Origin of the sequence: Micromonospora sp. NPDC049101, assembly GCF_040648675.1 — a bacterium.
Lineage (GTDB): Bacteria > Actinomycetota > Actinomycetes > Mycobacteriales > Micromonosporaceae > Micromonospora.
The window spans coordinates 56,737-112,788 of sequence record NZ_JBEZED010000014.1 but is presented as its reverse complement, the minus strand read 5'-3'; the positions used below and the strand labels follow the sequence as shown (position 1 = coordinate 112,788).

At 71.3% G+C, this 56,052-nt stretch carries 51 protein-coding genes, 1 tRNA gene, 1 other RNA gene and 2 pseudogenes (2 of these 55 cut by a window edge); 22 read left to right on the top strand and 33 right to left on the bottom strand.

What is annotated here, in order from left to right; all coding sequences use genetic code 11:
* Positions 1 to 208, top strand: the 3' end of a protein-coding gene (locus tag AB0B57_RS20665) for a gluconokinase (RefSeq protein WP_357071909.1). It extends 1,346 nt beyond the left edge of the window; the window shows 208 of its 1,554 coding nt (coding positions 1,347-1,554); its start codon lies off the left edge, out of view; its stop codon occupies positions 206 to 208.
* 64 nt (positions 209 to 272) lie between these two features.
* Here AB0B57_RS20665 and AB0B57_RS20660 read toward each other — a convergent pair whose 3' ends face one another.
* A complete protein-coding gene (locus tag AB0B57_RS20660; protein WP_357071905.1) occupies positions 273 to 557 on the bottom strand; it encodes an antibiotic biosynthesis monooxygenase in 285 nt (94 codons plus the stop codon).
* Positions 558 to 717: 160 nt separating this feature from the next.
* On the opposite strand from AB0B57_RS20660, the gene AB0B57_RS20655 reads away from it, so the two are divergent.
* On the top strand, positions 718 to 2,079 hold the full coding sequence (locus AB0B57_RS20655; RefSeq protein WP_357071902.1) for a serine hydrolase: 1,362 nt from the start codon (positions 718 to 720) through the stop codon (positions 2,077 to 2,079).
* Positions 2,080 to 2,086: 7 nt separating this feature from the next.
* On the opposite strand, the gene AB0B57_RS20650 is transcribed toward AB0B57_RS20655, so the two are convergent.
* The 4 genes from AB0B57_RS20650 to AB0B57_RS20635 form a co-directional block, all read right to left on the bottom strand.
* On the bottom strand, positions 2,087 to 2,863 hold the full coding sequence (locus AB0B57_RS20650) for a hypothetical protein (RefSeq protein ID WP_357071899.1): 777 nt from the start codon (positions 2,861 to 2,863) through the stop codon (positions 2,087 to 2,089).
* Between the two features lie 70 nt (positions 2,864 to 2,933).
* Positions 2,934 to 3,692: a MerR family transcriptional regulator gene (locus tag AB0B57_RS20645; protein WP_357071896.1), complete on the bottom strand. Its 759-nt coding sequence runs from the start codon at positions 3,690 to 3,692 to the stop codon at positions 2,934 to 2,936.
* 39 nt (positions 3,693 to 3,731) lie between these two features.
* Complete coding sequence (locus AB0B57_RS20640) at positions 3,732 to 5,984, bottom strand: EAL domain-containing protein (protein ID WP_357071893.1); 2,253 nt, start codon at positions 5,982 to 5,984, stop codon at positions 3,732 to 3,734.
* A gap of 366 nt (positions 5,985 to 6,350) precedes the next feature.
* Positions 6,351 to 6,584 carry a zinc-ribbon domain-containing protein gene (locus AB0B57_RS20635; protein ID WP_357071891.1) on the bottom strand — a complete coding sequence of 78 codons (234 nt, stop codon included), beginning with the start codon at positions 6,582 to 6,584 and terminating at the stop codon, positions 6,351 to 6,353.
* 99 nt (positions 6,585 to 6,683) lie between these two features.
* On the opposite strand from AB0B57_RS20635, the pseudogene AB0B57_RS20630 reads away from it, so the two are divergent.
* A pseudogene (locus AB0B57_RS20630) lies at positions 6,684 to 7,034 on the top strand (type II toxin-antitoxin system RelE/ParE family toxin); the annotation flags it as partial.
* Positions 7,035 to 7,044: 10 nt separating this feature from the next.
* Positions 7,045 to 7,362, top strand: coding sequence for a helix-turn-helix transcriptional regulator (locus AB0B57_RS20625; protein WP_357071888.1), 318 nt, complete (start codon positions 7,045 to 7,047; stop codon positions 7,360 to 7,362).
* A 143-nt stretch (positions 7,363 to 7,505) separates the two neighbouring features.
* On the opposite strand, the gene AB0B57_RS20620 is transcribed toward AB0B57_RS20625, so the two are convergent.
* The 4 genes from AB0B57_RS20620 to AB0B57_RS20605 all read right to left on the bottom strand — a co-directional run bounded on the left by AB0B57_RS20620 (position 7,506) and on the right by AB0B57_RS20605 (position 11,767).
* The gene (locus AB0B57_RS20620; protein ID WP_357071885.1) at positions 7,506 to 8,375 is read right to left on the bottom strand and encodes an SRPBCC family protein; all 870 of its coding nucleotides are present in this window, start codon (positions 8,373 to 8,375) and stop codon (positions 7,506 to 7,508) included.
* Positions 8,368 to 8,925 carry a helix-turn-helix domain-containing protein gene (locus AB0B57_RS20615; protein WP_357071882.1) on the bottom strand — a complete coding sequence of 186 codons (558 nt, stop codon included), beginning with the start codon at positions 8,923 to 8,925 and terminating at the stop codon, positions 8,368 to 8,370. The genes AB0B57_RS20620 and AB0B57_RS20615 overlap by 8 nt, the downstream gene beginning before the upstream one ends.
* Before the next feature lie 101 nt (positions 8,926 to 9,026).
* On the bottom strand, positions 9,027 to 10,370 hold the full coding sequence (locus AB0B57_RS20610) for a class I SAM-dependent methyltransferase (RefSeq protein WP_357071879.1): 1,344 nt from the start codon (positions 10,368 to 10,370) through the stop codon (positions 9,027 to 9,029).
* Positions 10,367 to 11,767 (bottom strand): FAD-binding oxidoreductase, encoded by a 1,401-nt coding sequence (locus AB0B57_RS20605; protein ID WP_357071876.1) that lies wholly within the window; start codon positions 11,765 to 11,767, stop codon positions 10,367 to 10,369. The genes AB0B57_RS20610 and AB0B57_RS20605 overlap by 4 nt, the downstream gene beginning before the upstream one ends.
* Positions 11,768 to 11,860: 93 nt before the next feature.
* Between AB0B57_RS20605 and AB0B57_RS20600 the strand changes: the two genes are divergently transcribed.
* Positions 11,861 to 12,331, top strand: coding sequence for a YbaK/EbsC family protein (locus AB0B57_RS20600; protein WP_357071873.1), 471 nt, complete (start codon positions 11,861 to 11,863; stop codon positions 12,329 to 12,331).
* Positions 12,332 to 12,410: 79 nt separating this feature from the next.
* The gene (locus AB0B57_RS20595) at positions 12,411 to 13,121 is read left to right on the top strand and encodes an RICIN domain-containing protein (protein ID WP_357071870.1); all 711 of its coding nucleotides are present in this window, start codon (positions 12,411 to 12,413) and stop codon (positions 13,119 to 13,121) included.
* Between the two features lie 19 nt (positions 13,122 to 13,140).
* On the opposite strand, the gene AB0B57_RS20590 is transcribed toward AB0B57_RS20595, so the two are convergent.
* Positions 13,141 to 14,445, bottom strand: coding sequence for an MFS transporter (locus AB0B57_RS20590; RefSeq protein WP_357071866.1), 1,305 nt, complete (start codon positions 14,443 to 14,445; stop codon positions 13,141 to 13,143).
* Between the two features lie 52 nt (positions 14,446 to 14,497).
* On the opposite strand from AB0B57_RS20590, the gene AB0B57_RS20585 reads away from it, so the two are divergent.
* Positions 14,498 to 15,505 (top strand): DJ-1/PfpI family protein, encoded by a 1,008-nt coding sequence (locus AB0B57_RS20585; RefSeq protein WP_357071863.1) that lies wholly within the window; start codon positions 14,498 to 14,500, stop codon positions 15,503 to 15,505.
* Between the two features lie 162 nt (positions 15,506 to 15,667).
* On the opposite strand, the gene AB0B57_RS20580 is transcribed toward AB0B57_RS20585, so the two are convergent.
* Genes AB0B57_RS20580 through AB0B57_RS20555 form a run of 6 tightly spaced genes read right to left on the bottom strand, consistent with a single transcriptional unit; the run spans position 15,668 to position 22,069 of the window.
* Positions 15,668 to 16,132, bottom strand: coding sequence for a hypothetical protein (locus AB0B57_RS20580; RefSeq protein WP_357071860.1), 465 nt, complete (start codon positions 16,130 to 16,132; stop codon positions 15,668 to 15,670).
* Between the two features lie 28 nt (positions 16,133 to 16,160).
* Positions 16,161 to 18,113 carry a VWA domain-containing protein gene (locus AB0B57_RS20575; RefSeq protein WP_357071857.1) on the bottom strand — a complete coding sequence of 651 codons (1,953 nt, stop codon included), beginning with the start codon at positions 18,111 to 18,113 and terminating at the stop codon, positions 16,161 to 16,163.
* A 2-nt stretch (positions 18,114 to 18,115) separates the two neighbouring features.
* Complete coding sequence (locus tag AB0B57_RS20570; RefSeq protein ID WP_357071854.1) at positions 18,116 to 19,576, bottom strand: sigma 54-interacting transcriptional regulator; 1,461 nt, start codon at positions 19,574 to 19,576, stop codon at positions 18,116 to 18,118.
* Between the two features lie 48 nt (positions 19,577 to 19,624).
* Positions 19,625 to 20,275, bottom strand: coding sequence for a response regulator transcription factor (locus tag AB0B57_RS20565; RefSeq protein WP_357071851.1), 651 nt, complete (start codon positions 20,273 to 20,275; stop codon positions 19,625 to 19,627).
* Positions 20,272 to 21,516: a histidine kinase gene (locus AB0B57_RS20560; protein WP_357071848.1), complete on the bottom strand. Its 1,245-nt coding sequence runs from the start codon at positions 21,514 to 21,516 to the stop codon at positions 20,272 to 20,274. The genes AB0B57_RS20565 and AB0B57_RS20560 overlap by 4 nt, the downstream gene beginning before the upstream one ends.
* 55 nt (positions 21,517 to 21,571) lie before the next feature.
* Positions 21,572 to 22,069: a hemerythrin domain-containing protein gene (locus AB0B57_RS20555; protein WP_357071845.1), complete on the bottom strand. Its 498-nt coding sequence runs from the start codon at positions 22,067 to 22,069 to the stop codon at positions 21,572 to 21,574.
* A gap of 115 nt (positions 22,070 to 22,184) precedes the next feature.
* On the opposite strand from AB0B57_RS20555, the gene mgrA reads away from it, so the two are divergent.
* Positions 22,185 to 23,180 carry an L-glyceraldehyde 3-phosphate reductase gene (mgrA, locus tag AB0B57_RS20550; protein WP_357071842.1) on the top strand — a complete coding sequence of 332 codons (996 nt, stop codon included), beginning with the start codon at positions 22,185 to 22,187 and terminating at the stop codon, positions 23,178 to 23,180.
* 179 nt (positions 23,181 to 23,359) lie between these two features.
* Here the strand turns inward: mgrA and AB0B57_RS20545 are convergent.
* Positions 23,360 to 23,929: pseudogene (locus AB0B57_RS20545) on the bottom strand (lytic polysaccharide monooxygenase); the annotation flags it as partial.
* 169 nt (positions 23,930 to 24,098) lie between these two features.
* Between AB0B57_RS20545 and AB0B57_RS20540 the strand changes: the two are divergent.
* The gene (locus tag AB0B57_RS20540) at positions 24,099 to 24,221 is read left to right on the top strand and encodes a 50S ribosomal protein L36 (protein WP_357071839.1); all 123 of its coding nucleotides are present in this window, start codon (positions 24,099 to 24,101) and stop codon (positions 24,219 to 24,221) included.
* 79 nt (positions 24,222 to 24,300) lie between these two features.
* Here the strand turns inward: AB0B57_RS20540 and AB0B57_RS20535 are convergent, their stop codons facing one another.
* Both AB0B57_RS20535 and AB0B57_RS20530 read right to left on the bottom strand, forming a co-directional pair.
* Positions 24,301 to 25,692, bottom strand: coding sequence for a fatty acid--CoA ligase family protein (locus tag AB0B57_RS20535; RefSeq protein ID WP_357071837.1), 1,392 nt, complete (start codon positions 25,690 to 25,692; stop codon positions 24,301 to 24,303).
* Positions 25,682 to 27,220, bottom strand: coding sequence for an NAD(P)-binding domain-containing protein (locus tag AB0B57_RS20530; protein ID WP_357071834.1), 1,539 nt, complete (start codon positions 27,218 to 27,220; stop codon positions 25,682 to 25,684). Before AB0B57_RS20530 ends, AB0B57_RS20535 begins: the two co-directional genes overlap by 11 nt.
* A 63-nt stretch (positions 27,221 to 27,283) precedes the next feature.
* Here AB0B57_RS20530 and AB0B57_RS20525 point away from each other — a divergent pair, with 63 nt between their 5' ends.
* The 7 genes from AB0B57_RS20525 (at position 27,284) to AB0B57_RS20495 (ending at position 35,779) form a co-directional block, all read left to right on the top strand.
* A complete protein-coding gene (locus AB0B57_RS20525) occupies positions 27,284 to 28,798 on the top strand; it encodes an aromatic amino acid ammonia-lyase (protein ID WP_357071831.1) in 1,515 nt (504 codons plus the stop codon).
* Positions 28,788 to 30,353 (top strand): NAD(P)-binding domain-containing protein, encoded by a 1,566-nt coding sequence (locus AB0B57_RS20520; RefSeq protein WP_357071828.1) that lies wholly within the window; start codon positions 28,788 to 28,790, stop codon positions 30,351 to 30,353. The genes AB0B57_RS20525 and AB0B57_RS20520 overlap by 11 nt, the downstream gene beginning before the upstream one ends.
* A gap of 1 nt (position 30,354) precedes the next feature.
* Positions 30,355 to 31,344: an alpha-hydroxy acid oxidase gene (locus AB0B57_RS20515; RefSeq protein WP_357071825.1), complete on the top strand. Its 990-nt coding sequence runs from the start codon at positions 30,355 to 30,357 to the stop codon at positions 31,342 to 31,344.
* Positions 31,345 to 31,349: 5 nt separating this feature from the next.
* The gene (locus AB0B57_RS20510) at positions 31,350 to 32,594 is read left to right on the top strand and encodes a cytochrome P450 (protein ID WP_357071822.1); all 1,245 of its coding nucleotides are present in this window, start codon (positions 31,350 to 31,352) and stop codon (positions 32,592 to 32,594) included.
* Positions 32,591 to 33,850 carry a cation:proton antiporter gene (locus AB0B57_RS20505; protein ID WP_357071819.1) on the top strand — a complete coding sequence of 420 codons (1,260 nt, stop codon included), beginning with the start codon at positions 32,591 to 32,593 and terminating at the stop codon, positions 33,848 to 33,850. The genes AB0B57_RS20510 and AB0B57_RS20505 overlap by 4 nt, the downstream gene beginning before the upstream one ends.
* Before the next feature lie 64 nt (positions 33,851 to 33,914).
* Positions 33,915 to 34,571, top strand: coding sequence for a response regulator transcription factor (locus AB0B57_RS20500; RefSeq protein ID WP_357071816.1), 657 nt, complete (start codon positions 33,915 to 33,917; stop codon positions 34,569 to 34,571).
* Entirely contained in the window at positions 34,568 to 35,779 is a 1,212-nt protein-coding gene (locus AB0B57_RS20495; protein WP_357071813.1) for a HAMP domain-containing sensor histidine kinase, read from the top strand. The genes AB0B57_RS20500 and AB0B57_RS20495 overlap by 4 nt, the downstream gene beginning before the upstream one ends.
* Positions 35,780 to 35,881: 102 nt before the next feature.
* On the opposite strand, the gene AB0B57_RS20490 is transcribed toward AB0B57_RS20495, so the two are convergent.
* Together AB0B57_RS20490 and AB0B57_RS20485 are read right to left on the bottom strand one after the other, a co-directional pair.
* A tRNA-Ala gene (locus AB0B57_RS20490) sits at positions 35,882 to 35,954 on the bottom strand.
* 88 nt (positions 35,955 to 36,042) lie between these two features.
* The gene (locus AB0B57_RS20485) at positions 36,043 to 36,633 is read right to left on the bottom strand and encodes a YqgE/AlgH family protein (protein WP_357071810.1); all 591 of its coding nucleotides are present in this window, start codon (positions 36,631 to 36,633) and stop codon (positions 36,043 to 36,045) included.
* A 319-nt stretch (positions 36,634 to 36,952) separates the two neighbouring features.
* Here AB0B57_RS20485 and mdlC point away from each other — a divergent pair, with 319 nt between their 5' ends.
* Complete coding sequence (gene mdlC, locus AB0B57_RS20480; RefSeq protein ID WP_357071807.1) at positions 36,953 to 38,548, top strand: benzoylformate decarboxylase; 1,596 nt, start codon at positions 36,953 to 36,955, stop codon at positions 38,546 to 38,548.
* A gap of 29 nt (positions 38,549 to 38,577) precedes the next feature.
* On the opposite strand, the gene AB0B57_RS20475 is transcribed toward mdlC, so the two are convergent.
* The 10 genes from AB0B57_RS20475 to pruA form a co-directional block, all read right to left on the bottom strand.
* A complete protein-coding gene (locus AB0B57_RS20475) occupies positions 38,578 to 39,531 on the bottom strand; it encodes a hypothetical protein (protein WP_357071804.1) in 954 nt (317 codons plus the stop codon).
* A 46-nt stretch (positions 39,532 to 39,577) separates the two neighbouring features.
* Positions 39,578 to 40,066 (bottom strand): hypothetical protein, encoded by a 489-nt coding sequence (locus AB0B57_RS20470; protein WP_357071801.1) that lies wholly within the window; start codon positions 40,064 to 40,066, stop codon positions 39,578 to 39,580.
* Positions 40,067 to 40,207: 141 nt separating this feature from the next.
* Positions 40,208 to 40,882 (bottom strand): hypothetical protein, encoded by a 675-nt coding sequence (locus AB0B57_RS20465; RefSeq protein WP_357071798.1) that lies wholly within the window; start codon positions 40,880 to 40,882, stop codon positions 40,208 to 40,210.
* Positions 40,883 to 40,954: 72 nt separating this feature from the next.
* Positions 40,955 to 41,330, bottom strand: a transfer-messenger RNA (tmRNA) gene (ssrA, locus tag AB0B57_RS20460).
* A gap of 104 nt (positions 41,331 to 41,434) precedes the next feature.
* Positions 41,435 to 41,914 carry an SsrA-binding protein SmpB gene (gene smpB, locus AB0B57_RS20455; RefSeq protein ID WP_357071795.1) on the bottom strand — a complete coding sequence of 160 codons (480 nt, stop codon included), beginning with the start codon at positions 41,912 to 41,914 and terminating at the stop codon, positions 41,435 to 41,437.
* Between the two features lie 139 nt (positions 41,915 to 42,053).
* The gene (gene ftsX, locus AB0B57_RS20450) at positions 42,054 to 42,929 is read right to left on the bottom strand and encodes a permease-like cell division protein FtsX (protein WP_357071792.1); all 876 of its coding nucleotides are present in this window, start codon (positions 42,927 to 42,929) and stop codon (positions 42,054 to 42,056) included.
* Between the two features lie 67 nt (positions 42,930 to 42,996).
* Positions 42,997 to 43,677, bottom strand: coding sequence for a cell division ATP-binding protein FtsE (gene ftsE, locus AB0B57_RS20445; protein ID WP_030331491.1), 681 nt, complete (start codon positions 43,675 to 43,677; stop codon positions 42,997 to 42,999).
* A gap of 118 nt (positions 43,678 to 43,795) precedes the next feature.
* Positions 43,796 to 44,917 (bottom strand): peptide chain release factor 2, encoded by a 1,122-nt coding sequence (gene prfB / locus AB0B57_RS20440; RefSeq protein WP_357071789.1) that lies wholly within the window; start codon positions 44,915 to 44,917, stop codon positions 43,796 to 43,798.
* A gap of 121 nt (positions 44,918 to 45,038) precedes the next feature.
* On the bottom strand, positions 45,039 to 45,554 hold the full coding sequence (locus AB0B57_RS20435) for a PadR family transcriptional regulator (protein ID WP_357071786.1): 516 nt from the start codon (positions 45,552 to 45,554) through the stop codon (positions 45,039 to 45,041).
* 177 nt (positions 45,555 to 45,731) lie between these two features.
* On the bottom strand, positions 45,732 to 47,360 hold the full coding sequence (gene pruA / locus AB0B57_RS20430; protein ID WP_357071783.1) for an L-glutamate gamma-semialdehyde dehydrogenase: 1,629 nt from the start codon (positions 47,358 to 47,360) through the stop codon (positions 45,732 to 45,734).
* Positions 47,361 to 47,708: 348 nt separating this feature from the next.
* Between pruA and AB0B57_RS20425 the strand changes: the two genes are divergently transcribed.
* Positions 47,709 to 48,797, top strand: a complete 1,089-nt coding sequence (locus AB0B57_RS20425) for a hypothetical protein (protein WP_357071780.1) — start codon at positions 47,709 to 47,711, stop codon at positions 48,795 to 48,797.
* A gap of 155 nt (positions 48,798 to 48,952) precedes the next feature.
* Here the strand turns inward: AB0B57_RS20425 and AB0B57_RS20420 are convergent, their stop codons facing one another.
* A complete protein-coding gene (locus tag AB0B57_RS20420) occupies positions 48,953 to 49,462 on the bottom strand; it encodes a hypothetical protein (protein WP_357071777.1) in 510 nt (169 codons plus the stop codon).
* Between the two features lie 215 nt (positions 49,463 to 49,677).
* Between AB0B57_RS20420 and AB0B57_RS20415 the strand changes: the two genes are divergently transcribed.
* Entirely contained in the window at positions 49,678 to 49,905 is a 228-nt protein-coding gene (locus AB0B57_RS20415; RefSeq protein WP_357071774.1) for a helix-turn-helix domain-containing protein, read from the top strand.
* Positions 49,906 to 50,133: 228 nt separating this feature from the next.
* A complete protein-coding gene (locus tag AB0B57_RS20410) occupies positions 50,134 to 50,730 on the top strand; it encodes an Rv3235 family protein (protein WP_357071771.1) in 597 nt (198 codons plus the stop codon).
* Positions 50,731 to 50,891: 161 nt separating this feature from the next.
* Here the strand turns inward: AB0B57_RS20410 and secA are convergent, their stop codons facing one another.
* Complete coding sequence (secA, locus tag AB0B57_RS20405) at positions 50,892 to 53,819, bottom strand: preprotein translocase subunit SecA (protein WP_357071768.1); 2,928 nt, start codon at positions 53,817 to 53,819, stop codon at positions 50,892 to 50,894.
* Positions 53,820 to 53,996: 177 nt separating this feature from the next.
* Between secA and AB0B57_RS20400 the strand changes: the two genes are divergently transcribed.
* Positions 53,997 to 55,139 carry a GNAT family N-acetyltransferase gene (locus tag AB0B57_RS20400; RefSeq protein WP_357071765.1) on the top strand — a complete coding sequence of 381 codons (1,143 nt, stop codon included), beginning with the start codon at positions 53,997 to 53,999 and terminating at the stop codon, positions 55,137 to 55,139.
* Positions 55,136 to 56,052 carry the 5' portion of a GNAT family N-acetyltransferase gene (locus tag AB0B57_RS20395; RefSeq protein ID WP_357071762.1) on the top strand. It continues 196 nt past the right edge of the window, so the window shows 917 of its 1,113 coding nt (coding positions 1-917); its start codon is at positions 55,136 to 55,138; its stop codon lies off the right edge, out of view. Before AB0B57_RS20400 ends, AB0B57_RS20395 begins: the two co-directional genes overlap by 4 nt.

The following is a 56,052-nucleotide window of genomic DNA, read 5'->3' as shown; positions in this document are numbered from 1 at the left end:
GCTGATCCCCAGCATCGACGTCGCCGCCGACCTCGTCCGGATCGAGGAGACGATCCGCCCCGACCCGGCCGCCGCCGCCACGTACGCGGCGCTGCTGCCGCTCTTCGCCGAGCTGTACGAGGCGCTGACTCCCACGTTCACCTCGATCCGCCGGATGGCACCCGGCCTGCCCGCGGAACCCGAGCCGGCGACCGGACCCCCGATGTGACAGCTCGGCCGGCCCGCCTCGGGTCGACCCCGCTCCGGCTCGACCCGCCGCCGCGGCGAGCGGGTCAGGGTGCCTCCACGCCGGCGATCAGGTAGCGCTGCACGTCGGCGTCGAGGATGGCCGCCTCCTGCGCGTCACTCGGCCCGGAACCACGGAACGCCGCCAACTGCTCCGCGGACTCCCAGCGCTCGTAGACGTGGATCCGGCCGGGCTCCAACGGGTCGGCCGCGAGCAGGAAGTCGAGGCAGCCGGCGGCGGCACGTGCCTGCGTGATCACCTCTTCGCAGCCGGACAGGTAGTCCTCGCGCGTGGCCGGCTCGACCTGCAAACTGCCTGCGATGATCAACATGCTGTGCCTCCGGGGGGGTGGTGGTGTGGCTGATGAGTCTGATGCCGCTGAGTCATTTCTATACCTGTGTGTCATCACGCTCGTCGCGACATCGCCGCCCGGACGGGTGACGCCAGTCCCGTCGACCCCACCCGTCCCCGGCGCTTCATATCGTACAAACGTGAGAAAAAGCGACAAGAAGCGTTCATCTTCCCTACGGGGGGCCGCTGTCCGCGTACCCCGGAAAGGGCTGGCGGCGGCGGTCGCGCTCGCCCTGCTGGCCACGACCGGGCCGGCCACCGCGGACGGCCCCGGGCCCGGCGCGGACCCGGCGCGGCCGGCCGAGGCGGAGCACGCGGTCGAGCCGGGCGACGGGCAGGGTCACGAGCCCGGCGCGGACCCGGCGCCGGGGCGGGCGCCCACCAGTGAGGTGTCCTGGTTGTCATTCCCCGGTGGGGTGTTCGCGGTGGACTCGCTCGGACACACCGTGCGCTACCGCGCCTGCGACGGTGACACCGGCCGGGTCGCCGACCCCGGTATGCGGGTCGCCGCGGGGGTGGCCAGCGGTGCCGTCGTCGTCGGAGGCACGGCCTACCGCTACCGGGTGCCGTTGACCGGCCGCAGCGAGGGCACGCTGGAGGTGGTCCAACGGCACCGCCCACCGACGACGCTCACCGGCGTGGTGGTCACCAGCCCGCAGCCGCCCACCGACCCGGTCGCGGGGGCCCGGCTGTTCCCCCTCAGCGGGCAGCTCGCCCGGGTGGTCGCCGACGCGAGCCTCAACCCGGCCGGGGTCACCGTTCGCGACCTGTCCGGCCGGTACGGCGACCAGCAGATCGCCGTCAACGGCGCGCTGCGCCCCAAGGCGGCCAGCGTGATCAAACTGTGGATCCTCGTCGAGTTGCTCCGCCGGGTCGACTGTGGACAGGTCTCGCTCGACGACGGCGTGCTGGTCACCCCGCAGGACGTGGTCGGCGGCACCGGCCAGCTCCAGTTCGAGACGTTCCCGCAGGTGGTCACCCTGCGTCGGCTCGCCCAGTACCTGATCAAGTACAGCGACAACGTGGCCGCGAACGTACTGATCACCTACCTGGGTGGGTTCGCCCCGATCAACGCGCTCATCGACTCGATGAACCAACGGTCCACCATCCTGGCCCGCCGGATGCTCGACAGCGCGGCGGCGCAGCGCGGCGAGGAGAACTACACAAGCCCGGACGACGTGGTGTCCCTGCTCGGCGCGGTCTGGGACGGCGAGATCCTCACCCCCGCCTCCCGCGACCTGATGATCGGGTTCATGCGGGAACAGACCCTCAACACCAAGATCCCGGCGGCGCTGCCACCCGGGGTACCGGTGGCCCACAAGACCGGTGACCTGCCGGACGCCTCCCACGACGTCGGCTACTACCTGATCCCCGGCACCGAGACCGCCGTCGCGTTCCTCACCGCCGGGCCGATGGCCACCGGTGACGAGACGGTCCGCCGGATGGCCCGGACCGTCTACGACTTCCTGGTCACCCCCACCACCGGAGGAGTCGAGGAGTGAGCAGGCGTCAGGCGCCGGGGATGTTCGCCGGCGGGTCCTCGCCGACCAGGCCGGCCGCCGGCGGCTCGGCCGACACCGACAGCCCGAAATCCGAGTACGTCAGGTCGAGCTGGGCGGTCTGCGACTGCTCACTGGCCAACTCGATGCGGTAGCGGACCAGCCGACCCTGCTCGTCCACGGCCGCGGTGAACGGCACCGCGCCGGCCCGGGCACCGAGCACGTTGCCGACCCCTTCGCCCAACACCGCGCTTCTCTCGCGCAGGTCCAGTGTGCCGGCGTACTCCCGCGCACCGGTCTGCCGCACCGTCGTCGCCGCGGTGAGCGTGCCGGCCAGCTTGGTGTTGTCCAGGCCCTGCTGGGCGGGCGGCGACCCCGGAGCGCCGACGTGCCACCAGGTCTTGCCATCCCACACCGGGACGCGGCGGTCCGGGGCGCTGATCCGCACGTAGACGTCCGGCCCGGTGGTGAGCCGTTCGATCTTCACCGCACCGGCGGGCACCTTGAGCGAGGTGGTCTCCAGACCACGCTTGGCCAACGGGTCCCAGAGCACCACCGTGCCGTCCCCGCCCGCTGTCCCGCCGGTATCCAAGGTCAGCTTGTAGGTCTGCCCGTCGACCTTCGCAGCGGCCGCCGACAGGACCCCGGCCGGGTCGGTCGGGGCGGGCGACGCCCCGGCACGACCCGGGTCGGGTTCGTCACCGGTGACCACCAGCAGTGCCCACACCCCGGCGGCCACCGCCACGGCCAGGACGGCACCAGCGGCGATCAGCTTCGGTTTCTGCACGGTCATCTCCCCGGGGGCGGTGCGGTCCGGCCAGAGTAGCCGGACCGCGAGCGCCGCTGTTCCGGGCCGATCAGGCGCGGCTGATCGCGTTGGCGTGGATGGCCTCGTTCAGGTAGACGGCCAACCCCGGCGCCATGTTCTCGTAGTACGCGGTGAACCGCTCGTCGGCCAGGTACATGTCGGCCAACCCGGTGTGCCCCTCGTACGTGCACTCGTAGAACCAGCGGCCGATGAGCTGCCGGTGCTCCTCGGCCAGATCCTTCGCCTCCGGGCTGTCCGCCGGCACACCCGAGCCCAGCACCGCGACGATCCGCCGACCCCAGTCCTCGTTCTCCGCCTTGTACCGCAGCCAGTCGGCCTTGGTGTAACGGGAGACCCGCCGGTTCGACTCCCGGTACGCCTCGGTGTCGCCCCAGCGCTGCTCCGCCTCGGCCTGGTGCTCCTCCGGGTCGACGTCACCGAAGACCTCGAACCGCTCCTCCGGGGTGAGTTGGATGTTCATCTTGCTCGCCTCCATCGCGAACTCGATCGCCGTGACCATCTCCTGCAACCGCTTCACCCGTCCCGTCAGCAACTCGTGCTGGCGGCGCAGGTGCGCGGCCGGGTCGGCCGCCGGGTCGTCGATGATCGCGCTGATCTCCTCAAGCGGGAAACCCAACTCCCGGTAGTACAGGACGAGTTGCAGCCGTTGCAGGTCCGCGTCGTCGTAGCGGCGGTAACCCGCCGGGGTCCGCCCGCTGGGCGAGAGCAGACCGATCTCGTCGTAGTGGTGCAACGTCCGCACCGTCACGCGAGCGACCTTCGCCACCTGACCCACCGTGTACGCCATGGTTCCCCTCCCTTCCGGAAACCAGGCTCCCGCCTGCCGCTACGTCAGGGTCAAGCCCTGATTCTGGCCCACCTTGGCGGGCACGTCCGGCCGCCCGTACAGATAGCCCTGACCGCGCGGGCACCCGATCGCGGCGACCGCGTCGTGCTGCCGCTCGGTCTCCACTCCCTCGGCGACGACCGTCAGATCGAACGCACCGGCCAACCGGGTGACCATCTCCACGGTGGCGTACGCGCGGTCGTCCGACCCGAGCCGGTTCACGAACGACCTGTCGATCTTCAGCTCGGTCGCCGGGATGCGGTGCAGGTAGCTCAGTGACGAGTAACCCGTACCGAAGTCGTCGATGGCGATCTTGATGCCCAGCTCCCGGAGCTGGTGCAACCGTTCCAGCACCGCCTCGGTGCCCTCGATCAGCGCCGACTCGGTCAGCTCCAGGGTCAACGCCCGCGGCGCCAGCCCGGCGGCACTGGTGGCAGCGGTGACCGTGGCGATCAGGTCCGGACGGCGCAGGTGCGCGGCGGCGATGTTCACCGCCACTGTCGCGTCCGGCGCCCGGCCCCGCCAGGTCGCCGCCGCCCGACACGCCTCGTGGATCACCCACCGGTCGATGGGCAGGATCAACCCGGTCTCCTCGGCCAGCGGCAGGAACCTCGACGGCGGCAGCATCCCCAGCCGGGGGTGCCGCCACCGCACCAGCGCCTCGGCGCTGCGTACCGCGCCGGTGGCCAGGTCCACGATGGGTTGGAACTCCAGACACAGTTGATTCTCGTCGACCGCGCGGCGCAGGTCGGCGATCAGTTCGGCCCGCGACACGGCCGACTCGCGCAGCGCCGAGGTGCACGTCCGGTACGCGGACTTCCCGGCGGCCTTGGCCGCGTACATGGCGATGTCGGCGTCGCGCAGCAGATCGGTGTGCGAGGCGTGCTGCGGGCCGAACTCGGCGATGCCGATGCTCGCCGACGGGTGCACCCCGACGTCGTCCTCACCGTCGGAGGGTCGCAGCGCGTCCAGCAACCGCTCGGCGAGGCGCTCGGGTGAGACCGGTCGGTCACCGTCGACAAGCACCGCGAACTCGTCCCCGCCGAGCCGGGCGATGATGCCGTCACCGTCCACCACGGCCCGCATCCGGGCCGCCAGTCCGGTCAGCAGGGTGTCGCCGGTGGCGTGCCCGAAACGGTCGTTGACCTGCTTGAACCCGTCCAGGTCGAGCAGCAGCACGGCCACCGGTCGCCCGTCCCGCAGGGCCAGGCGCAGCCGCCTGTTGAACAGCAGCCGGTTGGGCAGCCCGGTGAGCTGGTCCCCGTACGCGAGACGGCGCAGCCGGACCACCAGCCGCAGGTTCTCGTTGGCGGCCAACCCCTGCCGCACGGCGAGAGCCGCGAGCAACGCCATCATGGTCACGAAGACCAGGTGCGGGGTCTGCCCGCTGGGTCGACGGGCCAGCACCACCGCGACGATCGCCCCACCCACCGGCAGGTACGGCAACGCCACCCGCCACCACGGCGGCAGCGGCGACTCGGCGGCCTCGTCGGTGCCGTCGCAGTCCGGCGGTGGCGGCCTACGGGTGGCCAGACCGATCAGCAGGTAGCTCACCGGCCAACACAGGTCGATCGGGTGACCGGCGGTGTAGTCGGCACGCGCGACCAGCGAGACGTAGACGACGTCGGCGACGACCCGCAGGGTGAGGCTCGCCGCGAGCATGCTCATCGGCCGCCACATCGGCCGGGCCGGCCCGGACACCGCGACCAGGATCGTGAGCTGCATCAGGTCGAACATCGGGTAGAGCAGCCCCAGCGTGCGCGCCGGGTCGGCCAACTCGGCGGCGGCCACCCCACGGAAGACCAGCACCCAACCGATCGGCACCAGGGCCAGGGCGACGATCACGCCGTCCAGCAACGTGCGAGCGCGCCCCACCGCGGTCCGCGGCGCGGACGGCGAGCTGAGCAGTGCGGCCGTGCCGGTGAGGATGCCGGCGGTGAAGACCACCCCGACCACCGGCGTGTGCGGCAGATCTCCGCCGACGAGACGCTGCACCGTCCAGACGGCCCGCCCCAGCGCGGCGAGCGCCATGGTGACGGCGAGCAGCGTCCAGAACCGGCGCAGCGGCACCGGGTGCCGGCGGGCCACCCCGACGCACGCCACCGTGGCCCAGCCGGCCACCAGCATCCCGCCGACGTCGCTGACCAGGGCGGCACCCGGCAACGCGGCGAACAGCCAGCACGCCTCCACGAGGATGACCGCGGCCGCCAGAATCGCACCGGCGGGGTTGGGTTTCCCCACAGCCTGCTTCACGTCCTGACGGGACACGGGTGCTCCGGCTTCGTCGTGCGTGCACCCTCGGAAGGACCGGTCCACGGCAAACCCCGAAAGCCTAACCAGCGCCCAGGTACGCCGCCAGAGCCGAACGTCCGCGCCGGTCGAGCCATCCCCGGCCCCGCGAACCCGCGGCCCATCCCCGGGCCTCGACCCGGATCAAGAGCGACCGCCGGAGCGGTTCCAGGGTGAGCGGGGCAGCGCGGTGCCGGCCAGTGGTCGGCGAGGCCGTCGGCGTTTGCGTCGCCCAGGGGTGCAGGGCGGACGGGCGACGGTGTGAACCGCCACGTCGGCCGGGGGCATCGGTCGGCCGATCAGCCAGAACAGGAGGCGATCCATCCCGGGTCAGCCGACCGGGAGGCGTTCGGCGTCGGACTTGGAGATCTCGTACTGCGCCGCACAGAAGGTGCACTGCTGCGCGTACCGGGTGCGGATCGGGATGAGGGGGATGAAAAAGAGGGAGAACTTCGTCGACCGGCGGGTGATCACCTGCGCGGCGTGGTTGCCGCAGTGACGGCAGACCTGCTGCACGACACCGGACCGGTCGACCTTGGTACGCAGACCAAAGATGAGGAACATCGCCCGCCAGTACCCACCCAACCGCGAAAAGTCACCGCATCGGTCCGGCAGATCGGAGCAACTATCGCTGACCCGTATAGCGATTGCTATACTTCATCCGTGCGCCAGGAGGAATGGGATGTCTTCGTCGTCGACGAAGTTCGCACCTGGATAGACAGCCTTGACCAGGCAACGTTCGCCAGAGTCGTCCAGGCTATCGATGCGCTCGCCGAGGTTGGGCCAGGGTTGGGGCGACCCTTGGTCGACACCATCAGCGGTTCGTCACTAGCCAATTTGAAGGAGCTGCGTCCAGGCACGGTCCGCATCCTCTTCGTCTTCGACCCTTGGCGTGCCAGCATCCTGCTGGTCGCTGGCGACAAGGCGGGGCAATGGACAAGCTGGTATCAGCAGGCCATCCCGCTCGCCGAGCAACGGTACGAGAGCTACCTGAAGGAACGCGCACAGCAGGAGGGGGACAGCGGTGAGTGGTCACGTGCGGTGGACGGACATCCGAGCGGAGTACGTGCAGCGTGCTGGCGGCGAGGCGGCCGTGGGAGCGGGCAAGGAGGAACTGCTCGCGCAGGTCGTCGGGCACCGCCTCGCGGAGGTACGACGCGCTCGCGGCTTCACCCAGCAGCAGATTGCTGAGCGGATGGGCGTGACCAAGGGCCGGGTGTCCCAGATCGAGCAAGGCAGGATCTCCGGTCAGGACGTGGTGGCCCGATACGCTGCCGCCCTCGGTGGCCGGCTCCACCAAGCCATCTACTTCGACGACGGTGACATCGCCGCCATCGCGTAAGGCTCCTGACGCGAGATCGTGCTCGATCCAGGATGTAGTGGCCTTCGGAATGAACGAGGCCACTACATCCCTAATCGAGCACGATCAAGGCGAGCACGATCAAGGCGAGCACGATCAAGGCGAGCACGATCGCGCCGGGGACGTCAGCTGGCCGGTGCGGGCTCCAGGCCGGGGACCTCCTCGGCGAGCCAGATCGGCTGCCAGTCCGGCACCTCGTGGAAGCGGCGCAGCTCGAACAGCCCGGCAACCGACCCACTCCAGGCGCCGTACGGGGGGTTGGCCTCGTCGAAGCCGCTCTGCACGAAGGTCAGCGTGGTCCGGCCAGCGGACTCGGCCAGCTCCCAGCTCGTCACGCCGGTCGGTCCCCAGTCGACGGACATCCGTCGGCCGGGCTCCAGGTCGACGATCTTCGCCGCGTAGCCGTGCTCGAAGCCGCCCATGGCGTACCGGCCGCCGACCCAGGGCTCGATGCCGATCGGGTAGCCGAACCAGGCGCTGGCCTGCTCGGAGTCGGTCAGCGACTCCCACACCTTGTCGGCCGGGGCGGCGATGACCAGTTCACCCCGCAGGTCGGCGGAGGTGAAGTCGGTGCGGGGCAGCAGTGGCTTGCCCTCCAGGTGGGCGGCCAGGTTGGCGATGGACAGCGCCCAGTACGTCTGGAGCACGCCCCGGATGCTGGAGCCGCTCATCGCCTCGGCGAAGTCGAAGTGGCTCTGCGTCAGCGTCAGCACGGTGCTGTCCGGGCCCTCGGCGGTGAGCTGGAACTCGCTGGTGGTCTCCACCCCGTCGAGCAGCCAGCCGAAGCGCAGCGTGTCGTCGTCGGCGTGCAACAACCGCTGGTGCGGGGCGTCACCCTCGGGCGTGTAGCGGCCCCAGAACTCGTACCGCTGGGGCAGCTCGACCTCGGCGTGCTCGGCCAGCCAGAGACGCAGCTCCGCCGGGTCGGTCAGGGCCTGACGGACACGCCCGACCGGCGCGGAGAGACGGGCCTGCACCTTCAGTGGTTCAGTCATGGTCGTTCCCTTTCGGATAGCAGGCCACGGCGAGCTTGAAGGCATCTCCCTCGCTGCCGCCGTAGCGGGTGAACAAGTCCTGAAGTGCGGTTTGCAGGTCGTGCAGGAACTGCTGGCGCTGCTCCGCGGGCACCCGGATCGCGCCGGAGACCCCGATCGAGGGCAGCTCGGGCGCCGCCCGGTCCAGGGCGGCGATGTCGGCCTGGACCTCTTCCATCAGGTCGAGCAGGTAGCCGAGGCTCAGCTCGTCGCCGACCCGGCGCAGCCCGATCCGACCGACGAGCCGGGGGGACAGCCAGTACGACCGGGCGGCGGCCTGGTAGATGCCCTCGGTGATGCCGCGGACCTTGCGTTCGTTGACCAGCTCGACGAGGCCAGCCGCGACGAGCTGCTTGACGTGGTAGTAGACGCGTTGTGGCGTCTGGTCGAGTCGAGCCGCGACCTCGGTGCAGGTGCGCGGTTCGGCCAGTTGCCGCAGCACCTCGACGCGCTGCGGCTTGAGCAGGACTTCGGCCTGCTCGATCTGCTCCAGGTACAGGACGTCTCTCATGGCAAAACCAGTTTGTACGTACAAAATTTGTTTGTCAATCGGTTCGCGAGAAGCCGTGCCGACTTTTCTCGGCACGGCTTCAGGCGACGCTCAGCAGATGGTCAGGGCAACCAGTCGGGCCGCAACGGGTAGCCGTTCACGCCGTCCGGGCCGTTGTGCGTGGCCAGCACCTGGTGCAGCTGGATGCCGTTGCGTTCGAACGCCATCCGTGACCCGGCCATGTACAGCCCCCACACCCGGGCGGTGCCCGCACCCACCTCGGAGACGCAGAAGTCCCAGTGCTCCACCAGGTTGCGGCACCAGGCGGCAAGCGTCAGCGCGTAGTGCTGACGCAGATTCTCCTCGTGGTGCACCTCCAACCCGGCGTCGTGCACCTCGCTGATCAGCCGGCCCGGGCCGGCCAACTCGCCGTCCGGGAAGACGTACCTGTCGATGAACGCACCGGAGCGGTGCGGCGCCCGATTGTCCGCACGCGTGATGGTGTGGTTGAGGAGCCGGCCCCCGGTCCGCAGCCGGGACCGCAACGCCCCGAAGTAGGTCGGGTAGTTGCGCACCCCGATGTGCTCGGTCAGACCGATCGAGGAGATGGCGTCGAACTGCTCCGCCGGCGCGTCCCGGTAGTCCAGGTGCCGCACCTCGGCCAGCCCGGTCAACCCCTCCCGCTCGATCGCCGCCTGCGCCCACTGCGCCTGCGCCCTCGACAGGGTCACCCCGAGCGCCTGCACGCCGTACTCGCGGGCGGCGTGCCGGACCATGCCACCCCAACCGCAACCCACATCCAGCAGCCGCATCCCCTTCTTGAGCGCCAGCTTGCCGGCGACCAGGTCGTACTTCGCAGCCTGGGCCTGCTCCAGCGTGTCGCCCGGAGACCGGAAAACCGCGCAGGTGTACGTCATCGACGGGCCGAGCACCTTCTCGTAGAAGGCGTTGGAGACGTCGTAGTGGTGCGAGATCGCCGTGCTGTCGCGCACCCGCGAGTGCCGCAGCCCGTTCATCACCCGCTTCCACCGCGGCTGCGCCTCCTGCGGCGGAGCCGGCGGTGGCATCAGCCGCTCCCAGCCCAGCCCACGGACCAGCGCCAACCCGTCGGCAAGCGACGGTGGGCGCAGGCGCAGCTCGTCCTTGAGCACCCGCAACGCCTCGTACGGGTCACCCGGGTGCACCCCCTGCAACGCCAGGTCACCACTGACGTAGGCCCGGGCCATGCCCAGGTCGCCAGGGGCGGTGAGCAGGTAGGACAAACCCCGCTCGGAACGGATCGCCAGGGTGATGCCGGCGTCGGACGGGCCGACGGAGCTGCCGTCGTACCCGGTGATCCGCACCGGCAACGGCCCGGCGGTGACCGCGCGGATGACATCCGCCACGGTCGGACCCGTCTGCCGGCCCCCCGCCGGCGGGGTGGCGGGGACGCTCGCCGCCCCCTGATCTCTGTCGGTCAGGCTCATGCTCGTGCTACCGCCTTTTCGTACAATCCCGTCAGCCGGTGGTCCGGGTCGTAGCGGTCTTTCACCGCCCGCCACGTGTCGCCGCCGTACAGGCGATCGAAGGCGTCCCGGTCGTAGTACGCGTCGGAGTAGAGCGACTTGTGCCCGCCCAACTCCGACACCCTGCGTTCGATCGTGCGGTTGACGTCGCCGTCGGCGGCGCCCGGCGCGATCGGCACGGTCCCCCAGAACCCAATGTTGAGGTAGTCCTGCTCCGGCCGGAGTGGATACAGCGGCCAGGCCCGCGCCGATCCGGCGCCCGCCGGCTCGCGCAGTCGCAGCGGACACAACCACACCGGGTGCATCCCCACCGCGCCGGCGAACCAGCGCAGGAATTCGGCCGCCTGGCCCAGCGGGATCTCCACGTCCTGCACGACCCGCTCCCGGGCCGGCTGCCCACGCAGCCGGTCGATCCGGGCCGCCACGTGATGCCGGTGCTCGAGGCGGACCAGTCGGTGGTAGACGTCGCTGCGCCGGTACCGCGCCGGCCAGAGCCTGCGCACGACCGGGTGCTGCGCACCGAACGCCGCCGAGCACCAGAACCAGTCGGTGTCCCAGCGCCAGAGATAGTCGTGCGCGGTGAGCACGTCCCGGGTGCGCTGGCGCAGCGACCGGTAGTAGATCGCCTGACCGGTGTAGTCGCTGGGCGGGTCGGCCGTGTCGGTGAATCTGGCGAACACCAGGTACGCCTCGCCGGGGCTGAACATCACCCCGTCCATCGCGTCGACCGTCTCGCCGGCCCAGGACCGGGTCGCGGTGACCTCGGCGATGGCGTCGGTGAGCGCCTCCAGTCGGGTGAACCGGACGTTGCGCAACGACACGTACCGGCCGATCGGTTGCAGCTCGATGCGCAACCGGGTCGCGTAGCCGAGGCTGCCCAGCGAGTTGGGGAACGCGGTGAACAGGTCGGCGTGCTCGCCGTCGGGTCGGACGGTGACGATCTCACCGGAGCCGGTGAGGATGTCCATCTCCCGGACCGACTCGTGCGGCAGGCCGTTGCGGAACGTGGTCGACTCGATCCCGAGGCCCGTCACCGCGCCACCCAGCGTGATGGTGCGCAACTGCGGCACCACAAGCGGCATCAGCCCGTGCGGCAGCGTCGCGTCGACCAGGTCCTCGTAGGTGCACATGCCCTGCACGTCGGCGGTACGCCCGGCCGGGTCGACCGACAGCACGCCGTTCAGGCCACTCACGTCGAGCCCCGGAGCCCCGGGTGCGGACCGGGGGCGGAACAGGTTGGAGGTGCGTTTGGCCAGCCGGACAGGCTCGCCCGTGGGCACCGCGGCGTACGACCGCCGCAACGTGTCCACCGCTTGATCATGGTCAATGGGGTGGTGACCCACACGCTCAGCGCGCATGTGATCACCTTACGCGCGTACTCGCGAAACCGTGGGATGTCAGCCGGGGCAGTTTCCCGTCCGAGCGGGGGCCGGACGGTTACCGTGGCGGGCATGCCATCGCCCGCGATCACCGCCCTGAACGCCGCCGGATTGCCATATCGGCTGGTCAGCCATGGTGCGGTCGGCAGTCTCGCGGAGGCCGCCGCGGCCCGGGGAGTGGCGATCCCCGACGTGGTGAAGACAATCGTGGTCCGCCGCAGTGCCGATGATCACCTGTTCGTCCTCACCCCCGGCGACCGGGTCGTGTCCTGGCCCAAGCTGCGCACCCTGCTCGGGGTGCACCGACTCTCCATGCCGGACGCTGCCGGCGCCCTGGCCGCGACCGGCTACGAACGCGGCACCATCACCCCGTTCGGCGCGAGCACGGCCTGGCCGGTGATCGCCGACGAGCGACTGCGCGGCCGGGAGATCACGCTGGGCGCCGGGGAACGTGGCCTGGCCATCGCGCTCGACGCCGACGCCGCGATCACCGCCCTCGACGCCACTGTGGCCGACGTCACCGACCCGCAGCCCACCCGCTGACCGCTGTCCGCGCCGGTCCGGGTCGTCGGCCCACCCACCGATTGGCCGTCGCCGCCGGCCGTGGGTGAGGATGGCGGCTATGTCCGCGCCCGAGGAACGCCGCCCCGACCCCACCGGCGAGGAACGCCGCCCCAGCCCCACCGGCACCGTCTACGGCGGCAGCCGACGGGCGGCACGATCCGGTCCACTGGCCGATCCGCTGTTGCGGTTGGCGCTGGCGGTCGGGCTGGTCGGCATAGTCCTCGGGGTGGTCTTCGCCACCGGGCTCCTCGACGGTGACGACGAGCCGGGCGTGCCGGCGACGGTCGGGGCCTCGTCCTCCGCCGCGGCGCCCACCGACGCGGCGGCCCAGACGAGCCCGAGCGCACCCGCCGAGCCGCTGACCGGGTCCCGGGTGTTCAAGGCCGACTCGGGCCTGTGCCTGGGGCTCTACGGCGAAGGCCAGCAGGCGAAGACCCACCTGGCGGTCTGCACCGGCGACCCGGAGCAGGATTGGGTGATCACCCCGGTCGGCCCGGAGGTGTCGACGGTGGCCAATGCCGCGTCCGGGCAGTGCCTCGACGTCGAGGGTGGCAGCCAGGACGACGGCGCGCCGCTGATGCAGTTTCCCTGCCACGGTGGGGCCAACCAGCAGTGGCGGCTGAACTCCACCGGCGCCGGCCCGGTGCTGATGGTCGCGGTGCACAGCGGCAAGTGCGCCCAGGCCGACGACGAGGGCATCGCGGCCGGCGACGACATCCGGCAGCGACCCTGCGACGGCGGGCCAGCCCAGCAGTGGACCCTGGGCTGACCGTCCGAACCGTGCCGTCTCAGCCCTGGAACCGCCACGCCTTCGGTGCGGTCGCGGCGGCCAGCACGGCCTCCGGGACCGCTCGGCCCGGCCTCCGACGCAGCAGCAACGACAGCCCGGCCGCGCCGATCGACAGCGCTCCGGCCACGTACCAGGCCACCGCGTAGTCGCCGAGGCGGTCCCGTACCAGCCCCGCACCCGTCGCGGCGAGGGCCGCGCCGAACTGGTGTGCGGCGAACACCCAGCCGAACACCACAGCCCCGGCGCCGCCGAAGTACTCCCGGCACAGCGCCACCGTCGGCGGCACGGTGGCCACCCAGTCCAACCCGTAGAAGACGATGAACACCAGCATGCTCGGCGCGGCGGTGCCGGTGAACAGGCTCGGCAGGACCAGCAGCGACGCCCCCCGCAGCGCGTAGTACATGCCGAGCAGCAACCGGCTGTCGACCCGGTCGGTGAGCCAGCCGGAGGCGATGGTCCCGACGATGTCGAAGAGCCCCACCAGTGCGAGCAGCCCGGCCGCCGTGGTCTGGGGCATGCCGTGGTCGTGCGCGGCCGGCACGAAGTGCGTACCGACCAGGCCGTTGGTGGTCGCCCCGCAGATCGCGAACCCGCCGGCCAGCAGCCAGAACGGCCGGGTCCGGGCCGCGGTCGTCAGCGCGCCCAGCGCCCGGCTCGCCGCGCCGCCGGTCGCCGGCGGCGCCGCGACGACCTCGGTCGCCCCGTAGGCGGGCAGGCCGAGATCCGCCGGGTGCTCGCGCAGCAACCACACCACCAGGGGTACGACCGCCAGTGCGGCTCCGGCCACGACGAGCGCGGCGGTACGCCAGCCGTGGTCGCGGACCAGAATGGCGATCAGTGGTAGGAACACCAGCTGGCCGGCCGCCCCGCCGGCGGTCAGCACTCCGGTGACGAGGCCCCGGCGGTGCACGAACCAGCGCCCGGTGATGGTGGCCACGAACGCCAGCGCCATCGAGCCGGTGCCCAGCCCGACCAGCACACCCCAGCAGAGCAGCAGCTGCCAGCTGGCGTTCATGAAGACGGTCAGCCCGCTGCCGGCGGCGACCAGCAGCAGCGCCACCGAGACCACCCGGCGGATGCCGAACCGGTCCATCAGGGCGGCGGCGAACGGCGCGGTGAGCCCGTAGAGCAGCAGGTTGACCGACACGGCGGCGGAGATGGTGGCCAGCGGCCAGCCGAACTCCTCGTGCAGCGGGTGCAGCAGCACCGACGGGGTGGCGCGGAAGCCGGCCGCGCCGACCAGCGCCACGAAGGCGACGGCGGCGACCAGCCAGGCGGGATGCAGAAGGCGGTTCTTGGTCACCCGACCAGTCTGGGCGGGGCCACGCACCGCGACGAGTGGCCGGAAAGCCATCATGCGCAATAATCGGGCCATGACGTCTCGCCCACACCGGATCGCCGTACTCGCCCTGGACCACGTGGTCGGCCTGGACCTGGGCACCCCGTCCCAGGTCTTCAGCACCGCCCGGGCCGCCGACGACACGCACTTCTACGACGTCCGGGTGTGCACCCCGGGCGGCCGGCCGGTCCGCAGCACCGCCGGGTTCCAGGTGCTGCCCGACCACGGTCTGGAGTTGCTCGACACCGCCGACACGGTGATCGTCCCCGGCATCCACGCCGGCAGCCCGTTGACCTCGGGCACCGTCGAGCCGGAGGCGGCCGAGGCGTTGCGGGCGGCGTACGAGCGGGGTGCCCGGATCATGTCGATCTGCACCGGGGCGTTCGTGTTGGCCGCCGCCGGTCTGCTCGACGGACGGCGGGCGACCACCCACTGGGCGTTCACGGAGCAGTTCCGTCGCCTGTACGACCGGGTGGACCTCGACCCGGGGGTGCTCTTCGTCGTCGACGACCGGGTGTTCACCTCGGCCGGAGTCGCCGCCGGCATCGACCTCTGCCTGCACGTCATCCGCCTCGACCACGGCAGCGAGGTGGCCAACCGGGCGGCCCGCCGCTGCGTGATGCCGCCGTGGCGGGACGGTGGCCAGGCGCAGTACATCGAGCGACCGGTGCCGAAGGCCACCGACACCAGCACCGCGGGCGCCCGGGAGTGGGCACGGCAGCGACTGCACGAGCCGATCGCCCTACGTGACCTGGCCGAGCAGGCGCGGATGAGCGTGCGGACCTTCACCCGGCGCTTCCGGTCCGAGACCGGCCTGAGCCCGGCCCAGTGGCTGCTGCAACAGCGCACCGACCACGCGCGGCTGCTGCTGGAGACGACGGACCTCACCGTGGACCAGATCGCCCACCGCAGCGGCTTCGGCACCACCGCCGCCCTGCGCCAACAGCTGCACCAGCGCATCGGCGTGGCGCCCTCGACCTACCGCCGCACCTTCCACCCCCGCTCCGAGCTGATCAACGGCTGACCTGCCACCGTGCACAAGCTGTCGCCTTGCCGGGCTTCTCCGGTCGGGGGGCAGTGCTACTGCGAGTGTGATGCCTGTGAGTCATCAAGATGACTCACAGGCATCACACTCAACGGACCAGGACGGCCCCACACCGACCGGCCGGCGCACGACCGCCGCTGCTCAGGCCCGGAGCAGGTGCAGTTGGGACTGGTGTTTGGGGAGGTGGACCCGGGCGTGCAGGTCGAGGGTGCGGGACCAGGGCAGCGGCTCGTCGACGACGAGGTCGAAGCCCTCGCGTAGATGCGTCTCGACCGGGGTTTCCACGGCCAGGCCGAGCTGGTCGACCAGGGCGCACAGGCGGTCGCTGGTGCCGTGCAGCAGCGCCGACACGCCGCGCAGACCACCCTGCTCGGCGACCAGCGCGTCGAGCTGCGGCCGGTGCACGTCCTCCTCCAGCTCGTAGTAGGCGAACGGCGACCCGGCCAGCAGCGCCTCGGTGGCCTGAATCATCAGCTCGTCGTTGGCGACCAGGTGCGCGACGATCTGCTCGGCGCTGAGCTGCCCCTCCGGAGCCGGACCGAACCCGCCTGCGTCGACCTCCGCGAACAGGGCACCGTAAGCCCGCCGCAATCCCCCGTTCTCCATCCCCCCAGTCAACAGGCCCCGCCGGGAGTTAGCGGCGGGATTGGCGGGAGCGCAGGTAGTCGCTCACCACGTACTCGCCGAGGTCGCCGGTTTCCGGGGTGAACATGCGGCCACGGCTGCGGCGGGCCACCGCGTCGACGAAGCGTCGCAGGCCCGGGTCGTCGCCGAGCATGAACAGGTTGAGCGTGGCACCGTAGCGACTCAGCCGGTCCACCTCGCGGACCGTCACCTCGATCGTCTCCGGCAGCGGTGGCCAGTGGAACAGCGCCTCCCCGTCGTCCGGGTCCAGGTGGGCCGTGGGCTCCCCGTCGGTGACCACCAACACCACCGGCTCGGCGTCCGGGTGCCGGCGCAGGTGCCGCCCCGCCAGCCGCAACGCGTGCTGGAGGTTGGTGCCCTGTTCCCCGTCCGGCTCGACGGCCGCCAACTCCTGCTGGGTGAGCGTCATCGCCTCCCGGCCGAAGCCCACGATCTGTAGAGCGTCCTGCGGGAAGCGCGTCTCCATCAGGTGCGCCAGCGCCAGGGCGGTCTGCTTCATCGGCCCCCAACGACCCTGGGAAATCATCGAGTACGACAGGTCGACGCAGAGCACCACCGCGGCCGAGGCCCGCTTCTCGGTCTCCACCACCTCGAAGTCGTCCACCTCAAGCTGCACCGGAACCGTCGGCCCGGCCCGGCTGACCGCCCGGGTCAGCGTCCGGACCACGTCCAGTGGCTGCTCGTCGCCGTACTCCCAGGGCCTGGACGCACCACTGACCTCGCCGGCGGCTCCCGCCGAGCGCAGGTCGTGCTGGCCGCGCGGCCCGGCGGTCAGGTCGGAGAAGACCCGTCGCAGTGCCGTCCCGCCGAGCCGGCGCAGCGCCTTAGGGCTCAGCGTGAGCCCTTCGGCGTCCCGGCTCACCCAGCCCTGCCGGCGCAGCTCCCGTTCCAGATCGCGTAGTCGGCGGACGTCGTCGGCGGCGTCCCGCCCCAGCGTGCGGGCCACCGCGTCGACGTCGACGTCGTCCAGGGTCGCCCCCGGATGTTCCTGGTCGAGCTGGTCCAGCAGGTCGTCCAGCTCGCCGATCTCACCGAGCGCGCCGGCCGCGTCGGCGTAGCCCAGTGGCTGGTCGCCCCGGACCCGCTCGCCGCGCCCCCAGCGCAGGTCGGGGCGCAGCGCCCGCAGGTTGGCGTCGAGCGCGGACAGCTCACCCGCGAGCCGGTCGCCGAGCGACTGCTGCATCAGACCGGCCAGCTCGGCGCGCTGCCGCTCGGAGAGCGAGTTCATCAACCGCTCACCGGCCGCCGAACGGCGGGCCAGCACGTCGATCAGCTCGTCGACGGTCGCCGGCTGCTCCGGAAAGAAGTCGCCGTGGCGGCGCATGAACTCGGCGAACGCGTCGGTGGTGTCCTCCGCGCGGCCGTGCCGGGCCAGCAGGTCGTTCAGGTCGCGCATCATCTCGGCGAGCCGCTGCTGGGCGGCCGGGTCGGCGGACGCGCGTACCGCGTCGCGCAGCCCGGCGAAGCGCTGACCGAGCACGTCGTCACGAAGCTGGTCGAGGATCTGCTGGTACGACCGGCGGGCGTCCTCGCTGGCCCACTCGTAGCCGGACAGCTCCTCCACCGCCCGCGCGGTCGAGCGGGGCAGGTTGTCCAGCACCGACTCGGCGAACCGCGCGGCGTCGTCGTCGCGACCACGCAGCTCGTCCCGCTCGGCGGCGAGGGCCTGGTCAAGCAGTGCCTGAGCCCTGGTCACCGCGCCGTCCAGGTCGCCGCGCCGCAGTGCCTCCCGGCGCAGCCGCCGAGCACGGGCGGCCAGGTCGTCCAGCCCGCCCCGCCCCTGCGGGCCACGGCGCAGCAGGTCGCGCAGCGCATCCCGCAGGCTGCCGCCGGCCAGCACCTCGGCGCCGACCGCGTCCACCGCCTCACGCACGTCGTACGGGGGTGCCAGCGGGTCGGGCCCGCCGTTCCACTGCCCGTACCGGAACCGGTTGCCGGCCATGGTCAGCCCCGGCCGCCGTAGACGGTGCGCCCCGAGTCGGTGACGTCCTTGCCGAGCCGGCGGGTCAGGTGCAGCCCCTCCAGCACGAACTCGACGGCGGCGGCCGCCTCCTCCGGGCTGGGCGCGTCGCCCAGGTCGAGCCGGTCGAGAACCTTCGCCAGGCCGGGCACGGTGCCGACCTGCCGCAGCAGCTCGGCGGCGCTGACCAGCTCACCGGTCTCGATCGCCGCGCCGTCCTCGACGAGCGCGGTGAAGCCGGACAGGTCCAGCCCGGCCAGGTGGGCGCGGAACGTCTCGGCGGTTGCGGTACGCAGCAGGTGGGCGAGGATCTCGATCTCCCGCCCCTCCTCGCCGCTCTCGAACTCCACCTTGCCGCGCAGCGTGCTGGTCACCGACACCGCGTCGCCGACCCGGGCCACCGCGGCCTCGGGGCGGCCCTCCGGGGTGCCGGCACCGGCGAGCAGGCCGGCGCGGCGCAGCGCGGCACCGGCGACCGTCTCGGCGGCGGCGATGGCGAACCGGGCGGAGACACCGGAGCGCGGGTCCACCGAGGGCGACTCGCGCACCGCGCGGGCGAAGCGGGCCAGCACCTCCAGCACGTGCTCCGGCACGGCGGCGACCAGGTCGGCCTCCTGCCGGATCAACGCCAGCTCCAACTCCAGGTCGAGCGGGTAGTGGGTGCGGATCTCCGCGCCGAACCGGTCCTTGAGCGGGGTGATGATCCGGCCCCGGTTGGTGTAGTCGTCCGGGTTGGCGCTGGCCACCAGGAGCAGGTCCAGCGGCAGCCGCAGCTGGTAGCCGCGGACCTGGATGTCCCGCTCCTCCAGGACGTTGAGCAGGGCAACCTGGATGCGTTCGGCCAGGTCGGGCAGCTCGTTGACGGCGAAGATGCCCCGGTTGGTGCGCGGCACCAGCCCGAAGTGGATGGTCTCCGGGTCACCGAGGGTGCGGCCCTGGGCGATCCGGATCGGGTCGACGTCACCGATCAGGTCGCCGACGCTGGTGTCCGGGGTGGCGAGCTTCTCGCCGTAGCGCATCGAGCGGTGCAGCCAGCCGATCGGCAGGTCGTCGCCGGCCTCGGCGGCCTGGGCGCGGGACGCGGGGGTGAGCGGGTGCAGGGGGTGCTCGTTGAGCACCGAGCCGGGGATGACCGGGGTCCACTCGTCGAGCAGTGCGCCGAGCGCACGGATCAGTCGGGTCTTGCCCTGGCCGCGTTCGCCGAGCAGCACCATGTCGTGCCCGGCGAGCAGGGCCCGCTCGACCTCGGGCAGCACGCTGTCGTCGTAGCCGACGATGCCGGGGAAACGGGCCTCGCCGGAGCGCATCCGGGCGAGAAGGTTGTCGCGGAGTTCCTGCTTGACGGTGCGGTACTGGTGACCGGCTGCCCGAAGCGCGCCGAGCGTGCCGGGCAGGTCGGCCGGTGGGACCGGGATTACCGGGTTAGACGCAGTCACCCGACCCACGCTAGCTCACATTCGCACGGGTGCCCCAGGCATCAGGGGAGGGACCGATCAGCCGGACGGGGTGACGAAGCCGGACTCGTAGGCGGCGATGACCGCCTGGGTGCGGTCGCGGGCGCCCAGCTTGGCCAGCACGTTGCCGACGTGCGTCTTGACGGTCTCCACCCCGACCACCAGGTGCGCGGCGATCTCCGGGTTGGACCGGCCGGTGCTCATCAACCGCAGCACCTCGGCCTCCCGTTCGGTGAGTCGGGCGGCGCGCAGCCGGTCGCCGCCGACCGGCCCGTACGCCCCGACGAGCTGCCGGATCGCGGCCGGGAACAGCAGCGACTCCCCCGCCGCGACCACCCGGACCGCCTCCACCACCTCGGCGGGCCGGGCTCGTTTGAGCAGGAAACCGGAGGCTCCGGCGCGCAACGCCTCGTAGACGTACTCGTCGTTGGCGAACGTGGTGACCACCAGCACCCGGGGCGGGTTGGCGGAGGTGGCCAACAGATGCCGGGTGGCCTGGATGCCGTCGATGCCGGGCATCCGCACGTCCATCAGCACCACGTCCGGCCGGTGCCGGGCGACAAGCGGGGGCACCTCGGCACCGTCGGCGGCCTCGGCGAGCACCCGCAGGTCGGGTTGGGCGTCGATGATGGCGCGCAGCCCGACGCGGATCAACTCGTCGTCGTCGACGATCAGCACCCCGGTCGTCATGTCGTCTCCTCGTACGGCAGGCGGGCCCGGATCAGCCAGCGGTCGCCGTCCGGCCCCACGGTGATCCGGCCGCCGAGCAGCAGCACCCGCTCCCGCATCCCGTCCAGACCTCGGCCGGGCCGGCCCAGCTCGGCCCGGTCCGGCCGGCGTACGGCGTTGACCAGCTCCAACTCCAGCGCCCCCGGGTGCAGGTCCAGCCGCACCGTCACCGGCCCGTGGCCGTACCGGGCGGCGTTCGTCAGTCCTTCCTGGACGATCCGGTAGCCCTCCCGGGAGACCGCCGGGGGCAGCCGTGTCGGGTCGCCGACGCGATGCGCGTGCACGGTCAGCCCGGTGGCCCGGGTGTCGGTGACCAGCCGGTCCAGGTCGGCGAGGGTGCGCTGCGGCGTCACCGCCCGGGTTCCGCCGCCGGCGTCCCGGAGCAGCCCGAGCACGTGGTCCAGCTCGTCCATGGCGGTCCGGCCGACGTCTTCGATGGCGGTGAGCGCTCGCCGGACGAACTCCGGGTCGGTGTCGAGGACCTGGCGTGCCGCGCCGGCCTGGAGGGTGGCGACGGTCAGCGCGTGACCGACCGAATCGTGCAGCTCCCGGGCCAGCCGGTTGCGTTCGGCGAGCCGGGTGGCCCGCGCCTCCAGGGCGGCGATCCGTTCCGCCTGCGCGGGGCCGAGCAGCACCGGCGCCATCAGACCGGCGAGCGCGCCGAGCCCCGCGACCGCGTAGCCGAGGCCGACGAGCATCGCCACCCCGGTCAGGGTCAGCCAGCCGCTGTCCCGCCCGTCCAGCGGACCGAACCGTTCCCGGCTGGTCAGCTCGGTGCCGATGCCGAACTGCTGGGCGATGAAGGCCAGCGCCATCGGCAGGGCACTGAACAGCGCGAGCATCACCAGCGCGCCGACGATGAGGTGGGTGGCGATCCAGAGCGCGCTGCGCAGTCGGGTCTCCCGGTCGCCGCGGTGCCCCAGTGCCGGCTCGGGCAGGTCGACGCCGAGCAACGCCCGCACGGCGGCGATCTCCAGGGCCCGGCTGCCATCCAGCAGCAGTGGCACCACGGCGATCAGCGCCGCGACGACCAGCAGCGCGTACACCAGGGATCGGGGGATCTCCGAGGCGGTGAGCATCTCGGCGAAGGTCACCGCGAGCACCCCGTACGGCAGTGCCAGCACCCCGCCGAGCAGCAGGAACACGCCGCGTCGCCAGGTGGTGCCGGCGACCAGCGGGGCCAGTGCCGCTCGGAGGGTCACCCCGTCATTCTGCGGCCGGGATCGGCTGCGGCGACTCCCCCGCGCCGGGGAGATCTCAGCGGTGGTCGGCCACGTACTGCTGTGGGTCCTTGTCGCGGAACGGAAGGTTGCGGCCGTTCTTGTGCTCGCCGTAGAAGGTCAGCCAGCGTTGGCCCAGCTCGGCGCGGAGGTCGGTGCTGGCGTGCCGGCGGAAGTCGGGCAGCGCCTCGTCCTCCTCCTCGGCCAGGTGTTCGCTGTTCTCCCGGCGGGCCGTGCCGACCGCCGCCCACCACTGATCCGAGCCGACCGGGTGCAGCTTCGCCTCGGCGATGGCGTCTCGGATCTTGTTGTGGTCGCCGATCGCGTCGGCGGTCTCGTCCTCGCCGTCGTCGCCGTGCTTGACCAGGTGCGGGTAGAGGATCGCCTCCTCCGCCTCGGCGTGGATGTCCAGGTGCAGGGCGAGGGCGTCCCAGATGGCGAGCAGCTCCTGCTCGTCGCGGGCGTCGTCGAGGCGGGCGAAGCCGCGCCGGAAGGCGGCGTGGTCGTCCAGGATCAGTGCGGTGATGTCGTCCACTGTGCTCACTTTCCCGTCGGGCCGGCGGAGCGGCGCGAACCGCATGGCGTCGAAACTACCCCGATGTCCTGGTTCGCACGCCTGATCCCGGGCACCCCGGGCCGGAGTTAGGCTCATGATCGTGACCTACCTCGCCGCGGATGACCGCTACGACACCATGACCTATCGGCGCAGCGGACGCAGTGGCCTGCGACTGCCCGCCGTCTCCCTCGGGCTGTGGCACAACTTCGGCCCGGACCGCCCGTTCGACAGGCAGCGCGACATCGTCCGGCGTGCCTTCGACCTGGGGGTCACCCACTTCGACCTGGCCAACAACTACGGGCCGCCGCCCGGCGCGGCGGAGGAGAACTTCGGTCGGCTGCTCGCCACCGACCTGAAGCCGTACCGGGACGAGTTGGTCATCTCCAGCAAGGCCGGCTACCTGATGTGGCCCGGCCCGTACGGCGAGTGGGGCTCGCGCAAGAACCTGATCTCCTCGCTGGACCAGTCGCTGGGCCGGATGGGGCTCGACTACGTCGACATCTTCTACTCGCACCGGTTCGACCCGGAGACCCCGCTCGAGGAGACGATGGGCGCGCTGGACGCGATCGTCCGCTCCGGCAAGGCGCTCTACGTCGGCATCTCGAACTACGACTCGGAGCAGACCGCGCGCGCCGCCGCGATCCTGGGCGAGCTGGGTACGCCGTTGCTGATCAACCAGCCGTCGTACTCGATGCTCAACCGCTGGACCGAGTCCGACGGCCTGCTCGACACGCTGGAGCGGGTCGGCGCGGGATGCATCGCGTACAGTCCGCTGGCCCAGGGCCTGCTGACCGACCGCTACCTGGGTGGCATCCCGGCCGACTCGCGGGTCCGCACGAGTGTCTTCCTCAACGAGAGCGACCTCAGCGACGAGAAGATGACCACCATCCGGGGTCTCGGCGCGGTCGCCGAGCGGCGCGGCCAGTCCCTGGCTCAGCTCGCCCTCGCCTGGGCGCTGCGCGACCCACGGATGACCAGCCTGATCATCGGGGCGAGCAGCGTCGAGCAGTTGGAGACGAACATCGCCGCGCTGGACAACCTCGACTTCACCGCCGAGGAGTTGGCCGAGATCGACGGGCTGCTGGGCTGACCGGCGCGGGCGGCCCGGGTCACCAGATCCGGCGCCACCGGCACGCCCGGGTCGGCCGCCGCCGCCACCTCCGCCGGGTCGGTGGCGGCTGGCCCACTCGCGGTGGTACGCGGCGCGGCCGCGGCGCCCTTCGGCGGGGTGGCCTTGACCTTGGCACCTCGGAACACCACGTCCGAGCAGGAGTAGTAGGTGTCCGGGGTGTTCGAGTTCTGCCAGATCGTGTAGATCAGGTGTCGACCCTCGCGCTTCGCCGGCAGCCGCCCCGCCAACTGGTACGCCCCGGCCCGCACCGGCGGGTCGGTGAGCGTCAGAAACGGGCGTGCTTCGAGGTCCGCCCAGGTCAGGGGCGCTGTGGGGTCGTACCCGGAGGTGGTGACGTAGAGCCGGAAGGTGCCCCGGTGCGCGATGGTGGTCCGATACCGGAAGGTGAACTTCGCGCCCGCGCTCAGCTCGGTGGACGGCCAGTCGGTGCGGGGCAGGTCCAACCCCCGGTACGCGGACAACCCACCGCTGCACAACTCGCCGTCCGGGATCCGCTCCCGGTCCCGCCCGTTGATCGCGGCGACCCGTACGTTGTCCCACTCCCGGACGGCGGCGCCCGCTTCGACAGCGGCCCGGCAGGCGGCGGTGGCCGCGTACCGGCCCTCGGGTCCGCAGGCCGCGGCCCGGCTGATCGGGTCGGTCGGAGCGCCGTGCGCGGCGGCGGGTGTGGCGGCCAGCGGCACGGTCGCGGCAGCGACCAGCACCATGGCGAGGAGCCGGCGTACGGTCATGAGGTTGACCTCCCGCCCACTGGTACGGCCGGCGGAGGGCAAAGGTTCGATGTCGGCCGTTGGTGACCCCCACGCAGGTCGCGGGAATCCCCGGGGTGGGCGCGGCGTTTCGATACTCGGAACCGCTGAGACCGAGGAGGCAGACATGAAGGTACGTACCTCGTTGCGTGCACTGAAGCAGAAGCCGGGTTCGGTGGTGGTCCGCCGTCGTGGCCGGGTGGTCGTGGTCAACCGCGCCAACCCGCAGTGGAAGAGCCGCCAGGGCTGACCCCCGCCCTTACCGGACATCCAGTCGACAACCGCCCTGACCGGGTCCTCCGGTCAGGGCGGTTGGCATGTCCGCCCCCTCACACCTCGTCATCGGGCGGTGGGAGTTGACTCTTGTCCGGTTTGCCGCTGGGCGCGAGTGGGACGCGGTCGATGACCGTGACGGTTCGTGGCACCGCGAGATCGTGCACCCGTACGGCCACCAGCTTGCGCAACACGTCCGGATCGGGCGTTCTCCCGGCCACCGGCACCACGTAGGCGTGCACGGCCTCACCGGTCATCTCGTCCGGACTCCCGACGACGTACGCTTCGGCGACCGCGTCGTCGGCGGCGAGCGCCCGCTCCACGGGCCCGGCGTGGACCATCTGCGCGTTGACGATGATCACGTCCCGCGCCCGTCCGAGCAGCCGCAGGTATCCGTCGGCGCCCAACTCCCCCAGGTCACGGGTACGCACCCAGCCGTCCACGAACACCTCGGCCGACTCGTCCGGGTCCTGCCAGTACGAGGATGCCTGCGCGGGTGTGCGGACATAGATCTCGCCGCCGCGAACGGAGACGTCCACGGCCGGACGACCGACCGTGGCGAGCGTGGCCGCGTCGGTCAGCATCTCGGCGGGCGTCACCATGGAGATCATCGACGTTTCGGTCTGTCCGTAGCCGTGGAAGAGCACCGGGCCGAGCACGTCGAGCGCCTCCGCCAGCCGGCCCGGCGCGAGTGGCGAGCCGGAGACCATCAGCGCCCGCAGGTGCCGCAGGTCCACCGGGTTGGCGCGCTGGTCCCGGATCAGCTGGTGCAGCTTGCCGACGGTGATCACGCTCGCGGTGGCCCGGTGTTCGACGAGGGCAGCCGGGAAGACCGGCCGGGGCGCCACGACGAGGGTGCCGCCCGCCGCGAGGGCGAGGATGCCGTACTCCAGCATCACCTGACTGGCCAGCGAGCCGAAGACCAGGTAGCGCCGCATCCGGGTGGCCAGGTCGGCGATGGCCGGCGGCCATCGGTCCGGGTACGGAACCCAGGCCGCCGACATCGCCGCATAGGTCTGCACCACACCCTTCGGTGTCCCCGTGCTGCCGCTGGTCCAGATGATCCGCGCGGGCTCCTCGGCCCGTCCCGCCGCGACGAGTGGGAGCCCGTCGTCGGGATGCTCGGTGAGCGCGGCCAGTCGAGCCGAGTCGACCACGAGGGAGCCGGACAGCTGTGCCGGGCTCAGGTCGGCACGCCACCCGGACACCCGGGCCCCGACGGTGAAGGCGGCGATCGTGGCGGCGAAGGCGGGGGCGGTGACCGGCAGGTCGAGAGTGACACCCACTCCGGGCCCGGCGCCGGACGAGCGCAGCCCGGCCGCGACGCGCCGGATCAGACCCGCCATCGCCGAAGCGGTCGTGACGGTCGGCCCGTCCTCGAAGACCGGCCGGTCCCCGCCGGCGGCCAGGAGGTCGAGGACGGGCTGCGGCCAGACGTCAGCGGGCATCGGCGAGGACGCCCTTGACGAAGACCTCCAGGGGTTGCCGGTGCACGGTCGGCAGGTCCCACTGGTTTTCCAGGTTCTCCGCCAGGTGGTGCTCGGCGATGACCTGCCCGTCGCGCAGCACCCGGACGACGGGGTGGAGATAGCTGGCGTCGTGCGCGGCGGTCGCGTCGTTCTCGGCCGGGCGCGGCACGGTGATGTCGAACGGGTCGACCTGGTCGTGGTCGGGGCCGTACTCCAGGGTGACCAGGAACGCGAACACGTCCGGCTCCGCGTCCCGCAGATAGGCGACCGGCACCTCCTCGCGGTAGCGGGCGGTGTCGTCCTCGACGGTGACGACATCGCCGAGCACCGAGAACTGCTGCCACAGCGCGGAGCTCACGTTGACCCGGGCGATGATCGAATCGGCGATCGCCTCGGGCGTCGGGGGGATCTGCCGGGACGGCCAGGGCTGCCCGTGGTGCCGCTCGCGGAGGATGTGGTGCAGGGCGCGGGTGGCGTAGCGGAAGCCGTGGATGAAGCCGTTCGTGGACTTCTTGAAATCACGCTGCTGGCTGAGGGTGCCGGCGAAGTAGAGACCGGGGACGTTCACCGACTCGAAGGCCGGCGTCTGCGCCGGGAACCGATCCTTGATGACCAAGTCCGGTCGGGCGGACTCGGCGAAGACGGACGCGTCGAAGCGGAATCCGGTGCAGAGGATGACCCGGTCGTACTCCAGTTCGCGCAGATTCTCGACCGTCCGGGCGTACCGGAAAAGCACCCGGAATCCGCCGCCCTCCCGCTGGCTGATCTGCTCCACCGTGCCATCGAGTACGGCGTTCTGGGACTTCAGCTGATAAGTGTCCAGGAAGTTGTTGTTCACCGCGCGCAGGTGCCCGACGTAATGGGTCTGCCAGGCCAGCCTGATCGAGTGCGGCCCGGCGACGTGAATCGTGGCGGCGGTCTCGACGAGCGCGTCCGCGGTCTCGAAGGCCGAGTTTCCCTTACCGATGATCAACACGCGCTGGTTGACGAAATCGGCGGGGTCGACACTGACGGTGTCGTAGCGCTCGGCCAGGTCCGCGCCCTCGATCGGCGGCTGGTAGAGCTGGGAGACGCCGGTGGCGACGACGACTCTGCGTGCCGTCCAACTGCGGTCGCCGGCCCGCACGGTGAACACGTCGTCGGTCTTCGACACCGAGGTCACCCGGGTGTCGTAGACGACGTTCAAACCCCGCGCGAAGTCGGCGAGATAACGCACGAGATCCTCCGCGGCGGGGAAGTAGCGCGTGCTGTAGTACTTGAAGAGCATCCCCGGATCGTCGGTCAGCAAGGAGTTCCAGTCCGACCGTAGATTGAACTCCGGATCGGTCGACCCGGTCCACACCTTGTTGATCGAGATCAGCTTGCGGTGCCGTGGATAGGTCTCGAAGAATGTGCCCGCCCGCGGGCCGCCCTCCAGCACCACGTAGTCGTGACCGTCGCGCTCGAGCAGGGCCGCGAGCTGCAGGCCGGCCGGCCCGGCTCCAATGATCAGGCAATCGTGCGTCATGCGCCGCAATTTACTGAGGCAATTTCAGAGCGCTCTGAGAAATTGCCTCTAGCATCCGCTCCCATGACGATTAAGGTGGATTTGGCAGCGCCGCTGCGCCTCGCCGACCTGCGCGTCGCGGCAGGCCCGGTCACGGTCGTGCTCGGCGACGAGGTGCGGGCCCGCGTGACGACCGGCCGCACGTTCCTCGGCAAGGCACTCGGCGACGACCGGGCAATCTACGGTGCCACCACCGGCTTCGGGGCGCTGGTCGGCTACGCGGGCCGAGCCGACCAGCGCGACCAGGCCGACAACACCCTCGCCCACCTCGGGGCGGGCCAGGGCCCGGACCTCGCCCCGGATGTCGTACGCGCGACGCTGCTGGTGCGCGCCTGGTCCCTGGCCCAGGGCGCGTCGGGGGTCTCGCCGCACGTGATCGACGCGCTCGCGGCCATGCTCGGCACGACGTTCACGCCGGCGATGCCCCGATTCGGCTCGGTGGGAGCCAGTGGTGACCTGATCCCGCTCGGTGCCGCCGCCCAGGCGCTGCGCGGTCGCGGGCACGCCTACCTGGACGGCGTCCGGATGCCCGCCGCGGAAGCCCTGACGAAGGCCGGCCTGGAGCCGCTGCCGCTCGACGGCCGGGACGCACTCGCGCTTGTCAACGGCACGTCGCTCACCACGGCGGCGCTGGCCCTCGCCCTGGGCCGGGTCCGCACCTCGCACCGCGTGGTGCAGACGCTCACCTGCCTGCTCGCCGACCTGCTCGGCTGCGATCCACAGTTCCTCGATCCGGCCCTCCTCGCCGCCTACGGTCACCCGGGCGCCATCGAGGTCGGCGCCGCGATGCGGGCGGCCTCCGCCGGCCTGCGAGAGTCCGGCACCAGACCGTTGCAGGAGCCCTACAGCATCCGCTGCGCGCCGCAGTTGCTCGGAGCGGCCGAGGACGCCCTGCGTTATGTCGACGGCGTCGTGGCGGCGGACCTCGGCGGGGTGAGCGACAACCCGCTGTTCTTCCCGGCCGACGACAAGGTCGTGCACGGCGGCAACTTCTTCGGCCAACCCGCCGCGTTCGCCGCCGACGTCCTGACCATGGTGATCGCCCAGGTCGGCAACCTCGCCGAACGCCAACTCGACCTGCTCGTGGATCCCGGGCGCAACGGCGGACTGCCGCCGATGCTCGCGGCCGGACCCGGTCAGCAGCACGGGTTGCAGGGTGTCCAGCTCGCGTCGACCGCGCTCATCGCCGAGATCAGGCGCGACTCCGTGCCGGCAAGCCTGCAGAGCCTCCCCACCAACCTGCACAACCAGGACGTGATCCCGCTCGGCACGCAGGCCGCGCTCCGCGCCCTGGACCAGGCGGAACTGCTGCGCCTGATCACCGGTTCGCTCGGGCTCGGGCTGCGCCAGGCGGTGCACGTCGGGGCGCGCCGGCCCACGGCGGCGGGCTGTGACCGCACCCTGCGGGCCCTGGAGGAGATCGCACCGATCGACCCGGACCGGCCGCTCGACACCGACGTGCGAAGAGCGGCCGACATTCTGGAAGAGCTTGAAATCTCTCTGATTTCCCACTCGTACGGTGAGCGCCGTGACGCTTGATTACCTGATCATCGGGGCCGGTCCGGCCGGTCTTCAACTCGCCGCCCTGCTCGAGGCCGAGGGCAAGCGTGACTATCTGGTGGTGGAGGGCGCCGACGGGCCGGGGGCGTTCTTCGCCACCTATCCGCGGCACCGCCAACTCATCTCGATCAACAAACCGCACACGGGCACGGACGATCCCGAGCTGAATCTGCGACTCGACTGGAACTCCCTGCTCACCGACGACCCGGCGCTGCTGTTCACGCAGTACACCGAGCGGTACTTCCCCGATGCCGACGTGATGGTGCGGTACCTCGCGGACTTCGCGGCGAAGACCGGCGTCAAGGTCAGTTACGGCACCCGGGTGACCCGGGTGTCCAAGCACGACGACGTGTTCACGGTCGAGGCAGGTGACCGGCGCTGGGAGGCCCGCGCGGTGATCGTCGCCACCGGCGTGTCGAAGACCTACCAGCCGGACATTCCAGGATTCGACCTGGCCGAGGGGTACGACGTGATGAGCGTCGAGCCACGGGACTACCTCGACCAGCGGGTGCTGATCATCGGCAAGGGCAACTCCGCCTTCGAGACCGCCGAGAACCTCATGGAGACCACGACGCTGATCCACCTCGCGGGGCCCAGCTCCGTCCGGATGGCGTGGCGCACCCACTACGTCGGGCACCTGCGCGCGGTGAACAACAACTTCCTGGACACCTATCAGCTCAAGTCGGCAAACGCGATCCTCGACGGCACGGTCCAGAGCATCGAACGCGACGGCACGGGTTACAAGGTCGCGTTCAGCTTCTCGCGGGCGAACGAGGTCGTGAAGGAACTGCGGTACGACCGGGTGCTGGCGTGTACCGGATTCCGTTTCGACGACTCGATCTTCGACTCCTCGGCCCGGCCGCAGCTCACCATCTCCGACCGTTTCCCGGCGCAGACCGAGGCATGGGAGTCGGTGAACGTTCCGGGGCTGTTCTTCGCCGGAACGATCTCCCAGGCACGCGACTTCAAGAAGTCCACGAGCGGTTTCGTGCACGGCTTCCGCTACGCCGTACGCGCACTGCACCGGATCCTCTCCCGCCGGTACGACGCCACGGCCTGGCCGTCCGACACGCTCGCCGCCGATCCGGCGGCCATGACCGCGGCCGTGATCGAGCGGATCAACCGCACCTCGGCCCTGTGGCAGCAGTTCGGGTTCCTCGCCGACGTGCTCACCATCGCCGGACCGGAGGCCCGCTACCACGAGGAGGTGCCGGTGGACTACTTCCGGTCGACCGGCCTGCGCACCGCCGAGCACGACCACGACCAGGCGTTCGTGATCACGCTGGAGTACGGCCCCGACCACGACCAGGTCGACCCGTTCGACATCACCGTGGCCCGGGTGGCCCAGGACGTCGTGGGGCAGGCGCACGACGCGGCGTACCTGCACCCGGTCGTGCGTTACCACCGCGAGGGTCAACTGGTCAGCACGCACCACCTCGCCGAGAACCTGGAGAACCAGTGGGACCGGCCCGACGTCCACGTCCGGCCGCTGCGCGAGTTCATGAGTCGCTGCCTCGCCGGCGCCGGGGGCTGACATGGACCCGGTTCACCAGGACTTCTTCGAGGGCGGGGCCGGGCGGGAACGCACCCTGGCCGCCAACGAGCGGGCCTTCGAGCGACGGTGGATCGTGCCCCGGGTGCTGCGGGCGACCGGCGAGCGGGACCTGCGGGTCACCGTGGCCGGCACGTCGCTTGCCGCGCCGGTCCTGGTCGCTCCGACGGCCTTTCATCGGCTCGCGCACCCGGACGGCGAGGCGGCCACCGCGCGGGGGGCCGCGGCGGCCGGCACGGCGATGGTGGTCAGCATGGCCGCCACCCAGCCGGTCGAGGAGATCGCGGCGGTGGGCGGAGCGCTGTGGTTCCAGCTGTACCCGCAACCCGACCTCGACTTCACCGAGTACGTGGTCAAGCGCGCCGAGTCGGCCGGCTGCCGGGCGCTCGTGGTGACCGTGGACTCCCCGGTGTTCGGACGGCGCGAGCGTGACCTGCGCAACGGCTTCACGGACCTGCCGCCCGGCTACGCCTGCGCGAACATGCGCGACGCGACCGGCCGGGTGCGCCCGATCGCGATGGACGCGACGGCGGGCTGGGATCGGATCGCGTGGCTGCGCGGCGTCACGGGACTACCGATCCTGCTCAAGGGCGTCCTGCATCCCGCCGATGCCCGCCTCGCGGTCGAGCACGGCGCCGCCGGTGTGATCGTGTCCAACCACGGTGGACGACAGCTCGACGGGACGATTCCCACGCTCGACGCGCTGCCCGCGGTCGTGGCAGCCGTGGGTGGCCAGATCCCGGTGCTGCTCGACGGGGGTGTGCGCTGCGGCACTGACGTGGTGATCGCGCTGGCGCTCGGGGCCGGGGCGGTGCTGGTGGGGCGTCCGGTGGTGCGGGCGCTCGCGGCGGGCGGGGCGGTGGGCGTACGGGAGGTTCTCGATCGACTCACCACCGAGCTGGATCAGGCCCTCGCCCTGGCCGGAGCGCGGCGGCCGGCCGACCTGACGCCCGACCAGGTGGCGATCCGGTGAAGGCGGTGGTCGACCTCCGAGAGTGGATCTTCGAGCGGGTCAACGGGACGGAGGGCGTTCCCGTCCCCGGGCCGCTGGTGGGGCCGGAGGACTTCGAGCGGGTGTACGGCGATCCGGCCGCCGACGGGCGCAGCCGCGGGGCCGGCCTGTCCGACCTCTTCTGGTACTGGCTCGCGCCCGGTCCGCAGATGCACCAGGAACATCTTGAGCCCGGCGAGCGGTACCGGACGGTCGCCCGGACGACCCGACAGGTGCTCGCCAGCGGGCACGCGCGCTCCGACGAGCTGGCGACGGCCGCGACCCGGCGGATCCTCGACGCGCTCCCGGCCGACCGGATCAGCCACGTGCGACTACGTGACCTGATGATGCCGGTCTGGGCCGAGGTCTCGTACGAGCTGGTGTTCGGCGCGTCCTGCCCGCGCGACGTCCGCGATCTCATCGTGGCGAACGCGGACGACGTGGTGACCGCCCTGAAGGGGATGGGTCTGCGGCACATGTCCCGGCGGGTTCGTCTGACCCGCTACCTGCTGGACCGGATCGTCGCGGGAACGTGCCCGGTGGTGCTGCCGCCGCCCTTCACCGCCCTGGAGACCGCCTGGTACCTGCAGGGCGCGTTCTTCAACACGGCAGTGGTGCAGATGTCGGAGGCCATGGCGCACATCCTGCTGTGCTGCGGGTCCGGCACGGACACCTCGGACGAATCGCTCGACCGGATCATCGACGAAACGCTCCGGGTCTACCCGCTCTTCGGCATCGCGCACCGGATCACCTCCGGACCCATCACCGTGGGCGAGCACGTCCTCCCCACCGGGTCCGTCCTGCTCTTCAACTATCGGGCCTACCAGCGCACCGGTCCGGCCGCGGACGACGAGTTCGACCCGGACCGCTGGCTGTCGTTGCGCCGGCAGGACGCCCACTTCATTCCGTACGGCGTGACTGCCAACCGGGCCTGTCCGGCGCGCGGCTCGGCCCCCGTCCAGCTACGCGCGGCGACCCGGGAGGTGCTGCGGCGCTTCTCGATCAGCTCGTCGGTAGCGCACACCCGCTCGCTGCCGAGTCGGGGGCCCGCGTACCTGACGCCCCGGGGTCTTCCCGGTCCCGGCCGCAACCGGCTCGCCCTCATGCGGCAGCGCGACCGGATCTTCGACGTGGGGCGCTCGGTCAAGCAGTTGGTCTGCGGTACCTGGATGGTCGTCGACGCCCGACGACAGAAGTTGTGCACCCGATTCTTCGAGGAGGCCAGCGCATGACCCCCACCGAACTCGCCCCGCGGTTCTTCATCGCGGTAGCGGTCATTCTGCTCTTCTGCAAGCTGGTCTCCTGGCTCCTGGGCAAGGTGGGCCAGCCTCCCGTCGTGAGCGAGATGCTCGCCGGGGTGCTGCTCGGCCCGTCGCTGCTCGGCCTGTTCTGGCCGGGCGCGCAGGCCGCGCTCTTCCCCACGCCGCTGCTGCCGATCCTGTACGTGGTCGGCCAGGTCGGCCTGGTGCTGTTCATGTTCCAGGCCGGGTACGCCTTCACCTCCCACCGGGTGACCGGGCTCGCGGGCACCGCGGGAGCGGTGTCCCTCGCGGGTGTCACCGCTCCGCTGGTGCTGGGGGTCCTGTTGGTCGTGGGCATGGCGGGCTTCGTCCCGATCCGCGCGGACGGCGTGTCGCTCGGTGTGTCCGCGGCGTTCGTCGGCGTGGCGCTGGCGATCACGGCCTTCCCCATGCTCGCCCGGATCATCACCGAGCGCGGCCAGACCGGCACCCGCCACGGGTTGCTCGCCCTGGCCAGCGGCGCGATCGACGACATGGTCGCGTGGATCATGCTGGCCGCGGTGCTGGCGTTCGCCTCGGGTGCCGCCGGCCCGGCCCTGGTCACCGCCGGTGGCGCGGTGCTGTTCGGAGTGGTGCTGTGGCTGGGTGGGCGGCGGGTGACCGGCTTCGTCATGGGGCTCCCGAGTGACCGCGCCCGGTTGCTCGGCACGGTGGCGCTGCTCTTCCTGGTCGCCTGGTACACCGACGAGATCGGGCTCTACGCCGTCTTCGGCGCCTTCGCGGTCGGCGTGGTGATGCCGCGCTCGGAGCAGACCGACAAGGTGGTCGACACGTTGACGCCGATCGCCGCGACGGTGTTCCTGCCGCTGTTCTTCACCTTCTCCGGGCTGCGCACCGAGTTCGCACTGCTGGGCAACCTCGCCGTACTGGGCTTCGCCGTGGCGTGCGTGAGCGTGGCTATCGTCGGCAAGTTCGGCGCCTGCTGGGCCGCGGCCCGGATGCGCGGCGAGCCGAACGGCGTCGCGCTGCGCGTCGGCGCCCTCATGAACGCCCGGGGCCTGATGCAGCTGATCGCCCTGAACGTGGGACTGGAAGCGGGCATCGTGAACCCGTCGCTGTTCACGGTGCTGGTGGTGGTCGCGCTCGTCACGACTCTCATGACGACGCCGCTGCTCACCTGGATCGAACGGCGCGAGGCACGCGTGCCCGCTCCTACACCGTCGCTCGTGCCCGCCGGAACCCCCTAACTTGTTTGTTTGAGGAGACAAGTTTCACAGACAATGACACTTATCAATCTGTCACCATCGCTGTATGACTCGACTCCTGCTCGTCGAGGACGACTCGGAACTACGCGGCATGGTGGCGGAGACACTGACCGGCGAGGGATACGTCGTCGACCAGGCCCCCGACGGCCAGCGCGGCCTGCACCTGGGGCTCACCCGGCCGTACGACGTCATGGTGATCGACCGACGCCTACCCGCCCTCGACGGGCTGGACCTGGTCGTCCGGCTGCGCGCTCGGGCGGTGGTCGCCCGGGCACTGCTGCTGACCGCGCTCGGCACCGTCGAGGACCGGGTCGCCGGCCTCGACGCGGGCGCCGATGACTACCTGACGAAGCCCTTCGACCTGGACGAGTTGAGCGCCCGCATCCGGGCCCTCTGTCGCCGGACCACCGAGTCCACCGAGGTGCTGCGGCTCGGGTCGGGCCAGCTCGACCTCTCCGTGCGCGACGCCGTCCTGCCCGACGGCACCCGGATCGCCCTGTCCGCACGCGAGTTCGAGCTGCTGCGGGTCCTCGCGGCCCGGCCGTACACCGTCCACTCCCGCTCCGAGCTGCGCAGCCGGGTCTTCGACGAGGCGGGCGCGGCGTCCCTGGTCGACACGTACGTCTACTACCTACGCCGCAAGCTCGGCCGCTCGGTGATCCGGACCGTGCACGGCCTCGGCTACCGGCTGGGCACCCTGTGAGCTTCGAGGACACCATGCTGCGCCGGACCAGGGCGCGGGTCAGTCTGCTCGTCGGACTCACCATGACGGCGCTGCTCGCCCTGGGCGCCGCCATCTCCTACGCGGCACTGCTGCGCTACCAGCACGAACAGATCGAACGAGAACTCAACTACGGCGCGGTCCACGGCACCATCGCCGGGCCACCGGGCTGCAGCTGGATCATCCTGTACGACGGCAACCGCACCGACTCGGGCCGGAACCCGCCCCCGCCGGGCTTCCCGCTGCAGTCCGCCATCGACGCGGTGGCCCTCGACCACCAGGTCCGCAGCGACAAGGTCGACCGCAACGGCACGACCTACTACGTCCGCACCCAGCGCCGTGGCACGGGTGTCGTGCAAGCGGTGTTCGACGCGCGCTTCCAGCTCTCCGACCGGCGTCACCTGCTCGCCGCGTTCCTCCTCGCGGCGGTGGTTGGCCTCGCCGCGGCGGTTTTCACGGGCATCGTCGTGGGTCGCCGAGCCGTGGCGCCGCTCGCCGAGGCGCTCGGCCGGCAGCGCCGCTTCGTCGCCGACGCCAGCCACGAGTTGCGCACCCCCATCGCACAGGTCCACACCCGCGCCCAGATCCTGGCCCGGCGCGCCGGCGCCAACCGCGCCGACTACGACCGTCTGATCGAGACCACCCGCCGCCTCGGCGAGATCGTCGACGAACTCCTGCTCTCCGCCCGCCTCGCCGCCACCCCCGCTGACCGGCACCCCTCCGAGCCCGTCAACCTGGCCCTCCTCGCCGCCCAGGCCGTCGACTGCGAGGCCGACCGCGCCGCCGAGCAGGGCGTCCAGCTGCACCTCTCGGTCCCGGAAACTCCGGTCCTCGTCCCCGGCATCGCCTCGGCCCTGCGCCGCATGGTCGGCGAACTGCTCGCCAACGCCCTCACCCACACCCCGACCGGCGGCCACATCGACGTCGCCCTGCGCACCTCCCGCCGCGGCGCGGACCTGGTCGTCAAAGACAGCGGAGCCGGCTTCGACCCCGCCGACGCCGAACACCTCTTCGACCGCTTCCACCGCGGCGCCGGGGCCCAGGACCGGCGCTTCGGTCTGGGCCTGGCTCTCCTACGCGAGGTGGTGACCAGCCACGGCGGGACGATCTCCACCGACAGCCGGCCCGGCGCCGGAGCGACCTTCACCGTCCGGCTACCGACGATTCCGCCACGGGCCGTTACGGGCTGACTCCCCGCACGGCCGACCCCGTCCGGGGTCGAATGGGGTTCAAATGATCAAGGGCTCACTCGCCACGATCAGCGAGCAAGCCCTTGACCTGCTACAACAAGGTGGAGCCGAGGGGACTCGAACCCCTGACCCCCACACTGCCAGTGTGGTGCGCTACCAGCTGCGCCACGGCCCCTTGCTGTCGTCCCGGTCGCCCGGGCACTGGGAAACTATACACAGACCGGCTCGCATGGTCATCTCGCGGGGTCCCCGCCCGCGCCGGGTCAGTTGAGCGCGACGTCCGGCGGGAAGTGGGCGACCGCGGCCATCATCCCACCCTGGCGGCGCAGCACCATCGGCCACAGATCGTCGGGCCGGTCGACGAAGGCGTCACCGGGCAGCCCGTCCAGCACGAACCAGGAGCCGTCGGCGATCTCCTGCTCCAACTGGCCGCTGCCCCAGCCGGAGTAGCCGGCGAAGACCCGGATGCCACCGATGCTCTCCCGCAGCCGCTCCGGGTCGACCGAGAGGTCGATCGTGCCGACCGCGCCGGAGACCTGGTGGAAGCCCTTGAGCCGGCGCATCGGGTGCCGCATGCGGGCCAGGCAGATGGCCGAGTCGGGCTGCACCGGGCCGCCCTCGAAGAGCACCGCCGGGTGGCGGGCCAGGTCGCTCCAGTCGCCGAGCACCTCGGACACCGGCACCTCGGTGGCCCGGTTGAGCACCACGCCGAGCGCGCCGCCGGGCTCGTGGGCGACCAGCAGCACCACCGTACGGTCGAAGTTCGGATCCTTGAGCGCCGGAGTGGCGACCAGTAGCCGCCCGGTCATCGACTCCATCGCTCGTCCGCCGATCGCCTGACCCTCTCCCTGCATCCCACACACCCGTCAACCGTGAGCCCGCGCCGGGGATCGGTCATCTACCGGATCCGCCCGGTGCTTCGGGATCAGCCGCGCTGTCAACGCCATGCCTGGCACCATAGCCTGCGTCCCGGGTGCTGGCTAAGGGCTGACCGGCAGGTGATCAGACAGTTAAGACCGCAGTTAGTCCGTTCCGGTGCCCTGACCAGGTACGGGCCCGGTCCGCCGGATCGGCCCGCCGGAAACACCCGAAAGGTCCGTCACATCCCGATAGATTCGGCTGATCGGGAGGGACGACTGCTGTCGTCCCTCCCGCAACACGGAGGCGGTGGCGATGGCAACGGTCCGGGACGCGACGTACGACGTGCTCCGCACCCTCGGCATGACCACCGTCTTCGGTAACCCCGGCTCGACGGAGGAGCCGTTCCTGGAGAACTTCCCCGCCGACTTCCGCTACGTCCACGCGCTCCAGGAGGCGACGGCGGTCGCGATGGCCGACGGCTACGCGCAGGCCAGCGGCACAGCCGCCCACGTCAACCTGCACACCGCCCCGGGCACCGGCAACGGCATGGGCAACCTGGTCACCGCCTGGCACAACAAGACGCCGCTGATCGTCACGGCCGGCCAGCAGACCCGGGAGATGCTGCTGCTCGAACCCCGGCTGGCCAGCCGCCGGCCCACCGAGCTTCCCCAGCCGTACGTCAAGTGGGCCTACGAGCCGGCCCGCCCGCAGGACATCCCCGCGGCGGTGCTGCGGGCGTACGCGACGGCGGTGCAGCCACCGGCTGGGCCGGTCTTCCTCTCCCTGCCGATGGACGACTGGGCCCAGCCGGCCGACCCGCTGCCCGCACCGCGAACGGTGGCCACCCGGTTCGCGCCGGACCCGCAACGGCTGGCCGAGTTCGCCCGGATCCTGGCCGGCAGCGACAACCCGGTGCTGGTGTACGGGCCGGGGGTGGACCGCTCCGGGAGCTGGCCGACCGCTGTCGCGCTCGCCGAGCGGCTGGCCGCACCGGTCTGGTCGGCCCCGGCACCCGAACGCGCCGTCTTCCCGGAGGACCACCCGCACTTCCGCGGGGTGCTGCCGTACGCGATCGGCCCCCTCGCCGAGGCGCTGCGCGGGCACGACACGGTGCTTGTCGTCGGCGCACCGGTGTTCCGCTACTACCCGTACGTGCCGGGCGGGCACCTGCCGGAGGGCGCCCGGCTGCTGCACGTCACGGACGACCCCGACGAGGCCGCGCGGGCACCCGTCGGGGACAGCCTGCTCGGCGACCCGGGGCTGACCCTGGCCGCGCTGCTGGACCGGGTGCCGCCGGCCGACCGGCCACCCCCCGCACCCCGCGCCGCACCGACCCCGCCGGAGATCACCGCCCCGTTGAGCGCCGACGCGCTGTTCGCCGGGCTGGCCGCGCACTGGCCGGCGGACGGCGTGCTGGTGCAGGAGTCACCGTCCAATCTGTCCGCACTACGCCGGCAGCTGCGGATCACCCGCCCGGCGTCGTACTTCACGATGGCCAGCGGCGGCCTCGGCTACGGCCTGCCGGCCGCGATCGGGGTGGCGCTCGCCGAGCGGGACAGCGGGCGCGGCCGTCCGGTGGTGGCGGTCGTCGGTGACGGTTCGTTCCACTACTCGGTGCAGGCGTTGTGGACCGCCGCGCGCCTCGCACTGCCGGTGGTGGTCGTCGTCCCGGTGAATCAGCAGTACGCGATCCTCAAGGCGTTCGCCGAGCTGAAGGACACCCCCGGGGTGCCCGGCCTGGACCTGCCGGGGTTGGACATCGTCGCCATCGCGGCCGGCTACGGCTGCGCCACCGAGGTCGTCGAGACCCCGGACCAGCTCGGTGCGGCGCTCGCCACCGGGCTGCGTGCCGACCGGCCAACCGTCTTGCCGGTGCCGATCAGCACGGACGTGCCCAGCCTCCTCTGAACCGGCTCGTCGGCTCCGGTGCCGACCGGTCAGCGTGGGGCGATCGACAGGGGGGCGCCGGTGGCGACGTCCAGGACCGGCCGGGCGCCCAGTGGCGCGTCCAGGGTGACGGCGACCGGTGCCAGCTTGAGCACAGCGATGCATTCTCCGGTGGCCCGGGTGACGCGGCCGCCGACCACCACGACGTCCGGCCGTTCCCACACCAGCGGCGTGATGCCGGTGTCGCAGGCGCCGACGCCGAGCTGCACGGTCATCCGGACATCGTCGACCGCCAGGAGGTTCTGGGCGCCCACCAGACCGTCGGCCAGCGGGCGGGCCGGCGCGGAGGGTTGGGTCACGGGCGTGACCGCGCTCGGCGCGACGGCGAGCCGGGCCACCGGGGTGGCCAGTTCCTTGATGGTGAACAGCCAGGCCGGGACCTGCGCGGTGCCCCGGCTCGTACGGACCGGCACGGCACCGAACGTGACCCCGGTGACGGTGAGCGACAGACAGGCCGTCTGCGTCGCGCTGGTGGCCCATCCGTCCGGCCCTGGTTCGACGCTGGGGCCGCCCGGGCTCGGCAGGCCGGGCCGCTTCGGTCGCCCCGGGCAGGGCAGCGGATCACCCTGGTCCAACTGACGGTACGCCTCGGCGGCGCTGACCAGCGGCAGCGTCAGCTGGCCGTCCGGGAATCGGATCTCGCCGCCGACCCGGGTGGGTGGCATCGGAACCTGCGCCCGGTACCACCCGGCCCGGTAGGCGGCCTCGGTGTCCGGGGTGAAGCGCGGGTCACCGGTGAGCACCGTGGGCCCCTCCAGCGGGACGTACCCCGTACTCCAGTCGGGGCCCGGTCGCCACGCCTCGGCCACCTCGGCGGCCCGGTTGTCGAACGCCTCGCCGCGGGGTGACGGACTGTGGGGCCCGCCGGCCGGATCCGCCACGGGCGCGGCGCAGCCGGCCGTGAGCAGCAACGGGAGGACGAGAAGCAGGGCCGGTCGACGCATGTACGGTTCGACGCCGCCGCCGATCCGCCGGTTCCCGGTCGACTGCTCAGGTCTCGCCGCCCAGGTCCGTCTGGTACGCCTCCCAGAGCAGGTCGGCACCGCGCCGCCGATGCCGGGCCAAGCGCCGCAGCAGGTGCCCGGCCCGGTGCCGCACCTCGGCGGGGTGCACCTCGGGACGCTCGGCGACCCGTTGCACCGCGAGGATCGCGGCGATGATCCCCGCGTGCTCCCGGGTCAGCAACCGCACCCCGTGGGCCAGCCGGGGCGACTGGGTGAGCAACTCCCGGTAGAGGCCCGCGGGGCCCTCGGTGACCCGAACGTGCTCGGCGAACCCGTGCCCCACCGGACGCAGCCGGAGCAGGACCTCTTCCCGCCAGCGCGGCTCGGTGGGGGCCACGGTGACGGCCCGGCCGAACGCGTGGACGTCTCCGGCCAGACCGGCCGGGCGTGGCTCACCGGGCAGCCCGATCGGATGGTGCGGTGCGGCGGACGGCCGGGCGACGAGTGACGACTGCTGGACCGGACCGGTGACCATGGCACCTCCCGCGCTGTGCTGCTACCCCATACCGCAATGGTGAGCCTGCCTGACCGGGCCGGTAAAGGCCCCGGAGAATGCTCATCTGTCCCGTTGGTCCCAGGGGTCCCGCGAGTCCCAGTGGAACCGGACAACCGCCGCTCAGCCGAGCTGGGGGTGCTCCGCCAGGCGGCGCAGTTGGCGGGCGACGGCGTGCGCGTCGCCGTCCCGGCCGTCGACCGGCCGGCCCGCCGTGATCGCGTCGGCGAGCGCGCGCAACTCCGACGGGGGCAGGCTGGCCAGCCCCATGCCCTGCAACGCGACGGTGACTCGCCGCCCATCTGCGTGGTCGGTCGCGATGATGGCGCGGGTCCGCCGCCGACCCGCCGGAAAGTCGTCTCCGGGCTCGTCGTGCGACAGCGCCGCGGCGTCGATCCGGGCGGTGGCGAGGTCGACGCCGCGCGTCCGGAACGCGCCCCGGACCCGTACGTGGCTGCCCTCCAGCCAGGCGGCCGTGCGGAGCACCCGCAGCACGAGGTAGATGCCGAGCAGGACGAACGGCAGGCCGCAGAGCCCGATGAACGGGCTCGGCCCGGCCTGTTCCGCGCCACCGTCCCGCAGCGCGGGTGGCAGCATCCCCGGCGGCAGGTCGCGGGCCTCCTCATAGGAGGAGAACGGATCACCCGGGCCGGACAGCCGGCCCAGCAACCCACCGGCGATCAGCGGCAGCACCACGAATGCCGACGCGACGGCGGTGACGAAGACGCCGACCACCACCGCCCACGTGCGCTGGGCGGGTGAGGCGCCCACCGACAGGCGCAGCTCCTGGTTCGTCACAGGGGGCAGCGTAGGCGAGGCGCGTACACGACGAAGCGCCCCGGCCGACGGGCCGGGGCGCTTCGCTCGAGGTGGTGGAGGTGCCGGGAATCGAACCCGGGTCCTTCGCCGGTTTGTCAGGGCTTCTCCGAGCGCAGCTCGCTGTGCCTCTACTCGGCCCCACCGCTCACGCGAGCAAGTTGGTGTGACGGGCCCAGTCGCTGATTAATCTCGCCGCACGGACCCCGCGACCGGGTCCGATTGGCCAGCCTCCTAGCTGATGCCGGCTACTGGGACGAAGGCGTTCCCAGGCCGACAGACTTAGCTACTCGCCTCAGGCGGCGAGAGCGAAGTCAGCGCGATTTTGCTTGGCGCTTATAAGTTTCCGACGACCGATTCTCGAGACGACGTCGGCTTCCTCGGCTCGCTTCCCCTGTCGCTGCGTACGAAGTCGAAACCAGTCACCCCCTCGACAGGCCGCCGATGTGGCGGCACTGACAAGACTAACGCCTGCCGCAACAGCTTTCATCCCGAGCCCCGGGCCGGCGCGCCGACCCGGACAAACAGGATGAACTAGTCGTCCATTCCCTTGCCGCGTCGACCGGACACCCGGGCGATCTCCCGGTCCGCATCCCGCTTGGCGAGGTCCTGACGCTTGTCGTACGACTTCTTGCCCTTGGCCAGGGCGATCTCGACCTTGGCCCAGCCGTCGGAGAAGTAGACCTGCAACGGGACGATGGTGAAACCGCCCTCGCGGGTCTTGCCGACGAGCTTGTCGATCTCGACCCGGTTGAGCAGCAGCTTGCGGGTGCGCCGGGGCTCGTGGTTGGTCCAGGTGCCCTGCGTGTACTCCGGGATGTGCAGGGCGTGCAGGAACAGCTCGCCGTCACGCTCCTGGGCGAACGCGTCGACAAGCGACGCCCGCCCCGCCCGCAGCGACTTGACCTCGGTGCCGGTCAGCGCCATGCCCGCCTCGTACGTGTCGAGAATGGCGTAGTCGTGGCGCGCCTTCTTGTTGGAGGCGACCACCTTGCGCCCCTTTTCCCGTGGCATCGGTGCCACCCCCTCTCTGCGCTGCCCGTGGGCCGAGCGCACCTCGGCCGGACAACCGATCATGCTACCCGAATCACAAGGACCCTCCCGCGCCGTTTATTTCCGGCTGCGGGAGGGTCCTCGGGAGACGACGGGACGACTAGACCCGCAGGTAGAAGCGCAGGGTGATCCAGGCGGTGCCCGCGCTGATCAGACCGCCGACGCCGGCCATCAGCGGGAAGACGACAAGGATGTCACCCCAGGAGATCGGCGAGAGCAGGCCCTGCAACGCGCTCAACGAGCGGTCGAAGAGCAGGTACTTGGCCGCGACCAAGGCCACCAGACCAAGCAGCGAGCCGATCAGACCGGCCACCACGGCCTCCAGCACGAACGGTGCCTGGATGAACCAGTTGGAGGCGCCGACCAGCTTCATGACCGCCACCTCACGCCGCTTGCTGTACGCGGCGACCTGGATGGTGTTCGCGACAAGCAGCAGGGCGGCGATCGCCATCACGATGGCGGCGGCCAGGGCGATGTTCTGGATCGAGGTGAGGATGTTGAAGATCTTGTCGAGCAGTCGACTCTGGTCGATGATCTCGTCGACACCCGCGGTGTTCTTGTACTGCTCGTAGATGTCCTTGTACTGCTCCGGGTTGTTCAGCTTGAGCCGGAACGACTCGGGCAGCTGGTCCGGCTTGACCACGTTCACCAGGTCGGGCGCGTCCTGGTACATGACCTTGAACTTCTTGTACGCCTCGTCCTTGTTGACGTAGAAGACCTCCTTGACCAGGGGGTCGCTGTCGAGCTTGGCGTTCAGGTCGGTGCGCTCCTGCTCGCTCACCTCCGGCTTCAAGAAGATCGAGACTTCGATGTTCTTGTAGTAGGTGACCTTCATGTCGTCGACCTGGCGGTACATGAGACCGCTGGCGCCGAGCATGGTCAGCGAGACCGCCATCGTGATGATCATCGCGATGGACATGGTCACGTTGCGCCACAGTCCGACCAGTACCTCGGACAGGACGTATTTCACGCGCATCGGGATTTCCTCCGGGTCTCCGGCATGAAGTGTTCGTCGTCAGGCTGCGCAGGGGTGGAGAGCCGGCTCACCCGTAGACGCCGCGGGCCTGGTCACGCACGATACGACCGCTCTCGATCTCGACGACGCGGCGGCGCATCTGGTTGACGATGTTGGAGTCGTGGGTGACCATCACGACGGTCGTGCCGGTGCGGTTGATCCGGTCCAGCAGGCGCATGATCTCGATCGAGGTGTCCGGGTCCAGGTTTCCGGTGGGCTCGTCCGCCAGCAGGATCAGCGGACGGTTCACGAACGCCCGGGCGACGGCGACCCGCTGCTGCTCACCACCGGAGAGCTCGTGCGGGTAGCGGTGCTCCTTGCCACCGAGCCCCACCAGCTCCAGCACCTCCGGCACGACCCGGCGGGCAACCGCCTTGGTCTTGCCGATCACCTCGAGGGCGAACGCCACGTTCTCGTACGCGGTGCGGTTCGGCAGCAGCCGGAAGTCCTGGAAGACACAGCCGATCGAGCGCCGGAAGTGGGGTCGCTTCCAGGAGCGCATCGACGTGACGTCCTTGCCGTTGACGACGACGCGGCCCTTGTTGGGGGCGACCTCGTGCAGCAGCATCTTGATGATTGTGGACTTGCCGGAGCCGGATGGACCGATGAAGAAGACGAACTCGCCCTTCTCGATCGAGACGGACACGTTGTCGAGCGAAGGCCGGGACGCCTTCGGGTACGTCTTCGTCACTTGCTCAAGCTGAATCACGGGTGGTGAGTCTACGCGGTGTAACAACTGAGCCAAGCCCCACGCCCCGCCGATCCGGCACGAGTCGTCGAATCAGGCCTCTACCTGGAGATCGACGAAGCGTTCCGCCCGCGTGTCGTTACGCTCCGTCGCCGGCGAGTTGCCGCTGCTTGCGCCAACGGATCCCCGCCTCGATGAAACCGTCCAGGTCCCCGTCGAACACCGCGCTCGGATTGCCGGTCTCCTGCTCGGTTCGGAGATCCTTCACCATCTGATACGGGTGCAGGACGTAGGAGCGCATCTGGTCGCCCCACGAACCGGCCGCGTTCTCCTTGAGCCCCTCCAGCTTGGCCTGCTCCTCCTGGCGCTTGCGCTCCAGCAGTCGGGCCTGGAGCACCCGCAGCGCGGAGGCCTTGTTCTGCAGCTGGGACTTCTCGTTCTGACAGGTGACCACGATGCCGGTCGGGATGTGGGTCAACCGGACCGCCGAGTCGGTGGTGTTGACGCTCTGCCCACCGGGACCGGAGGAACGATAGACGTCGACGCGTACCTCGTTCTCCGGGATGTCGATGTGGTCGGTCTGCTCGGTGACCGGCAGGACCTCGACGCCCGCGAAGCTGGTCTGCCGGCGGCCCTGGTTGTCGAACGGGCTGATCCGGACCAACCGGTGGGTGCCCGACTCGACGCTGAGCGTGCCGTACGCGTAGGGCACCTTGACCGCGAAGGTGGCCGACTTCAGGCCCGCCTCCTCGGCGTAGGAGGTCTCGTAGACCTCGGTCGGATAGCCGTGCCGCTCCGCCCAGCGCAGGTACATCCGCAGCAGCATCTCGGCGAAGTCGGCGGCGTCCACACCACCGGCGCCGGCGCGGATGGCGACAAGCGCCTCCCGGGAGTCGTACTCGCCGGAGAGCAGGGTGCGGACCTCCATCTCCTGGATGGCCTTGGTCAACCCGGTGATCTCCGACTCGACCTCGGTCAGCACGCCCGGGTCGGCCTCGGCCTCGGCCAGCTCCAACAGCACCTGGGCGTCGTCGAGGCCGGAGCGCAGGCTGCCCAGCTTGCTGATCTCGCCGTTGACGTACGACAGCTGCGAGGTCACCTGCTGAGCCTTGGCCTGGTCGTCCCACAGGTCGGGGGCGGAAGCCTCCTGCTCAAGGCGGGCCTTGTCCTCGTGGAGTCGGTCGAGGTTGAGGACGGCCTCGATGTTTCGCAGGGTCGCGTCGAGTTCCTTGAGCTGTTCGGCGTAATCGGCAGCGGTCACGACAGGTAAGCGTACTGCGCGGACGAGGATTGAGCTTGCGAGCCCCGCGGTCCCGCGCAAAAGCCGCACCCCGACGCCGCCGGCTGAGCAGCTCGTTCCCACTGGGCGAACCCGCGGGAGGTCACCCGACCGGAGCGGACTTCAACCAGGACAGGGCCGCCCGGTGGTAGGCGACGGCGAACTCCAGCGCGCTGGCGTCGTACGTCTCCCCATCCCGTTTGGCGTTCTTTACCTGCTCCCGGACCTGGGCGAGGGCCTCGGTGTGGTATTCGTTGGCCGAGGCGTACAGGCCCTTGAGCTGGCTGGCGGAGTGCAGGTTGCCGAAGGCCATCCGCAGCGCGATCGGGTTGCGGATGGTGTCCCGCCCCGGGTTCTCGGCCAGCCAGCGGGAAAATGTCCGTTTCCCACTTGCGGTGAGCGCATACGGCTGGCTCATCCGCGGCCCGGGCTTCCCGAGCTTCACGAAACCCCGCTCGGCCAGCACCGGCAACTCGCGGTAGACCTGACTGCGCGTCATGGACCAGTACGGCGCCAGACGGCGCTCAGCAGCGGCCATCAACTGACCGCCTGTCATCGGGCCCTCGTGGAGGAGGCCGAGAAGGGCCGCCGCCGTAGGGTTGACTCCGGAATCCGCCATGCCCCCTACGCTGCCACTTTGCGCACCCGGCGTCCAGGATTTGCCGGTTTGCCACCCAACAGGACTTCCTAAGTGCACTGTCGGCGACAGACTGTCCGTTGAGGACTATCGATGGATCACGGCCCCGGGCCGACCCGCCGGCGGCACCGCGCGCCGCCGACGGGTCGTCGCCGCAGGTCAGCCCATGTGGGGGTACGTGTGGTCGGTCGGCGGCACGAAGGTCTCCTTGATCGTCCGCGGCGACACCCAGCGGACCAGGTTGAGCCAGGAGCCCGCCTTGTCGTTGGTGCCGCTGGCCCGTGCGCCGCCGAACGGCTGCTGCCCGACGACCGCCCCGGTCGGCTTGTCGTTGATGTAGAAGTTGCCCGCCGCGTACCGCATGCGCTCGGCCACCGCGTCGACCACCCGGCGGTCGGTGGCGAACACCGAGCCGGTCAGCGCGTACGGGGCGATCGCCTCGGCCTGCGTGACCACGTCGTCGAACCGGGCGTCGTCGAACACGTGCACGCCCAGGATCGGCCCGAAGTACTCGGTGGTGAAGGTCTCGTGGGCCGCGTCGGAGCACTCGAAGAGCGTCGGCCGGACGAAGTAGCCGACCGAGTCGTCCGCGGTGCCACCGGCCAGCACCCGACAGGAGTCGTCGGGGCCGATCAGCTCCAGCGCGGCGGTGTGCCGGGCGAACGCCTTGTCGTCGATCACCGCGCCGCCGAAGTTGCCGAAGTCGGCCACGTCGCCGTAGGTCAGCGAGTCGGTGGTGGCGGCCAGCCGGTCCCGCAGCCCGCCCTCCCAGATCGAACGCGGCACGTACGCCCGCGAGGCCGCCGAGCACTTCTGGCCCTGGTATTCGAACGCGCCACGGATCAGCGCGGTGTGCAGCGCGTCCACGTCGGCGCTGGTGTGCGCCACGACGAAGTCCTTGCCGCCGGTCTCGCCGACCAGGCGCGGGTAGCCCCGGTAGCGGGCGATGTTGTCGCCCACGGTCCGCCACAGCTGCTGGAAGACCTTCGTCGAGCCGGTGAAGTGGATGCCGGCCAGGTCCGGGTCGGCGAGCACCACGTCGGAGACCTCCTCGCCCCGGCCGGTGACCATGTTGATCACACCGGGCGGGAGGCCGGCGGCCTCGAACAGCCGCATGGTGAAGTGCGCGGCGAACTGCTGCGTCGGACCCGGCTTCCAGATCACCGTGTTGCCCAGCAGGGCCGGCGCCGACGGCAGGTTGCCCGCGATGGCGGTGAAGTTGAACGGGGTGACCGCGTAGACGAAGCCCTCCAACGGGCGGTGGTCGAAGCGGTTCCAGACGCCGGGCGAGGACGCCGGCTGCTCCTCGAGCAGGCGACGCGCGAAGTGCACGTTGAACCGGAGGAAGTCGATGAACTCGCACGCCGAGTCGATCTCCGCCTGGATCGCGGTCTTCGACTGGCCGAGCATGGTGGCGGCGTTGAGGGTGTCGCGCCACGGGCCGGCGAGCAGCTCGGCGGCGCGCAGGAAGATCGCCGCCCGCTCCTCGAACGGCAGCGCCCGCCACATCGGCGCGGCGTCCTTGGCCGCCTTGATCGCGGCGTGCGCGTCGTCGTGGGTGGCGTGCGCGGTCACGCCCAGCACGTGCGCGTGCCGGTGCGGCTGCACCACGTCGATCGGGTCACCGGCGGCCATCCGCTGGTCACCGCCGATGGTCATCGGCAGGTCGATGCGCTCGGCGGCGAGCTCGGTCAGCCGCCGCTGGAGCCGGTCCCGGTCGGGGCTGCCCGGCTCGTAGTTGCGAACCGGCTCGTTGCGCGGCTCGGGAACGGAGAACACGGCATCCATCAAGGCTCCTGGCGATCTCGACAGCAGTGGCGAAACCGGACCCGCGGGCACCGACCGGGCGGCCGGACACCGGACGCCGCACGGAGGGGCCGAGCAGCGGCGGGACCTCCCGCGATTCTCCCACGAAGGGCAGCACAGCCTGCCTCCGCCATCGCCCCACACCAAGGACCGGCCCACCCCTCCTCCCCTTACCGACCGAGGTCGATCGGCAGGGCCGGTGCGCCGGCCGCCCGTCGTACTGTGCGCAGGCCAGCGCGACGAGGTGTCGCGGCCGTCCGCGGCGGTGGAACGCTCAGCCGAGCCGCGTACCCTCAATGGTCGGTGACCTGCCGCCTCGAAGGGGAGACGATGACCAAGCAGCCCGGCCGCGTCCCGGCCGCGGAGTCGCACGACCCGGCGGCCGACGCGGCAACCCCCAGCGGCCGGCCGCTGCCCGCGCCCGGCGCGGCGGTGCTCGCGCTGCTGGCCCTGGGGTGGTTGACCGCCATGCTCTGGTCCACCCGGGAGGCCATCACCTCGGCAGCGGCCGGGGTGACCGCGATCAGCCTCTCCGCGTTCGCCCTGCCCGGTGTGATCTCGGCCGCGCTGGTGTGCGGGGCAGCCGTCGCGCTGGCCGGCGGCAACCTGCTGGCCCGCCGGTACGGCGACTGGGCCACCCTGCGCTACGCCGGGGCCATCGGCGGCGGGATGCTGGTCGGGCTGGCCGCCGCGGTGGCCATCAACCTCACCTACTTCGACACCTCGACCACCAACGTGATCGCCGGCACCACCGCCGCCGCGGCGATCATCGGTGGTGCCGTGGCCGCCGCGCGGACCGCACCGGCCATCGGTGCGGTGGTGACCGCCGCCCTGGGCACGCTGGTCTTCGTGGTCGCGTTCAGCCAGGCCCGGGACCCGTTGTTCGACCTCTTCGGGGCCGGCGACAGCCAACAGTCGCTCGTCGACGCGGCCAAGTGGGTGTCCCGCACCGAGTCGCTGGTCGCCGGGCTGGTCGCCGGGCTACTCGCCTTCGGTTACCTGACCTGGGCGCGGCGCCGGCTGGTGCGCCGCGATCCGGCGGCCCCGACGCTGCGCTGGCCGGCGTACCTGCTCGCCGGTGCCGGACCGGGCCTGCTTTTGCTGCTCGCCGAGGTGATCATCCGGATCGGCGGCCGGTCGCTGCTCGACCTGGCCAGCGCCCTCAGCGAGGCGGACGCGGTGGCACAGACCTCACTGGGCACCTCGCGGGTGGACAACGGCATCTGGGTGCTCTTCGTGGGGGCGCTTACCGCCCTGATCGCGTTCGGCCGCACGCTCGGCCCGGCCCACACCGACGACGACACACCGGCCGACAGCCCGGACACCGCCGTCGCGGAACGGGTCGACCCGCAGGACGACGAGCCGGACCCCGCCGAGGCGTTCGACACGGACCCGGCCAAGGCCGATCCGGCCCGCTGACGCCGGGCTGGCTCCTGCCAACCAGCCTTCCGGCGGACCGGCGTTCCGGCGCTTCTACCGGGCCGGCGTTCCGGCGGACCGTTCGGGCGGCCGGCGTTCAGGCGGCCGGCGTTCGGGCGGCCGGCGTTCGGGCGGCCGGCGTTCGGGCGGCCGGCTCAGCTGGCCGCGTTGAGCAGCAGGTCCAGCTCTGTCACGTCGTACCACTCCAGCTCGTGGTCCTCGGCGCCGTCGACGGTGAACTGCGCGTCGGGGTCGCCAGCGGCCGCCTCGGCCACCACCTGGACCGCCGCGGCGACCTCCTCGGCCGCGTCCGCGCCGTCCACGTGGAGCGCGGCGACGGCACCCACCGGCACGGCGTCGGCCAACGTCACGGTGCTGGAACCCAACTCACCGTCGTCCCGCCCGAGCGCGCTCGCCGGGAGGTCGACCGAGACGACGACGCGGCGGCGGGGAGCGGTCGGATCGGCCCGGAGCAGGTGCAGCGAGTCCTGGGCGGCCCGGGTGAACGCGACGTACTCCAACTCCTCCTCGTCGCCCTCGGCGTACCACTCGCGCAACGCCGGAGTCACCGCGTGCGCCTGGTCGGCGGTCAGTCCCTCCGCCCGCAGGCGGGCCACCATGGGTACGGTCGCCGGCACGTACACCCGGACAAGCTCGTTGGTCACCGGTCGTCTCCCCGCGTCGTCCTCCACCGGCGTCCGCCGGCACGGGCGCAGATCATGCCGCACGCCGTGATCGTCATACACCCCGACACCGGCCGGTGGAAGTTCCCGCCCGGTGTGTCCCGTACGGTCGATCCGCCGTCGGGCGGGCCGGGCGCTGGGCGGTCGGGGCTGTCGGTGGCAAACTGAGCCAAACGACATCAACCTCGGGAGTCCCTGTGGAGCCACGGTTCCTGCTGCTCTCCGACGTCGCCACCGAGCTGAACGTGTCGGACTCGCAGGTCTACCACATGGTGCGCAGTGGCGAACTGCCGGCGATCAAGATCGGTGGGCGCGGCCAGTGGCGCGTCGAGCGCGCGCGCCTGGAGGAGTACATAGCGCGCAAGTATTCCGAGACCGCCGAGTGGGTGCAGAGCAACCCGCTTGTCGACCGCGATCCGGAGTAGCAGAGCCCGACCTGGCCCGCCCGTCCATCCCTGGCAGGGGCATGATCCACTCGGTTTTCTTGAGGTCGGGGTATCGGGGGCGCTGGGACCCCGCGTTATCAAGAAACCCGAGTGGATCATGCGCCTCGTCCGGTGGAGGCTGCCACCGGGCCATTGACCGAAGCCGTTCTGTCGCCCAGAATCGAGGTTGTCGGAGGCAAACGAAGGCAAACGCAGTCTCTGGGAGCCATGATGAGTGGAGCGCGATCCGGTCCTTCCCGACCAACCGTGCGGCTGCGCCCCGTCCCGCCCTTCGACCCGCCGTACGTTGACGAGACCGACGGGTCGTACTGGCCGGCGCAGACTGACGGTCAGCTCGCCCTCGACCTGTTCGCCTCCACCCGACCCAGCCCGGTTCGGCCGGCGGAGCGGCGAGCAGCCCTGCGCCCGGTGCCGAACAGGTCCACCACCACCCACCCGGTCGTGTCGTTGCCGCCGTCGACCGCTCCGGAAACCACCCGAGCCGCGCACCGCTTCGTCGGCACCTGCCTGGAGGTGGTCAACGGCTACCGTTCGCCGACCCAGGTGCGGGCGCTGCTCGACCCGGCCCGAGCGGGAGACCTGCTGACCGAACTCGCCCGCGCATCCGGCCGGGCCGGGACATCCCGCCGCCGAACCGGCCGACCGCTGGTCCGGCTGCTACGCCTGCGCGTCTGCGAGCCACGAGAGGCCGCAGTGGAGGCGGCGGCCGTCCTCACCGGCGCGGGCGGTCGGAGCTGGGCAATGGCACTGCGCCTGGAGCATCGCCGGGGCCGCTGGCTCTGCACCGCCCTGCACGTCCTCTGACCACATCCAACGCGCCCAGGGGCGCCGCCCGCCCTGCAAGGACGAGGTCCCTGGCGCCACCTCCAGACACGCCCAGCGCATGGCGGGAGGTCACGGGGGAGACGCCGAACGGGTCCCGGCCTGGACGGCCGGGACCCGTTGGTCAGGTGCTGTCGAGTCGGTCAGTTGCCGCCGTTGGGGGCACCGTGGCAGCGCTTGTACTTGCGGCCCGAGCCACACGGGCACGGCGCGTTGCGGGACGGGCCGTTGCTCGCCTCCGCCTGGTTGGCTGCCGGCCGGCGGGAGGCGGCCGACGGAACTGCCGGGCCGCGAAGACCGGCGGCCGGACGCTGCGGGGCGGACGGGGCGGTGCGGCCCGGTGCCGCCGGGGCGCCCGGGGCGGGGCGACCCACACCGAGCGCCGGAGCCTGCTGCTCGGCCTGCTCGATGACGGGAGCGCCGGGGCTCGCCTCGCCGTCGATGGTGGGCGCGGAGTATTGCAGGCCCTGCCGCCGCGGTGCCTGGTTGAGACCCTTGGCCCGGATCTCCACCGGCTTGTCGAGCAGCGCGACCTCTTCCGAGCCCGCCTCCGGCTCCGGCTCGGCCACCTGGACGTCGACGTTGTAGAGGAAGCCGACAGTCTCCTCCTTGATGCCCTCCATCATGGTGGCGAACATGTCGAAGCCCTCGCGCTGGTATTCCACCACCGGGTCGCGCTGGGCGTACGCCCGAAGGTTGATGCCCTCCTGGAGGTAGTCCATCTCGTAGAGGTGCTCGCGCCACTTGCGGTCGATGACCTGGAGCAGCACCATCCGCTCGAGCTGACGCACGCCCTCGGTGCCGACCTCCTCCTCGCGCCGGTCGTACGCGGCGTTGGCGTCGTCCTTGAGGCGGGCGACCAGGAAGTCGGCGTCCATGCCGGCCCGCGAGCCGCCGGCCTCCTCCTCCAACTCCTCGATCGTCACGCCGACCGGGTAGAGCTGCTTGAGGCTGGACCAGAGCTGCTCAAGGTCCCAGTCTTCGCCGTAGCCCTCGGAGGTGGCACCCCGCACGTACGCCTCGACGGTGTCGTCGATCATGTTGCGGACCTGGTCGGAGAGGTCCTCACCGTTGAGCACCCGGAGCCGCTCGGCGTAGACGACCTGGCGCTGCTTGTTGAGCACCTCGTCGTACTTCAGCACGTTCTTACGGATCTCGGCGTTCTGGCCCTCGATCTGGGCCTGCGCGCTCTTGATCTGCCGGGTGACCATCTTCGACTCGATGGGCACGTCCTCCGGGATGTTGAAGCGCTCCATCACCGCCTCGACCGCACCGGCGCGGAACCGGCGCATCAGCTCGTCCTGCAGGGACAGGTAGAAACGGGACTCGCCCGGGTCACCCTGCCGGCCGGCACGACCGCGCAGCTGGTTGTCGATCCGCCGGGACTCGTGCCGCTCGGTGCCCAGCACGTAGAGGCCACCGGCGGCCGAGACCTCGTCCGCCTCGGCGTCGCAGGCCTGCTTCCAGGTGGGCAGGACCTCCTCCATCGCCTTGGCGTACTCCTCCTCGTTTTCCAGCGGGTCGAGACCGCGCTGGCGCAGCTCGTTCGCGGCGAGGAACTCGGGGTTGCCGCCGAGCAGGATGTCGGTGCCGCGGCCGGCCATGTTGGTGGCCACGGTGACCGCGCCCTTACGCCCGGCCTGGGCGACGATCTCGGCCTCCCGGGCGTGGAACTTGGCGTTCAGCACGTTGTGCGGAATGCCCCGTCGGCGCAGCAACTGGGAGAGGATCTCGGAGTTTTCCACCGAGACGGTGCCGACCAGGACGGGCTGACCGAGCTGGTGCCGCTCGGCGATGTCCTCGATGACGGCGTTGAACTTGGCCTTCTCCGTCTTGTAGATGACGTCCGGCCGGTCCTCGCGGACCATCGGGCGGTGGGTCGGAATCGTCACGACGCCAACCTTGTAGACCTTGTTGAACTCGCTCGCCTCGGTCTGCGCCGTGCCGGTCATCCCGGACAGCTTCTCGTAGAGGCGGAAGTAGTTCTGCAGGGTGATGGTGGCAAGAGTCTGGTTCTCCTGCTTGATCTCCACCCCCTCCTTGGCCTCGATCGCCTGGTGCATGCCCTCGTTGTAGCGACGGCCGTGCAGGATGCGACCGGTGAACTCGTCGACGATCAGGACCTCACCGTCGCTGACGATGTAGTCCTTGTCGCGCTTGTAGAGCTCCTTGGCCTTGATGGCGTTGTTGAGGTAGCCGACCAGCGGAGTGTTGACCGACTCGTACAGGTTGTCGATGCCGAGCCGGTCCTCGACCTTGGCGACACCCCGCTCGGTCACCGCGATGGTGCGCTTGGAGTGGTCGACCTCGTAGTCGCCCTCGCCGTCGGTGCCGGGCTGCAGCCGGGCCACCACTCCGGCGAACTCGCCGTACCAGCGGGCGGAGTGCTCGGCCGGGCCGGAGATGATCAGCGGGGTGCGGGCCTCGTCGATCAGGATGGAGTCGACCTCGTCGACCACGGCGAAGTTGTGGCCGCGCTGCACCAGCTCGTCCTTCGACCAGGCCATGTTGTCGCGCAGGTAGTCGAAGCCGAACTCGTTGTTGGTGCCGTAGGTGATGTCGCACTCGTAGGCGGCCTTGTGCTCGGTGGCCGGCCGGTTGGGCAGCACCACGCCGACGGTCAGCCCGAGGAACTCGTGCACCCGACCCATCCACGCCGCGTCACGCTGGGCGAGGTAGTCGTTGACCGTGATCACGTGCACGCCCTTGCCGGACAGCGCGTTGAGGTAGACGGCCATGACCGAGGTCAGCGTCTTGCCCTCACCGGTCTTCATCTCGGCGATGTTGCCGAAGTGCAGCGCCGCGCCGCCCATCACCTGGACGTCGTACGGGCGCTGGCCGAGCACCCGGGCGGCCGCCTCGCGGGCCACCGCGAACGCCTCCGGCAGCAGGTCGTCGAGGGTCTCACCCTCGTCGAGCCGCTCCCGGAACTGCTCGGTCATGCCGGCCAACTCCTCGTCGGTGAGGTTGACGTAGTCGTCCTCGATCGAGGTGACGGCGGCGGCGATGGCCTTGAGCCGGCGCACCATGCGGCCCTCGCCCGCGTTAAGGACCTTTTCCAGAATCGACACGGATCAACGCTCCCCTAGACAGTCTCGAACCATCGTAGGCGCTCCATCGGCCCGATGGTCACTGGTGGCGGTGGTCGACTCCGCCGAACCCGACATACTTCGCGTCCTGCGCACACCCCAAACGTTATCCGGTTACGCCGTCGGCGAACGCTGCGGCAGGATGCACGGGTGGAGCCCGTGGAGATCACTGAGGACGGCGTGCTGTTGCGGCCCTGGCGGGACAGCGACGCCGACGCCGTACACAAGGCGTGCCAGGATCCGGACATTCAGCGCTGGACCACCGTGCCGCGCCCGTACCTGCCCGAACATGCCCTCGGCTTCGTCACCGAGATGAGCAGGGCGGCCTGGGCGGAGGGCACCGGCGCGCCGTTCGCGGTCTGCGACCCGGCGACCGGTGAACTGCTCGGCTCGTGCGGGCTGATCTCCATCGACCGGGACGGCACCGGCGAGGTCGGTTACTGGACCGCCCCCTGGGCGCGCGGCCGGGGCGTGCAGGTCCGCGCCACCCGGGCGGTGGCCCGCTGGTCCTTCGACACCCTCGGGTTGCGCCGGCTGATCTGGCAGGCCGAGGTGGGCAACCACGTCTCCCGGCTGGTCGCCCTCCGGGCCGGTTTCCGGATCGACGGCCGGCTGCGCCTGGCCAACCCGGCGACACAGTCCGGCGCGGACGGCTGGATCGGCTCCCTGCTGCCCGGCGAGGTGCCCGCGCCCGGGGCGACCGGACCTGCTGGTCACGGCACCCTCGCGGCCCGGCGCGCCGCCGTCTTCGGCCGCCCGCAGCCCACCCTGTTCGCCACCGCCGGGGCCGGTGAGCTGCGCCTGCGACCGATGGAGGAGCACGACCTGGACGCCGTGGTGCGGACCTGCCGGGATCCGGAGAGCATCCGCTGGACGACCGTGCCGGACCCGTACGAGCGATCCGACGCGCAGGGCTACCAGGTCTACGGCCAGGACGCCTGGGCTCGGGGTGAGGCCGCCTGCTTCGTGGTCGCCGACCCGGACGACAGGTACGCCGCCACGATCGACCTGCGACTCTCCCCCACCGACGCCCTGCAGGCCGACGTCGGCTTCATGACCGCCCCGGCGGCCCGGGGCCGGGGGTACCTGCCGGCCGCGCTCGTCGCGCTCAGCACCTGGGGCTTCGCCACGCTGGGCCTGGCCCGGATCGAGTGGAAGGCGAACGTGGGCAACACCGCCTCGCGCCGGGTGGCGGAGAAGGCCGGCTTCACGTTCGAGGGGACCGCCCGCGGCGGGGTGCAGCACCGGGGCGAACGGGTCGACGCCTGGGTGGCCGCGCTGCTCGCCGAGGACCTCGTATGACGCTCCGGCAGGTCGTGGAGGCGCACGGGGTGCGGCTGCGTCCCTTCCGGGCCGAGGACACCGCCGACGTGGTCGACGGTTGCGCGGACCCGCTGACCCAACGGTTCGTCTCGAACCTGCCCACGCCGTACACCCGGACCGACGCCAGGTGGTGGATCGACGTCGGCGCCCCGGCGGCCTGGACCGGCGGCGGCGCGGCGTACGCCGTCGCGGACCCGGCCACCGACCGGCTGCTCGGCGCGGTGGGGCTGAACAACCCGGTGCCCGCGCGTGGCCAGGCCGAGATCGGCTACTGGCTGCGGCCGGCGGCGCGTGGGCGCGGACTGGCCGCCGCGGCCACCCGCGCGCTGAGCGAGCACGCGTTCGCCACCGGAACCGCTCGGCTGGAGCTGCTCACCGAGCCGGAGAACGGCCCGAGCCAGCGGGTCGCGCTGGCCGCCGGCTTCCGCCACGAGGGTTCGCGCCGGTCGGCCGGGTCGGGCCAGGACGGGGGTCGGCACGACCTGCTGGCCTGGGTACGTCTCGCCGAAGACCCGCACCGACCGACCGTCCGACTGCTGCCCGACCTGCCCGGCGGGGTGCTCACCGACCAGGTGGTGACGCTGCGCCGGCTCGCGCCGGACGACGCCGACCTGATGTACCGGCTGCACAGCCGACCCGAGGTGGTGGCGAACCAGGCGCCGCCCGTGCCGCCGACGCGGGAGGCGATCGAGCGACGCTGTCGTCTCGCGGAGAGCGGTTGGCTGACCGGAGACATCGCCCGACTCCTGATCACGGACGCGGCCAGCGGGGAGCCGGTGGGCAGCTGCGGGTTGTCGTACGCCGACGTGGCCGCCGGCGAGGCGTCGGTCGGCTACGCCCTGCTGCCCGACTGGCGCGGCCGGGGGTACGCGACCCGGGCGGTCCGACTGCT

What these genes read in the sequence shown, in the direction of transcription:
- AB0B57_RS20660 (WP_357071905.1), bottom strand. Translation starts at nt 557, where the DNA reads ATGTTGATCATCGCAGGCAGTTTGCAGGTCGAGCCGGCCACGCGCGAG.
- AB0B57_RS20645 (WP_357071896.1), bottom strand. Translation starts at nt 3,692, where the DNA reads ATGGCGTACACGGTGGGTCAGGTGGCGAAGGTCGCTCGCGTGACGGTG.
- AB0B57_RS20635 (WP_357071891.1), bottom strand. Translation starts at nt 6,584, where the DNA reads ATGTTCCTCATCTTTGGTCTGCGTACCAAGGTCGACCGGTCCGGTGTC.
- AB0B57_RS20620 (WP_357071885.1), bottom strand. Translation starts at nt 8,375, where the DNA reads ATGACTGAACCACTGAAGGTGCAGGCCCGTCTCTCCGCGCCGGTCGGG.
- AB0B57_RS20615 (WP_357071882.1), bottom strand. Translation starts at nt 8,925, where the DNA reads ATGAGAGACGTCCTGTACCTGGAGCAGATCGAGCAGGCCGAAGTCCTG.
- AB0B57_RS20610 (WP_357071879.1), bottom strand. Translation starts at nt 10,370, where the DNA reads ATGAGCCTGACCGACAGAGATCAGGGGGCGGCGAGCGTCCCCGCCACC.
- AB0B57_RS20605 (WP_357071876.1), bottom strand. Translation starts at nt 11,767, where the DNA reads ATGCGCGCTGAGCGTGTGGGTCACCACCCCATTGACCATGATCAAGCG.
- AB0B57_RS20600 (WP_357071873.1), top strand. Translation starts at nt 11,861, where the DNA reads ATGCCATCGCCCGCGATCACCGCCCTGAACGCCGCCGGATTGCCATAT.
- AB0B57_RS20595 (WP_357071870.1), top strand. Translation starts at nt 12,411, where the DNA reads ATGTCCGCGCCCGAGGAACGCCGCCCCGACCCCACCGGCGAGGAACGC.
- AB0B57_RS20585 (WP_357071863.1), top strand. Translation starts at nt 14,498, where the DNA reads ATGCGCAATAATCGGGCCATGACGTCTCGCCCACACCGGATCGCCGTA.
- AB0B57_RS20580 (WP_357071860.1), bottom strand. Translation starts at nt 16,132, where the DNA reads ATGGAGAACGGGGGATTGCGGCGGGCTTACGGTGCCCTGTTCGCGGAG.
- AB0B57_RS20575 (WP_357071857.1), bottom strand. Translation starts at nt 18,113, where the DNA reads ATGGCCGGCAACCGGTTCCGGTACGGGCAGTGGAACGGCGGGCCCGAC.
- AB0B57_RS20565 (WP_357071851.1), bottom strand. Translation starts at nt 20,275, where the DNA reads ATGACGACCGGGGTGCTGATCGTCGACGACGACGAGTTGATCCGCGTC.
- mgrA (WP_357071842.1), top strand. Translation starts at nt 22,185, where the DNA reads ATGATCGTGACCTACCTCGCCGCGGATGACCGCTACGACACCATGACC.
- AB0B57_RS20540 (WP_357071839.1), top strand. Translation starts at nt 24,099, where the DNA reads ATGAAGGTACGTACCTCGTTGCGTGCACTGAAGCAGAAGCCGGGTTCG.
- AB0B57_RS20535 (WP_357071837.1), bottom strand. Translation starts at nt 25,692, where the DNA reads ATGCCCGCTGACGTCTGGCCGCAGCCCGTCCTCGACCTCCTGGCCGCC.
- AB0B57_RS20530 (WP_357071834.1), bottom strand. Translation starts at nt 27,220, where the DNA reads ATGACGCACGATTGCCTGATCATTGGAGCCGGGCCGGCCGGCCTGCAG.
- AB0B57_RS20525 (WP_357071831.1), top strand. Translation starts at nt 27,284, where the DNA reads ATGACGATTAAGGTGGATTTGGCAGCGCCGCTGCGCCTCGCCGACCTG.
- AB0B57_RS20515 (WP_357071825.1), top strand. Translation starts at nt 30,355, where the DNA reads ATGGACCCGGTTCACCAGGACTTCTTCGAGGGCGGGGCCGGGCGGGAA.
- AB0B57_RS20505 (WP_357071819.1), top strand. Translation starts at nt 32,591, where the DNA reads ATGACCCCCACCGAACTCGCCCCGCGGTTCTTCATCGCGGTAGCGGTC.
- AB0B57_RS20500 (WP_357071816.1), top strand. Translation starts at nt 33,915, where the DNA reads ATGACTCGACTCCTGCTCGTCGAGGACGACTCGGAACTACGCGGCATG.
- AB0B57_RS20485 (WP_357071810.1), bottom strand. Translation starts at nt 36,633, where the DNA reads ATGCAGGGAGAGGGTCAGGCGATCGGCGGACGAGCGATGGAGTCGATG.
- mdlC (WP_357071807.1), top strand. Translation starts at nt 36,953, where the DNA reads ATGGCAACGGTCCGGGACGCGACGTACGACGTGCTCCGCACCCTCGGC.
- AB0B57_RS20475 (WP_357071804.1), bottom strand. Translation starts at nt 39,531, where the DNA reads ATGCGTCGACCGGCCCTGCTTCTCGTCCTCCCGTTGCTGCTCACGGCC.
- AB0B57_RS20470 (WP_357071801.1), bottom strand. Translation starts at nt 40,066, where the DNA reads ATGGTCACCGGTCCGGTCCAGCAGTCGTCACTCGTCGCCCGGCCGTCC.
- smpB (WP_357071795.1), bottom strand. Translation starts at nt 41,914, where the DNA reads ATGCCACGGGAAAAGGGGCGCAAGGTGGTCGCCTCCAACAAGAAGGCG.
- ftsX (WP_357071792.1), bottom strand. Translation starts at nt 42,929, where the DNA reads ATGCGCGTGAAATACGTCCTGTCCGAGGTACTGGTCGGACTGTGGCGC.
- AB0B57_RS20435 (WP_357071786.1), bottom strand. Translation starts at nt 45,554, where the DNA reads ATGGCGGATTCCGGAGTCAACCCTACGGCGGCGGCCCTTCTCGGCCTC.
- pruA (WP_357071783.1), bottom strand. Translation starts at nt 47,360, where the DNA reads ATGGATGCCGTGTTCTCCGTTCCCGAGCCGCGCAACGAGCCGGTTCGC.
- AB0B57_RS20425 (WP_357071780.1), top strand. Translation starts at nt 47,709, where the DNA reads ATGACCAAGCAGCCCGGCCGCGTCCCGGCCGCGGAGTCGCACGACCCG.
- AB0B57_RS20410 (WP_357071771.1), top strand. Translation starts at nt 50,134, where the DNA reads ATGATGAGTGGAGCGCGATCCGGTCCTTCCCGACCAACCGTGCGGCTG.